This window comes from Pandoraea sp. LA3, assembly GCF_022696215.1.
GTDB lineage: Bacteria > Pseudomonadota > Gammaproteobacteria > Burkholderiales > Burkholderiaceae > Pandoraea > Pandoraea capi.
In genome coordinates, this window is record NZ_PTPY01000031.1 from 1 (window position 1) to 57,386 (window position 57,386).

55 protein-coding genes (1 of these 55 running past the window's edge) are annotated in these 57,386 nt (G+C 61.6%); 18 read left to right on the forward strand and 37 right to left on the reverse strand.

What is annotated here, in order from left to right:
• Positions 1-111: integrase core domain-containing protein (locus tag C5N93_RS12010; protein WP_242558265.1), on the forward strand; the 111-nt coding region annotated here is incomplete at its 5' end.
• Positions 112-212: 101 nt separating this feature from the next.
• Here C5N93_RS12010 and C5N93_RS12015 read toward each other — a convergent pair.
• The 10 genes from C5N93_RS12015 to C5N93_RS12060 form a co-directional block, all read right to left on the reverse strand.
• Positions 213-1,004, reverse strand: coding sequence for an MBL fold metallo-hydrolase (locus C5N93_RS12015; protein ID WP_150721495.1), 792 nt, complete (start codon positions 1,002-1,004; stop codon positions 213-215).
• Between the two features lie 8 nt (positions 1,005-1,012).
• Positions 1,013-2,155: an outer membrane protein assembly factor BamC gene (gene bamC, locus C5N93_RS12020; protein ID WP_242559441.1), complete on the reverse strand. Its 1,143-nt coding sequence runs from the start codon at positions 2,153-2,155 to the stop codon at positions 1,013-1,015.
• A 50-nt stretch (positions 2,156-2,205) separates the two neighbouring features.
• The gene (dapA, locus tag C5N93_RS12025; RefSeq protein WP_150721493.1) at positions 2,206-3,123 is read right to left on the reverse strand and encodes a 4-hydroxy-tetrahydrodipicolinate synthase; all 918 of its coding nucleotides are present in this window, start codon (positions 3,121-3,123) and stop codon (positions 2,206-2,208) included.
• A 42-nt stretch (positions 3,124-3,165) separates the two neighbouring features.
• Positions 3,166-3,765: a class I SAM-dependent methyltransferase gene (locus C5N93_RS12030; protein WP_242559442.1), complete on the reverse strand. Its 600-nt coding sequence runs from the start codon at positions 3,763-3,765 to the stop codon at positions 3,166-3,168.
• Positions 3,762-4,964 carry a tryptophan--tRNA ligase gene (locus C5N93_RS12035; protein WP_069341659.1) on the reverse strand — a complete coding sequence of 401 codons (1,203 nt, stop codon included), beginning with the start codon at positions 4,962-4,964 and terminating at the stop codon, positions 3,762-3,764. The genes C5N93_RS12030 and C5N93_RS12035 overlap by 4 nt, the downstream gene beginning before the upstream one ends.
• Before the next feature lie 25 nt (positions 4,965-4,989).
• The gene (locus C5N93_RS12040) at positions 4,990-5,655 is read right to left on the reverse strand and encodes a site-2 protease family protein (RefSeq protein WP_242559443.1); all 666 of its coding nucleotides are present in this window, start codon (positions 5,653-5,655) and stop codon (positions 4,990-4,992) included.
• Between the two features lie 113 nt (positions 5,656-5,768).
• Complete coding sequence (locus C5N93_RS12045) at positions 5,769-6,395, reverse strand: L-threonylcarbamoyladenylate synthase (protein WP_069341661.1); 627 nt, start codon at positions 6,393-6,395, stop codon at positions 5,769-5,771.
• 12 nt (positions 6,396-6,407) lie between these two features.
• Positions 6,408-7,241, reverse strand: a complete 834-nt coding sequence (locus C5N93_RS12050) for a 3',5'-nucleoside bisphosphate phosphatase (protein WP_242559444.1) — start codon at positions 7,239-7,241, stop codon at positions 6,408-6,410.
• Between the two features lie 219 nt (positions 7,242-7,460).
• Entirely contained in the window at positions 7,461-8,351 is an 891-nt protein-coding gene (locus C5N93_RS12055) for an alpha/beta fold hydrolase (RefSeq protein ID WP_242559445.1), read from the reverse strand.
• A gap of 235 nt (positions 8,352-8,586) precedes the next feature.
• The gene (locus tag C5N93_RS12060) at positions 8,587-9,540 is read right to left on the reverse strand and encodes a ferritin-like domain-containing protein (RefSeq protein WP_242559446.1); all 954 of its coding nucleotides are present in this window, start codon (positions 9,538-9,540) and stop codon (positions 8,587-8,589) included.
• A gap of 49 nt (positions 9,541-9,589) precedes the next feature.
• Here C5N93_RS12060 and C5N93_RS12065 point away from each other — a divergent pair, with 49 nt between their 5' ends.
• The 3 genes from C5N93_RS12065 (at position 9,590) to C5N93_RS12075 (ending at position 11,993) form a co-directional block, all read left to right on the forward strand.
• Positions 9,590-10,114: a gamma carbonic anhydrase family protein gene (locus tag C5N93_RS12065; RefSeq protein ID WP_242559447.1), complete on the forward strand. Its 525-nt coding sequence runs from the start codon at positions 9,590-9,592 to the stop codon at positions 10,112-10,114.
• Positions 10,115-10,397: 283 nt separating this feature from the next.
• Positions 10,398-11,333, forward strand: a complete 936-nt coding sequence (gene hslO / locus C5N93_RS12070) for an Hsp33 family molecular chaperone HslO (protein WP_242559448.1) — start codon at positions 10,398-10,400, stop codon at positions 11,331-11,333.
• A gap of 156 nt (positions 11,334-11,489) precedes the next feature.
• Positions 11,490-11,993: a hypothetical protein gene (locus tag C5N93_RS12075; protein ID WP_242559449.1), complete on the forward strand. Its 504-nt coding sequence runs from the start codon at positions 11,490-11,492 to the stop codon at positions 11,991-11,993.
• A gap of 254 nt (positions 11,994-12,247) precedes the next feature.
• Here the strand turns inward: C5N93_RS12075 and ftsB are convergent, their stop codons facing one another.
• The 10 genes from ftsB to C5N93_RS12125 all read right to left on the reverse strand — a co-directional run bounded on the left by ftsB (position 12,248) and on the right by C5N93_RS12125 (position 24,173).
• The gene (ftsB, locus tag C5N93_RS28315) at positions 12,248-12,673 is read right to left on the reverse strand and encodes a cell division protein FtsB (protein WP_150721485.1); all 426 of its coding nucleotides are present in this window, start codon (positions 12,671-12,673) and stop codon (positions 12,248-12,250) included.
• A gap of 76 nt (positions 12,674-12,749) precedes the next feature.
• Positions 12,750-14,033: a phosphopyruvate hydratase gene (gene eno / locus C5N93_RS12085; protein WP_150721484.1), complete on the reverse strand. Its 1,284-nt coding sequence runs from the start codon at positions 14,031-14,033 to the stop codon at positions 12,750-12,752.
• A 66-nt stretch (positions 14,034-14,099) separates the two neighbouring features.
• Entirely contained in the window at positions 14,100-14,294 is a 195-nt protein-coding gene (locus tag C5N93_RS12090) for a hypothetical protein (RefSeq protein ID WP_069341670.1), read from the reverse strand.
• 153 nt (positions 14,295-14,447) lie between these two features.
• Positions 14,448-15,302, reverse strand: a complete 855-nt coding sequence (gene kdsA / locus C5N93_RS12095) for a 3-deoxy-8-phosphooctulonate synthase (protein ID WP_069341671.1) — start codon at positions 15,300-15,302, stop codon at positions 14,448-14,450.
• Between the two features lie 32 nt (positions 15,303-15,334).
• Positions 15,335-16,993 (reverse strand): CTP synthase, encoded by a 1,659-nt coding sequence (locus tag C5N93_RS12100; protein WP_069341672.1) that lies wholly within the window; start codon positions 16,991-16,993, stop codon positions 15,335-15,337.
• Positions 16,994-17,170: 177 nt separating this feature from the next.
• Complete coding sequence (locus C5N93_RS12105; RefSeq protein WP_242559450.1) at positions 17,171-18,001, reverse strand: alpha/beta hydrolase; 831 nt, start codon at positions 17,999-18,001, stop codon at positions 17,171-17,173.
• 179 nt (positions 18,002-18,180) lie between these two features.
• On the reverse strand, positions 18,181-20,271 hold the full coding sequence (locus tag C5N93_RS12110) for a ComEC/Rec2 family competence protein (protein ID WP_242559451.1): 2,091 nt from the start codon (positions 20,269-20,271) through the stop codon (positions 18,181-18,183).
• A gap of 878 nt (positions 20,272-21,149) precedes the next feature.
• Positions 21,150-22,007 carry a TatD family hydrolase gene (locus C5N93_RS12115; RefSeq protein WP_242559452.1) on the reverse strand — a complete coding sequence of 286 codons (858 nt, stop codon included), beginning with the start codon at positions 22,005-22,007 and terminating at the stop codon, positions 21,150-21,152.
• Positions 22,008-22,201: 194 nt separating this feature from the next.
• Entirely contained in the window at positions 22,202-22,927 is a 726-nt protein-coding gene (gene lolD, locus C5N93_RS12120) for a lipoprotein-releasing ABC transporter ATP-binding protein LolD (protein WP_242559453.1), read from the reverse strand.
• On the reverse strand, positions 22,920-24,173 hold the full coding sequence (locus C5N93_RS12125) for a lipoprotein-releasing ABC transporter permease subunit (RefSeq protein WP_069341677.1): 1,254 nt from the start codon (positions 24,171-24,173) through the stop codon (positions 22,920-22,922). The genes lolD and C5N93_RS12125 overlap by 8 nt, the downstream gene beginning before the upstream one ends.
• A 182-nt stretch (positions 24,174-24,355) precedes the next feature.
• On the opposite strand from C5N93_RS12125, the gene C5N93_RS12130 reads away from it, so the two are divergent.
• Both C5N93_RS12130 and recJ read left to right on the forward strand, forming a co-directional pair.
• Positions 24,356-25,435, forward strand: coding sequence for a hypothetical protein (locus C5N93_RS12130; protein ID WP_069341678.1), 1,080 nt, complete (start codon positions 24,356-24,358; stop codon positions 25,433-25,435).
• Positions 25,432-27,129 carry a single-stranded-DNA-specific exonuclease RecJ gene (gene recJ, locus C5N93_RS12135; protein WP_242559454.1) on the forward strand — a complete coding sequence of 566 codons (1,698 nt, stop codon included), beginning with the start codon at positions 25,432-25,434 and terminating at the stop codon, positions 27,127-27,129. Before C5N93_RS12130 ends, recJ begins: the two co-directional genes overlap by 4 nt.
• Positions 27,130-27,295: 166 nt before the next feature.
• Here recJ and C5N93_RS12140 read toward each other — a convergent pair whose 3' ends face one another.
• On the reverse strand, positions 27,296-28,192 hold the full coding sequence (locus C5N93_RS12140; RefSeq protein WP_069341680.1) for a LysR family transcriptional regulator: 897 nt from the start codon (positions 28,190-28,192) through the stop codon (positions 27,296-27,298).
• 273 nt (positions 28,193-28,465) lie between these two features.
• Here C5N93_RS12140 and C5N93_RS12145 point away from each other — a divergent pair, with 273 nt between their 5' ends.
• From C5N93_RS12145 to lysS, 4 genes are all read left to right on the forward strand, one after another.
• Complete coding sequence (locus C5N93_RS12145; RefSeq protein WP_242559455.1) at positions 28,466-28,687, forward strand: hypothetical protein; 222 nt, start codon at positions 28,466-28,468, stop codon at positions 28,685-28,687.
• A gap of 102 nt (positions 28,688-28,789) precedes the next feature.
• A protein-coding gene (prfB, locus tag C5N93_RS12150; RefSeq protein WP_174981037.1) for a peptide chain release factor 2 occupies positions 28,790-29,894 on the forward strand; the annotation gives its coding sequence in 2 pieces (ribosomal slippage) (positions 28,790-28,861 and positions 28,863-29,894; 1,104 coding nt in all).
• Between the two features lie 3 nt (positions 29,895-29,897).
• A complete protein-coding gene (locus C5N93_RS12155) occupies positions 29,898-30,377 on the forward strand; it encodes an Ivy family c-type lysozyme inhibitor (protein WP_069341682.1) in 480 nt (159 codons plus the stop codon).
• A 16-nt stretch (positions 30,378-30,393) separates the two neighbouring features.
• On the forward strand, positions 30,394-31,938 hold the full coding sequence (gene lysS, locus C5N93_RS12160; protein ID WP_150721473.1) for a lysine--tRNA ligase: 1,545 nt from the start codon (positions 30,394-30,396) through the stop codon (positions 31,936-31,938).
• Between the two features lie 62 nt (positions 31,939-32,000).
• Here lysS and C5N93_RS12165 read toward each other — a convergent pair whose 3' ends face one another.
• From C5N93_RS12165 to C5N93_RS12175, 3 genes are all read right to left on the reverse strand, one after another.
• Positions 32,001-33,026: a hypothetical protein gene (locus C5N93_RS12165; RefSeq protein ID WP_242559456.1), complete on the reverse strand. Its 1,026-nt coding sequence runs from the start codon at positions 33,024-33,026 to the stop codon at positions 32,001-32,003.
• Between the two features lie 227 nt (positions 33,027-33,253).
• Positions 33,254-33,856, reverse strand: coding sequence for a hypothetical protein (locus tag C5N93_RS12170; protein ID WP_242559457.1), 603 nt, complete (start codon positions 33,854-33,856; stop codon positions 33,254-33,256).
• 30 nt (positions 33,857-33,886) lie between these two features.
• Complete coding sequence (locus tag C5N93_RS12175; protein WP_242559458.1) at positions 33,887-35,194, reverse strand: glycosyltransferase family 87 protein; 1,308 nt, start codon at positions 35,192-35,194, stop codon at positions 33,887-33,889.
• Positions 35,195-35,473: 279 nt separating this feature from the next.
• On the opposite strand from C5N93_RS12175, the gene C5N93_RS12180 reads away from it, so the two are divergent.
• Complete coding sequence (locus tag C5N93_RS12180) at positions 35,474-36,166, forward strand: glycine zipper 2TM domain-containing protein (RefSeq protein WP_242559459.1); 693 nt, start codon at positions 35,474-35,476, stop codon at positions 36,164-36,166.
• Between the two features lie 133 nt (positions 36,167-36,299).
• Here the strand turns inward: C5N93_RS12180 and iscX are convergent, their stop codons facing one another.
• The 11 genes from iscX to C5N93_RS12235 form a co-directional block, all read right to left on the reverse strand.
• On the reverse strand, positions 36,300-36,494 hold the full coding sequence (gene iscX, locus C5N93_RS12185) for a Fe-S cluster assembly protein IscX (protein ID WP_039399317.1): 195 nt from the start codon (positions 36,492-36,494) through the stop codon (positions 36,300-36,302).
• Between the two features lie 52 nt (positions 36,495-36,546).
• Positions 36,547-36,888, reverse strand: coding sequence for an ISC system 2Fe-2S type ferredoxin (gene fdx / locus C5N93_RS12190; RefSeq protein ID WP_047907601.1), 342 nt, complete (start codon positions 36,886-36,888; stop codon positions 36,547-36,549).
• A 22-nt stretch (positions 36,889-36,910) separates the two neighbouring features.
• Positions 36,911-38,788 (reverse strand): Fe-S protein assembly chaperone HscA, encoded by a 1,878-nt coding sequence (hscA, locus tag C5N93_RS12195; RefSeq protein WP_242559460.1) that lies wholly within the window; start codon positions 38,786-38,788, stop codon positions 36,911-36,913.
• A gap of 86 nt (positions 38,789-38,874) precedes the next feature.
• Complete coding sequence (hscB, locus tag C5N93_RS12200) at positions 38,875-39,405, reverse strand: Fe-S protein assembly co-chaperone HscB (protein WP_242559461.1); 531 nt, start codon at positions 39,403-39,405, stop codon at positions 38,875-38,877.
• Positions 39,406-39,545: 140 nt separating this feature from the next.
• Positions 39,546-39,767: a DUF3565 domain-containing protein gene (locus C5N93_RS12205; protein WP_150721465.1), complete on the reverse strand. Its 222-nt coding sequence runs from the start codon at positions 39,765-39,767 to the stop codon at positions 39,546-39,548.
• Between the two features lie 13 nt (positions 39,768-39,780).
• On the reverse strand, positions 39,781-40,104 hold the full coding sequence (gene iscA, locus C5N93_RS12210) for an iron-sulfur cluster assembly protein IscA (RefSeq protein WP_069341690.1): 324 nt from the start codon (positions 40,102-40,104) through the stop codon (positions 39,781-39,783).
• Positions 40,105-40,133: 29 nt separating this feature from the next.
• Positions 40,134-40,541: a Fe-S cluster assembly scaffold IscU gene (gene iscU, locus C5N93_RS12215; protein WP_047907598.1), complete on the reverse strand. Its 408-nt coding sequence runs from the start codon at positions 40,539-40,541 to the stop codon at positions 40,134-40,136.
• Positions 40,542-40,559: 18 nt separating this feature from the next.
• Positions 40,560-41,783 (reverse strand): IscS subfamily cysteine desulfurase, encoded by a 1,224-nt coding sequence (locus C5N93_RS12220; protein ID WP_069341691.1) that lies wholly within the window; start codon positions 41,781-41,783, stop codon positions 40,560-40,562.
• Between the two features lie 31 nt (positions 41,784-41,814).
• Positions 41,815-42,342, reverse strand: a complete 528-nt coding sequence (iscR, locus tag C5N93_RS12225; protein WP_069341692.1) for a Fe-S cluster assembly transcriptional regulator IscR — start codon at positions 42,340-42,342, stop codon at positions 41,815-41,817.
• 125 nt (positions 42,343-42,467) lie between these two features.
• Positions 42,468-44,576, reverse strand: coding sequence for a site-specific recombinase (locus C5N93_RS12230; RefSeq protein ID WP_242559462.1), 2,109 nt, complete (start codon positions 44,574-44,576; stop codon positions 42,468-42,470).
• Positions 44,577-44,763: 187 nt separating this feature from the next.
• Complete coding sequence (locus tag C5N93_RS12235; RefSeq protein WP_242559463.1) at positions 44,764-45,240, reverse strand: low molecular weight protein-tyrosine-phosphatase; 477 nt, start codon at positions 45,238-45,240, stop codon at positions 44,764-44,766.
• A gap of 441 nt (positions 45,241-45,681) precedes the next feature.
• Here C5N93_RS12235 and C5N93_RS12240 point away from each other — a divergent pair, with 441 nt between their 5' ends.
• The 5 genes from C5N93_RS12240 (at position 45,682) to C5N93_RS12260 (ending at position 51,549) form a co-directional block, all read left to right on the forward strand.
• Positions 45,682-47,748: an acyltransferase family protein gene (locus tag C5N93_RS12240; protein WP_242559464.1), complete on the forward strand. Its 2,067-nt coding sequence runs from the start codon at positions 45,682-45,684 to the stop codon at positions 47,746-47,748.
• Between the two features lie 200 nt (positions 47,749-47,948).
• Positions 47,949-48,638, forward strand: coding sequence for a LexA family transcriptional regulator (locus C5N93_RS12245; RefSeq protein ID WP_242559465.1), 690 nt, complete (start codon positions 47,949-47,951; stop codon positions 48,636-48,638).
• Positions 48,639-48,774: 136 nt separating this feature from the next.
• Entirely contained in the window at positions 48,775-50,250 is a 1,476-nt protein-coding gene (locus C5N93_RS12250) for a hypothetical protein (protein WP_242559466.1), read from the forward strand.
• 8 nt (positions 50,251-50,258) lie between these two features.
• Positions 50,259-51,182, forward strand: coding sequence for a glycosyltransferase family 2 protein (locus tag C5N93_RS12255; protein WP_242559467.1), 924 nt, complete (start codon positions 50,259-50,261; stop codon positions 51,180-51,182).
• The gene (locus C5N93_RS12260) at positions 51,136-51,549 is read left to right on the forward strand and encodes a GtrA family protein (protein WP_150721458.1); all 414 of its coding nucleotides are present in this window, start codon (positions 51,136-51,138) and stop codon (positions 51,547-51,549) included. Before C5N93_RS12255 ends, C5N93_RS12260 begins: the two co-directional genes overlap by 47 nt.
• Positions 51,550-51,776: 227 nt before the next feature.
• Here C5N93_RS12260 and uvrB read toward each other — a convergent pair whose 3' ends face one another.
• The gene (gene uvrB / locus C5N93_RS12265; protein ID WP_242559468.1) at positions 51,777-53,885 is read right to left on the reverse strand and encodes an excinuclease ABC subunit UvrB; all 2,109 of its coding nucleotides are present in this window, start codon (positions 53,883-53,885) and stop codon (positions 51,777-51,779) included.
• A gap of 276 nt (positions 53,886-54,161) precedes the next feature.
• On the opposite strand from uvrB, the gene C5N93_RS12270 reads away from it, so the two are divergent.
• Both C5N93_RS12270 and phaZ read left to right on the forward strand, forming a co-directional pair.
• Complete coding sequence (locus C5N93_RS12270; RefSeq protein ID WP_150721456.1) at positions 54,162-55,361, forward strand: amino acid aminotransferase; 1,200 nt, start codon at positions 54,162-54,164, stop codon at positions 55,359-55,361.
• A gap of 218 nt (positions 55,362-55,579) precedes the next feature.
• On the forward strand, positions 55,580-56,821 hold the full coding sequence (gene phaZ, locus C5N93_RS12275) for a polyhydroxyalkanoate depolymerase (protein ID WP_150721455.1): 1,242 nt from the start codon (positions 55,580-55,582) through the stop codon (positions 56,819-56,821).
• 125 nt (positions 56,822-56,946) lie between these two features.
• On the opposite strand, the gene C5N93_RS12280 is transcribed toward phaZ, so the two are convergent.
• On the reverse strand, positions 56,947-57,386 hold the 3' portion of the coding sequence (locus tag C5N93_RS12280; protein WP_069341702.1) for a TetR/AcrR family transcriptional regulator. Its footprint extends 199 nt past the window's final position; 440 of the gene's 639 nt are visible here — the last part of the coding sequence; its start codon lies beyond the right edge, outside the window — the gene reads right to left on this strand; the stop codon is at positions 56,947-56,949.

Below are 57,386 nucleotides of genomic sequence, written 5' to 3' on the forward strand. Positions count from 1 at the left end.
CTCAAGCAAGCCGTCAAAATGGTGAGACAGTCCGTGCACATCTACAATCACGAACGACCTCATGCGGCCCTGAAATACAAAACGCCCGATGCGGTGCATCGGGCGTTTTGAATGACTTTTTCTGTCAACCTATTTCAGGACTTGACATGTACGTTTTGCAGACACCGCACAGCACTGGCGGCAAACTCCCTCGTCAGAGCGGTCGCACAGCATTAGCACGTCAACCAGTCAAATCCCCCCGCCTGCGTAGCGACCAGGATCTCCGTCGCCTCCGCGCCGATCACCGCCGACATCGCTGCCATCGCCAGATCAGGCGTGTTGTTCTGTTCGCTCAGATGCGCACAGATGACACGCTGAAGCTTCGCGCGGTCGATGGCCCCGAGAATTTGCGCAGCCGCATCGTTCGCCAGATGGCCATACGTGCCACCGATACGCGCCTTGAGTGACGGCGGGTACTTGCTGTTCGCCAGCATCTCGCGATCGTGATTGCATTCGAGCACCAACGCATCACAACCGCCGAGCGTGGCAATCAGATGCGCCGTCGGACACCCGGCATCCGTGAGCACGCCAAGACGCCGCGCGCCATCGGAAAACACGAACTGCAAAGGCTCGCGAGCGTCGTGGGGCACGGTATAGGGATGCAGCTCGAGGTTGCCGACAGCCAGCCGCTCATCGGAGCGACACCAGCGCACGAGCGCGTCGTCGCCCTCGCCCTTGAGCGTAGCGCCGACCTTGACGGCCTGCCCCGTTCCCCAGCTCATGATGAGCGGGATTCGATACTTGCGAGTGAGGGAGAGTGCACTACCGATGTGATCGGCGTGTTCATGCGTGATGACGATGGCATCGAGCGACGCCACGTCGACCGAGCGCGCCGCCAGGCGACGCTCGACCTCTCGCATCGAGAAACCGCAATCGAGAAGAATGCGTGTCGTGGAGGCGCCTTCCGACGCCTCCACCAGCAGGGCATTACCTTCGCTGCCGCTGCCTAGACTGGCGAACCGCACGCCCCGCCTTAACGGAGCTGGTTGCCGATCACGCTGATGATCGTTTGCGCGATCTGCGAGTTATCGACGTTACCCTTGTCGTCGAGCACCTGCACACGCGTCTGGCTGTCGCCACGACCTTGTACGTTGACGCTGTACTTCTTAGCCTTCTTCTGATCCTGCACTTCCTTCGCATGGAACAGGCTGTAGAAGAACCCGTTGTCTTTCGCCAGCGATGCCGGATCGACATAGCTCACGAAGTACAGGCCCTTCGCGCGATCGCGGTCGTCCACCGTGAAGTTGCCACGGTCGAGCGCCACGCCCACACGGCGCCATGCACGATCGAACGGCTCGTTGATGTCGAGGTAGGCGGCGTCTGCCGTCTTCACGACCTGCGCCGACGGACCACTGGCCTTCGCGTTCTCAACCTGGGCCTTGGCCTGATCGGCCTGCGCACCGAAGCGCTGCATCAGCTTGGTCAGCATGATCGCTTCGAGGCCCGGATCGTTCGGTGCCGGCTCCCACTTGGTCGTGTCCTTCTGCGAATTCGTGAACACTTCCACCATGCGACGATGCGTAATGTAGATGTCCGTGCCGCCGTTCGGGTCACGCTCGACACGCGTACGGAAACGATCGCGTTCGCCGGTCGAGTACAGACCATCGAGCACCTTGCCGAGCAAGTCGCGGATGATGTCCTGATTCAGCTTGGCGCGGTTCTCGGCCCAATCGGTTTCCATCACGCCGGTATCCGACGAATCGATGGTCAGCACGAAACCGTTTTCCTGCCAGAATTCGCGCAGCGTCGGCCACAGATCGCCGGCCGGCTTCTGAATCACGAGCCAACGCTCGTTGCCATCGCGCACGACCTTCATGCCCGGCACATCCGGCAGCACCGTGTCGGTCGGATTGGCAGCGACGACCTTCTGCTGACTCTCGTAGTTCGACAGCGTGGCGGTGCCGCCCGGGCTCACATACTTGCGGTCGGTAGCCTGTACGTTCGTCAGATCCGGCGGAACGTCGAGCGAGGGGCCGGTCTTCGAGCTCTTGTAGTCGACCTTGTCGGACGACAGAGCGCTCGACAGGGAGCTACAACCGGCAACGAGGGCCAACGAGGCAATAGCGGCCCATGCCAGCACGGGACGAGCTACGGAATTACTGACGATTCGTTTCATGAGTCGCAAAAAAAGGGTGGGCAATCGAACCCGGGTGCCTGAACGACAGCTTAAGCAACAGCAATGTTGGCCGACTTGAGGGCTTTGAGCACCGTGTCCTGATACGGTTGCGCCAGCGGCGTGAGCGGCAGGCGGATGCCCGACGCGATCATGCCCATCTTTTGCAGCGCCCATTTCACGGGGATCGGATTGGCTTCGACGAACATGGCGCGATGCAGTTCGAACAACTTGAACTGCAATTCACGTGCCTTGGCCACATCACCAGCCAGCGCCGCCGCGCACAACTCGTGCATCGCACGCGGTGCCACGTTGGCGGTGACCGAGATATTACCCTGACCGCCCATGAGCATGAGCGCAACAGCCGTCAGGTCGTCGCCGCTATACACGGCGAAGCTCTTCGGAGCGCGCCGGATCAGGTCGATGCCACGATCCAGGTTGCCCGTGGCGTCTTTCACGCCGATGATGCCGGGCACTTCGGCCAGACGCAGCAGCGTTTCGTTGCTGGCATCCGCCACGGTACGGCCGGGCACATTATAGAGGATGACCGGAAGCTCACCGGCTTCGGCAATGGCGCGGAAGTGTTGGTACTGGCCTTCCTGCGTCGGCTTGTTGTAGTAAGGCACGACTTGCAACGAAGCGTCGGCGCCGACCTTCTTTGCATGCTTGGTCAGCTCGATGGCCTCTGCCGTCGAATTCCCGCCGGTGCCGGCAATCACGTGCACCTTGCGGCCGCGCGACTGGCCGGCTTCCGCCGTTTGCTTGACCGCGATCTCGATGAGTTCGCAGTGCTCTTCGACGTTGACCGTCGGCGATTCGCCCGACGTGCCGACGATGACGATACCGTCCGTGCCTTCGTCGACGTGCCAGTTGATCAGGTTACGCAGTGCTTCACGGTCAAGGCTGCCGTCCTCTGCCATCGGCGTGACAATCGCGACGATACTGCCTTGAATCGGAGTTTGGGTAGTCATGTTTGATCGAACAATTCAGCGATAAGGGTGGATTGTAGCGGATTACGCTGTCGCCTCGTACAGCGCGGCAGTCCCGGGGTTTTCCCCGGGGGTGGACGCACGCGTCGCACACAGCCGCTGCACACACGCCGCGCGCGGCGCCGGCAACGTGACATCTTCGAAACCCGCAACCCGCAGCCCCGCCTCACGTGCCACGTCGAGCAACTCGCCCGGCGCCAGCAGGAACAGCGGATTGGACGGTTTCCCGTACCTTTCGTTTCCTTGGGCAAAGGTTTCGTAAATCAGGACACCTCCCGGCGCCACGCTTGCCGCAATACGCGCGAGCAGCGGTCGGTGGAGATAATTTGTGACGATGACGGCGTCGAACGTCGCGTCCGCAGGTAACGGCCACGGAGCCCCTTCCAGGTCCGTAGACACCGTCGTGACGCCCGCCAGCGTTGACATCGTGGCAAGCGCCGCCTCGTCACGATCGATTGCGGTGACGTTCACGCCGCGCGATGCGAGCCAGCGTGAGTGACGCCCATGCCCGCACGCCACATCGAGCGCACGGGCACCCGGAGCAATCAGATGCGCCCAACGCACCAGCCACGGCGACGGAGCGCCGATGCCGTGCATCACATCAGGGACGACAACGCCCGTCATGAGTACTGAAGCCCCATGGCCTCACGCACATCGCGCATGATTTCCTGCGCCGATTTACGGGCCTTCTCGCAGCCGTCGGCCACAATGGCGCGCAGCAGCGACGGATCGTCCATGTACTTCTGCGCGCGTTCGAGCATCGGTTGTTGCTCGCGCAAAATGCCTTCGATGACCGGCTGCTTGCATTCGATGCAACCGATACCAGCGCTGCGGCACCCGGCCTGGACCCACTCACGCGTATCGTCATCGCTGTAGACCTGGTGCAGTTGCCACACCGGGCACTTGTCGGGGTCGCCCGCATCGGTACGACGCACGCGCGCCGGATCCGTCGGCATGGTGCGCACCTTTTTGGTGATCGATTCGGCGTCTTCGCGCAGACCAATGGTGTTGTTATAGGACTTCGACATCTTCTGGCCGTCGAGGCCGGGCATGCGCGAGGCTGGCGTGAGCAGCGCCTGCGGCTCGACCAGAATCAGCTTGCGCGCGCCTTCGAGGTAACCGAAGAGACGCTCACGATCCCCCATCGACAGCGATTGCGACTCGGAGAGCATAGCGCGCGCCTGTTCGAGCGCTTCGTCATCGCCCTTCTCCTGATACGCGTTACGCAATTCCAGATAGAGCTTGGAGCGCTTGCCGCCGAGCTTGCGCGCGGCCGCCAGCGCCTTCTCTTCGAAACCCGCTTCGCGGCCGTAGAGATAGTTGAAGCGGCGTGCGATCTCGCGCGTCATTTCAACGTGCGGCACCTGATCCTCGCCCACCGGCACATGCAACGCGCGATACAGCAGAATGTCGGCGGCCATGAGCACCGGATAACCCAGGAAGCCGTACGTCGACAGATCCTTTTCCTTGAGCTTCTCGATCTGTTCCTTGTACGTCGGCACACGTTCGAGCCAGCCCAGCGGCGTGCTCATGCCGATGAGCAACGCCAGTTCGGCATGCTCAGGCACCTTGCTCTGGATGAAGAGCGTGGCCTGATTCGGATCGATCCCTGCGGCCAGCCAGTCGATCAGTACGTCCCATACGTTCTGCTCGATGACTTCCGGCGTTTCGTAATGCGTGGTGAGGGCATGCCAGTCGACCACGCAGAAGTAGCACGGATACTCCGACTGGAGCTGAATCCAGTTCTTGAGCACGCCGTGATAATGGCCCAGATGCAAACGACCGGTCGGTCGCATGCCGGAGAAAACGCGTTCGGGGTACATGGTCTAGTTATAGTGTGCAAAAACTTCAGGAAACCAGCGACAGCAACGGCGTGAGCATCCAGACGATCACGTCACGCCCCCACTGGATCAGCGGCCAGAGCCACATACGGCCAAGCACACCGCTGACGACCAGCGCCATCACGATGAAAAAGCCGTAGGGTTCTACGCGCGAAAGCGTATAGGCTGCGCGCGCCGGCAGCAGCGACACCAGCACGCGTCCGCCATCGAGCGGCGGCACCGGGAACAGGTTGAACATGCACATCACGAGGTTCACCACGAGACCGGCCTGCGCCATCATCATGAAGAACGGCTCGCGAACGCCCGCGATTTGCAGCCCGACCCCAACCACGGCCCAGAGAATCGCTTGCACGAAGTTGCAGAGCGGCCCGGCCAGCGCGACCCAGATCGTGTCGACGCGCGGATTACGCAAGCTGCCGAACGCCACGGGCACCGGTTTGGCGTAGCCGAACAGGAATGCGCCGCTGGTCATGAAATAGAGCGCCAACGGCACGAGAATCGTGCCGATCGGGTCGATGTGCTTGAGGGGATTGAGCGTCACGCGTCCCATCAGGAACGCAGTGGGATCGCCGAAGTGCTTCGCGACATAGCCGTGGGCGGCCTCGTGCAACGTAATCGCAAAGAGGACGGGGAGCGCGTAGACCGCAATGGTCTGGATCAGGTCAGCATTCATAGCCGGCTATTGTAACAAGCAGACCTGCACGCCAGTATTACCCTCCCTTACAAAGATTCGGGCGCCCGCGAAGGCGGGCATGCGCCGCGTACCATTCCCCGCGCCCAATGGGTTCAGGACAGTCCGAACGGCGCCAGCGATCCGCGACCGCGACGCAGCACTTCCGGCGGCGTCACTGTCAGATCGACCACCGTCGACGGCTCCTTGGGACACGCACCGCCGTCGATCACGAGATCCAGCTGCTTTTCGAGCCGCTCGCGAATCTCCTCCGGGTCGTTCAGCGGCTCGGTTTCATCCGGCAGAATCAACGTCGTGGCCAATAACGGCTGCCCGAGTTCTTCAAGCAACGCCAGCGTGATCGCGTGCTCCGGCACGCGCAGACCGATCGTCTTTCGCGACGGATGCGAGAGGCGTCGCGGCACTTCTTTCGTCGCTTCGAGAATGAAGACGTACGGCCCCGGCGTCGTGGCCTTGATCAGCCGGTACTGCCGGTTGTCGACGATGGCGAACTCAGCCAGCTCGGACAGATCGCGCACGAGCAACGAGAGCATCTGCTTCTCGTCGAGCCCGCGAATGCGACGCAAGCGCTCTACGGCATGCTTGTCGTCGATGTGACAAGCGATCGCATAGCTCGAATCGGTCGGCAGCGCCACGATGCCGCCCTTGTCGATAATCTGTACGGCTTGCTTGATGAGACGTGACTGAGGATTTTCCGGGTGAATCTGGAAGAATTGCGACATGTTGTCGGAGAGTTACTGCCAGCGGCCCCAGACCGGTGTGAGATCGTCGGGCAACGCAGGCAACTTGCCGAGCAGCGCGCGGCTCTCGGTCGGTCCATGGAAATCCGAGCCGCGCGAGGCCAGAAAACCGTATTGACGCGCGACATCGGCATACTCTCGGTACTGATCCGGCGTATGACTGCCGGTGACCACTTCGATGGCTTCGCCACCCAGATCACGGAACTGATCGAACAACGCCCCGAATTCGAGCGGCGTGAACTTATACCGGCCCGGGTGCGCCACGACCGCAATGCCGCCCGCGCCCCGAATCCACTTGACGGATTCTTCGAGCGTAGCCCATCGATGCGGCACATAACCGGGACGGCCTTCCGAAAGGTACTTCGCAAACACGTCGGAGACCGACGCGCATTTGCCGATGTCCACCAGAAACCGTGCGAAGTGCGTACGAGAAATCAAGTCGGGATTGCCGACAAAGCGCAACGCCCCTTCATAGGCCCCGGGGATACCGGCCGCGGCCAACTGCTCGCTCATCAGTTGCGCCCGCGCTGCCCGGCCGCCGCGCGTTGCCGCGAGGCCATCGATCAGCGTGGGATTATCGGGATCGATATTCAATCCGACGATGTGCACCGTGCGGTTCGCCCACGTAATCGAAATCTCGACGCCGCCGACATAGCGCATGCCCAGCGCTTCGGCCGCCGCACGTGCTTCGCGTTGCCCGCCGATCTCGTCGTGATCCGTCAGCGCCCATAGGTCGACGCCGGCCTCGAAAGCGACCTGCGCCACTTCGGACGGCGACAGCGTGCCGTCCGACACCTTGGAATGACAATGAAGATCCGCGTTGAGCATGATGAGCCGCCGGGTGAGGGTGCCGTGGCATCGCAAAGACTTCTGGCCCGTCCGACACCGGCGTATGACGTGGTAATGACGCCTTCATTCTACCGCTCAAGTGCACGCGACGCGAGTTGCCTGCGTTGACGGCCCCGCCTCACACCAAGGCTCGCCTCGCAATCAACTGACGGGCGCGGCACTCCCCCACGCTTCGCAGCCCTTCACAGCACTTGCCGATCAATCGCGGCAAAACTCATCGATGAGGCGTGCGACGGCTTCCGGCTGATCGTGATGCAGCATATGACCGGCATCGGCAACGAACGCTTGCGTCAAATTCGGAAAGACCTCGAAACGCTCGCGGAAGACCTCCTTACCCTGCGCCCCGGCGAAATGCTGGAGCACATCCGAATCCGTGGCTTCGACGTTCAGGACGGGGGCGCTTACGTTACCCCAGACCGCCATCGCTTCGTCCAGCCGATAGGGATAGGGATTCGCGATCTTGTGCGCGGCATCGGCAAGCAAATGCCATTGCCCGTCGCGCTCCTGACGGGCCCAGCGCTGCGCCAGCCATTCCGCCCGCTCGGGCGCGAGGCGCGGGTTCGTCTTGCGCAGGCGCGCCGCCACGTCGGCGAGCGATGCATACGGGCGCAGCGTCGGCACCGTCTGAATGTCGTCAAGCCAGCGGCTGAGTTGACGGATCGCCGCTGTCGGCGACGAAGGTGGCAGGCCGAAGCCCTCCAGATTCACGAGACGTCGCACACGCGCCGGCCGCACGCCTGCGTACAGGCACGCGGCGTTGCCGCCCATGCTGTGGCCGATCAGGTTGATGGCTTCACCGGGCTCCGTGTAGACGTCAAGCAAGGCGTCGAGATCGGCGAGATAGTCCGGGAACCAGTAGCTGCCTGCGCGCCCGTCCGCGACTGGCCAGTCGGTGAGGCCGAAGCCCCGCCAGTCCGGCGCGAGCACATGCCAGCGTTGGGCGAGCGTCTGCGCAACGAAGTGGAACGAGGCCGACACATCCATCCAGCCATGGAGGGCAAACAGTTTCGGTGCGCCGGGCGTGCCCCACTGGCGGACATGGTGGCGCAGGCCGCGCACCGTCAGGAACTCGGATCGGGAATCGATCATGATGCGGGCAGACGATGAAGATCTGAACGATTGAGGAACGTCGAGTATATCGGTCGCTGTCGACACCCCGGTAGCCGCGTCAAAAACGGATGCGCCCCTGCGAGGACGGCGGCGACTCGTCGCTCGCGTTGTGCCTGATGCATCCCTACGTCCGTACGTCGACAACATCACGTCGACGGAAGGGCCCCAGACGCATGGACGCCCAGCCAACGGTGTCAGCCCGATTGGGCCACCGTCATTCCCCCGCCTGAAGCGCGGCCAGTTCGGCGTCGTCGAAACCCGCCGCCCGGCGCGCCTCGAGATTGAACGGCCCCCTAAGACGTGGCGCACCGTACTGGGTCGCCAGCCGGGCATAGGTCTCGACGGGCTCGCACCCGGCGCGCTCGCAGCCCCAGCGGTACCAGCGATTGCCGATGGCCACATGGCCGATTTCGTCACGCAGGATGATATCGAGAATGGCCGCTCCCGCCTTGTCGCCTGCACTGGAGAGCTTCGCCTTGATGGGCGGGCTGGCGTCGAGCCCGCGTGCCTCCAGCGTGCGCGGTACGAGGGCGAGACGGGCCAGCCAGTCGCCGGACGTGCGACGCGCCATGTCCCAGAGACCATCGTGCGCGGGAAAACACCCGTAGACGTACGTGTCGCCCAGCGTCTTCAGATGCGCGGCCAGTAACGAGAAGTGGTAGGCCTCTTCCGCCGCGACCTGAAGCCAGTCGTCGTAGTACTCGGCGGGCAGCGCATCGAAACGCCACAAGGCGTCGAGCGCCAGATTGATCGCATTGAATTCGATGTGCGCGAGCGCGTGCAGCAAGGCGGCGCGCCCTTCTACGGTCGTCACGGCGCGCTGCTTCAACTCGCGCGCAGATACCAGCGCCGGCGCCGCAGGACGCCCCGGAATCCCCTCGTCCGCCCCGCCGTCGGCTGCCAGCGCAAACCGGCGTGCCGGATACCAGAATGCACCGCCGCCACGCACCGCGTCTCGAAGCGCCGTGACGCCTGCAGCTTTCTCGTACGGATCGCAAACGCGCAGCAACTCGAGCGCGCGCGCCCGTGCACAGGACGGGAAGACGGTTGACGTGCCGGATGCGTCGCAGGCATCAGATACGTCGGCGGGGGAAGCGTGGGAAGGCTCGCCGACGGCGATGCTGCGAAGGCCAGGTTCGGCGCCGGGCGTAGGAGTGAAATCGACCATGACGTTACAATAGCGGTTTCGTCGATTTTAACCGCGAACCAAAGCCGCTATGCCGATCTATAAACTTGGAGACAAGACCCCGCAGATCCACGAGAGTGCTTTCGTGGCCGACACTGCCACCATCATTGGCGACGTGGTTCTCGCCGAGAACAGCAGCGTGTGGCCGGGGGTGGCGATTCGCGGCGACAACGAGCCGATCAAGGTCGGCACCGGCACCAATGTGCAGGAAGGCGCGGTGCTGCATGCCGACCCGGGTTATCCGCTGACGCTGGCCAACGGCGTGAGCATCGGCCATCAGGCCATGCTGCACGGCTGCACGGTCGGCGAGAATTCGCTGATCGGCATTCAGGCGGTGCTGCTCAACGGCGCGGTCATCGGCCGCGACAGCCTCGTGGGCGCCGGCGCGCTGGTGACCGAACGCAAGACGTTTCCGGACCGCTCGCTGATCCTCGGCGTGCCGGCCAAGGTCGTGCGCGAACTGACGGACGAAGAAGTCGCCACCCTCAAGCGCAACGCCGACACGTATGCAACGCGCCGGCAGGTATTCAAGGAACAGCTGGTGCGCATCGGCTGAACGCACGACCGGCAAGCGTTGCACGCCAGTCGTCCGGCGTGCGGAACGTCGCTGCCGGTGTGTTGAAAATGCGGCGCGCGCCCCCAGATATTGCAGCATTGACGCGCCAAACTTCGGCTTGTGTGCCATGCCGGGCTCGCAGGAATGCGTGCAAGACGAGCGAATTGTCTGATTTTCGTGCGTAAAACGTGCAAATCGGACTCACCGCACATCTTGCGCCCCCCGCCTTGCCGGATCGCCTGCCACACCGACCGCCGTTGCCGCATTTTTCAGGAATTCGACCGTGTCCGACCAACTTCAGAAATTCATGTTCGACGCCGCCCCCGTGCGCGGCGAGTATGTCAGCCTCGACGCCACCTGGCGCGCCGTGCTGGATCGTCACGACTACCCGGTGGCCGTACGCCATTTGCTTGGCGAAATGATGGCCGCCGCCGCACTGCTCACCGCCAACGTCAAGTTCGATGGCGCGTTGATCCTGCAATTGAAGGGTGACGGCCCCGTCAGCATGGTCGTCGTCGAATGCAACGCCGACCTCACCATGCGCGCCACGGCCAAGTACAGCGGCGAGATCCCCGAAGACGGCACGCTCAAGTCGCTCCTCAACGTCAACGGCCGTGCACACTTCGCCATCACGCTCGATCCCCGCGTCAAGCAGCCGGGTCAGCAGCCGTATCAAGGGGTGGTACCGCTCTCGGACGAGCATGGTCCGCTGCCCGACATGGCGTCGGTCCTTGAACACTACATGCACCATTCGGAGCAGTTGGACACGCGCCTGTGGCTGGCCTCGGACGACAACCACGCCGTGGGTATCCTGCTGCAAAAGCTCCCGGGCCACGGCGGCACGGCGGGTAGCGGCGCCGAACACGCGCCCGAAGAAGATGAGGACACGTGGAATCGCGTTTGCCAACTGGCCAACACGCTCAAGCGCGACGAAATGCTGAGCACCGACCGTGAAACGATGCTGCATCGCCTGTTCTGGGAAGAAACGGTGCGCGTCTTCGACCCGCTGCCGACGGCGTTTCGCTGCACCTGCTCGCGTGAACGCGTCGCCAATATGCTGCGCACGCTGGGCGAAGCGGAAGTCATGAGCGTATTCGACGAGCGTCCGAACGTGGAAGTGGCGTGCGAGTTCTGCCGCCAGACATATCACTTCGACAAGGTCGATGCGGCGCAACTCTTCACCGAACAATCGCACGCTGCACCGGCAGGCCAGCATTGATATCGGATCGTTGGGAAATCATCGGCGCACGGAACCGTCCGGCGCGCCGATGACTCTCAGTTGGCATCCGGTGAGATGCCGCGCGTCGGCGCTGCGTCTGCCACCACTGCCTGACGCTACTGCTGCCCTGCTACGGGCTTTACGGGTTATCGCACCATGCCCCGAATTGCTGCCAATCCTGCCGCCGCCCCCACGACTCACGCCGTCCAGGCGATTGCACTTCCGAGCCACGATAACGCCTCACCGGCGGTGCGTCGCGGCGCCGCGTGGGGCCGTCCAATGCGATCGCTGGCAGGCGTGTTCAGCCTCTTCGCGCTAACGCTCGCTGCCGGATGCGCCCAGTTGCAGTTGCCTCCGCCAGACGCACCGGTCGCACGCCTGCCACCGTCACAGGACGGGCAAAACACGGCACCGGGCGCCATGACCGACACCCAGAAGCAGGATCTCACGCGCCTGAACAAGCGCATCTACGACGAACAGGAAACCGCCATCGAGCGCGAGCGTGCTCAACGCGCGTACGAGGACGCCCTTCGCAGCTACAACAGCAATGCCTACTTCTATGGCGGCTGGGGAAGCCCCGGCTGGTACGGGCCGGGCTGGTACGGCCCTGGCTGGTACGGCGGCCCTCGCTCGTCTGTCGGGGTGAGCGTCGGCTTCTGAGGGATCGCATGACGTGACGGCGCCGTGTCGCAAGCGAAGAACGGCAAGACCTGACCTGTGACGCCGACACGCTCGGATCTGCGCCGCTAGCACCCCATAAAAAATGCCGCGTCGATTTACATCGAAGCGGCATTTTCGTTCTGGCTGAATGGCGGGCGATTGCCCTCTGGGAAGGCACGCCATTCTTGTCCTGCATGACATCGGCAACGGATCACCCGCGATTGCGGACCGTCTCGAACAACAGTCAACGACGATCAGTGGTGCTGCGCCTTGTGAGCTGACTGCGCCTTGCTCTTCGTTTGCGACGGCGGCGGTGGCGGCGCAGACGCGACGGTCTTGTGCGCCGGTTCGGTCGAGGACACTAGCGGCGCATCGGCACCGGAAGCGCCCTGCGGCGCACTCGCCCCCTCTGCACCGACGAATTGCACGAACAATTCGCCATCCTTGACCATCCCCAGTTCGAAACGAGCGCGCTCTTCGATCGCTGCCGTGCCGTCCTGCAAGTCCTGCACTTCGCCGGCCAGACGATCGTTACGTTCTTTCAACTGCTCGTTCTTCTGCTGTTCGGCGCTCAATTCGTCGCGCAGTTCGTGCACGTACAACCAGCCACCGTGGCCGAACCAGAGCGGATACTGGATGACTACCAAGAGCAGCACCAGTACCAAGGTCACCATTCGCATGCTTTCGCCTGGCAAGAATTCCGGGAAGCGGGCCGCAACAACCTGAGTCGCAAATCAACTTCCCGGGGAAACGGAATTAGCGCAGATTGTAGAACGTTTCCTTGCCCGGATACGAAGCGATATCGCCGAGATCTTCTTCGATACGAAGCAACTGGTTGTACTTGGCGATACGGTCGCTACGCGAGAGCGAACCGGTCTTGATCTGACCGGCGTTGGTGCCCACGGCGATATCGGCGATCGTCGAGTCTTCGGTTTCGCCCGAACGGTGCGAGACCACGGCCGTGTAGCCGGCGCGCTTGGCCATTTCGATGGCGGCGAACGTCTCGGTCAGGGTACCGATCTGGTTGATCTTGATGAGGATCGAGTTGGCCACGCCTTGCTCGATACCTTGCTTCAGGATCTTCGTGTTGGTGACGAACAGGTCGTCGCCGACCAGTTGCACCTTCTTGCCCAGCTTGTCCGTCAGGATTTTCCAGCCGGCCCAGTCGTCTTCCGACATACCGTCTTCGATCGAGACGATCGGGAACTTGTCGCACAGGTTGGCGAGGTAGTCGGCGAACTCTTCCGAGCTCAGCGACAGGCCTTCACCGGCCAGTTCGTACTTGCCGTTCTTGTAAAACTCGGTCGACGCGCAGTCCAGCGCGAGCAGCACGTCGTCGCCCAGGCGGTAGCCGGCCTTTTCGACGGCTTCCTGAATGGTCGCGAGGCACTGTTCGTTCGATTCGAAGTTCGGTGCAAAACCGCCTTCGTCGCCCACGGCCGTGCTCCAGCCCTTCTCGGCGATCAGCGACTTGAGTGCGTGGAAGATTTCGGTGCCGCAGCGCAGTGCTTCACGGAAGCTCGACTGACCGACCGGCATCACCATGAATTCCTGGATGTCCAGGCTGTTGTTGGCGTGTGCGCCGCCGTTGACGATGTTCATCATCGGCACCGGCATTTGCATGGCGCCCGAACCGCCGAAGTAGCGATACAGCGGCAGGCCGGCTTCTTCGGCAGCCGCCTTGGCAACGGCCATCGAGACAGCCAGCATGGCATTGGCGCCGAGGCGCGACTTGTTGTCGGTGCCGTCGAGTTCGATGAGGGTCTTGTCCAGGAAGGCCTGTTCGGCAGCATCCAGGCCCATGATCGCTTCCGAAATTTCGGTATTGATGTGCTCGACAGCCTTTTGCACACCCTTGCCGAGGTAACGCGACTTGTCGCCGTCACGCAGTTCGATCGCTTCACGCGAACCGGTCGACGCGCCCGACGGCACTGCCGCGCGGCCCATCACGCCCGACTCCAGCAGCACGTCGCACTCGACCGTCGGATTGCCGCGCGAGTCCAGCACTTCGCGCCCGATGATATCTACGATTGCACTCATGTATTCCTCGGTATCTATAAGACAAAAACGCTAAAGGGAACCTGCTTCGCGCCGCGATCCTGCCGATCACCTGCCGCTACCACGCCGGGCGCTGAACGTGAATCGGCAGCGCGCCGCATCCTGACGTGGATCGCGATGCTGCGCGTCGTGCGCGCGCACCGGCTGGACAGTACGTAGACGGGGGAACAACGGCGCCTCGAAATGAGGCACGGCGGCCTGTGGGATGACATCGATGTCGACGGTGCGCTCGGCGTGCGGCACGCGGGCATCTCCTCGGGGACTCGCCCTTGCGGCGGTCGCTCGCGACCGCTGCGCGACAAGCTTAACGACTCGACGCCATGCTGCCAAGGCGTCTGACCGCTATACCCGTCCTGTGGGCGTACAAATAGTGGCCCCAGGACGGTGTGTCTCATTTCAGTTGAAATTATTTTCCAGGAACTGCCCCTGCTTCACCGCCGCATCAATGGTCTTGAGCGTGGTGAGCAGCTCGCGCATGCGGCCGAGCGGCACGGCGTTGGGACCGTCCGAGAGTGCGCAGGCCGGATCCGGGTGCGTCTCCATGAACAGGCCCGACACGCCCACGGCCACTGCAGCACGCGAGAGCACCGGCACGAACTCGCGCTGACCGCCCGAGCTGGTGCCCTGCCCGCCGGGCAACTGCACGGAGTGCGTGGCGTCGAACACGACCGGCGCACCGGTCTCGCGCATGATCGCCAGCGAGCGCATGTCCGAGACCAGATTGTTGTAGCCGAACGAAACGCCGCGCTCGCAAGCCATGAACACGTCATCGGGCAGACCGGCTTCGCGCGCAGCGTCGCGGGCCTTGTCGATGACATTGATCATGTCGTGCGGCGCGAGAAACTGCCCCTTCTTGATGTTCACCGGCTTGCCCGACTGGGCGCAGGCACGAATGAAATCGGTCTGACGGCACAGGAAAGCCGGCGTCTGGAGCACGTCGACGATGGGCGCGGCGACCGCCACGTCCTCTTCGGTGTGCACGTCCGTGAGGACCGGCACGCCGAGCTGGCGACGCACTTCCTCGAGGATCTTCAGACCCTGCTCACGGCCAGGGCCGCGATACGACTTGCCCGAACTACGATTCGCCTTGTCGAACGACGACTTGTAGATGAACGGAATGCCGAGCGCGCTCGTGATTTCCTTGAGCTGCCCCGCGACGTCGATCGTCATTTGCTCCGATTCGACGACGCAGGTACCCGCGATCAGGAAAAACGGCTTGTCCAGGCCAACATCGAAACCGCACAGTTTCATGGGAACTCCTTGTCTCTCGCTCGCTGCGCGTCTCAGGCGGCCTTCTTGCGCGCCTGCTGACCTGCCAGCGCCGCTTCAACGTATGCCTTGAAGAGCGGATGGCCGTCGCGCGGCGTCGAGGTGAACTCGGGGTGGAACTGAACGCCCACGAACCACGGGTGCACCTGCTGCGGCAACTCCATCATCTCCGGCAGGTTCTCGGTCGGCGTACGCGCCGAGATCACCAGACCAGCGGCTTCGAGCTGCGGCACGTAGTGATTGTTGACTTCGTAACGATGGCGGTGACGTTCGTTCACCGTATCGCCGTAAATGCGCGAAGCCAGCGTTTCGGTCTTGATCGGCACACGTTGCGAACCAAGGCGCATCGTACCGCCCAGATCCGAATCTTCCGTACGTTGTTCGACCTTGCCGTCACGGTCTTGCCACTCAGTGATGAGGGCGACCACCGGATGCGGCGTCGACGGCTCGAATTCCGTGCTGTTCGCTTCGGCCAGATTGGCAACGTCGCGCGCGAATTCGATCACGGCCAGTTGCATACCGAGGCAGATGCCCAGATACGGCACACGGTTTTCGCGGGCGTAACGAATCGCCTTGATCTTGCCCTCCGTGCCGCGACGGCCGAAACCGCCCGGCACGAGAATGGCATCCAGATGCTTGAGCGCATCAGTGCCGTCCTTCTCGATCTGCTCGGAATCGATGTACTCGATGTTCACGCGCGTTTCCGTGTGGATCGCAGCGTGACGCAGCGCTTCGATGAGCGACTTGTACGACTCGGTCAGATCGACATACTTGCCGACCATACCGATCGTGACATCGTGCTTCGGATTCTCGACGGCGTGCACCAGACGCGTCCACATGGACAGGTCGGCCGGCTTGGCTTCGATCTTCAGTTCTTCGCAGATGATCCGGTCCATGCCCTGGTCGTGCAGCATTTGCGGAATCTTGTAGATCGTGTCGACGTCCCACACCGAGATCACGGCATCCTGCGGAATATTCGCGAACAGCGAAATCTTCGCGCACTCGTCTTCCGGGATCTGACGATCGGCGCGGCACAGCAGCACGTCCGGCGAGATACCGATTTCGCGCAGCTTCTGCACGCTGTGTTGCGTCGGCTTGGTCTTGAGTTCACCGGCCGTCGCGATGTACGGCACGAGCGTCAGATGCACGAAGGCCACGCTGTTGCGGCCCAGGCGCAGATTCATCTGACGAGCAGCTTCAAGGAAAGGCAGCGACTCGATGTCACCGACGGTACCGCCGATTTCGACGATGGCGACGTCGGGATGGCCGTCCCACGTCGAACGCGCACCGCGCTCGACGAAAGCCTGAATTTCATTGGTGATGTGCGGAATGACCTGAACGGTCTTGCCGAGATACTCGCCACGGCGCTCCTTGCGGATCACCGACTCGTAGATCTGGCCCGTCGTGAAGTTGTTCGCACGACGCATCTTCGCGCTGATGAAGCGCTCGTAGTGACCCAGATCCAGGTCGGTTTCCGCACCGTCCTCGGTGACAAACACCTCGCCGTGCTGGAACGGGCTCATTGTGCCCGGATCGACGTTGATGTAGGGATCAAGCTTGAGGAGGGTGACTTTGAGGCCACGCGATTCGAGAATCGCGGCCAGAGATGCGGCAGCAATTCCCTTACCAAGAGAGGAAACCACGCCGCCCGTGACAAAAACGAATTTGGTCATCGCAGTAATTGCTCGCGGGAAAGCCGGATTATACCCGAAAGCAGCCCCGCCCTCGAGGTCCGGCGCGGCAAATTTTGGTCTTGACAGGCATCGTGCGCGGCGTCCCATCACGACCGGCGCGCTCCGGCCCGATATCGCGTGCTGTGGCGTGATGTGGCGCGATCTACCGTACGTCGATCACGCCGCAAGCGAACGCCGGTGTTCGCCTTTCAGTTCCGCGAGCATGTCACGAATGGCCGAGGCGGTCTCCAGCGGGCGCTCCATCGGAAAAAGGTGCGTCCCCGGCACATACCGCAGATGCGTGCCGACGATACGGCGCGTGGCGCCGATCCCGGCCTGACGCAGTTCGCGAGACTCCGTACCTGCCAGAAAACCGACCGGCACCGGAACCCCACGCAGGGCGCGCACCGCGAGCGACGGCGGCAGCGTCAGATAGATGCGGTATTCGATCTCTCGCGCGAACGCCAGACGCCGCGCCTCACCTTCCCCCGTGGGCAAGGTGCCGCAATCGATATAGTCACGCAGCACGTCCGGTTCCCAACTGGCGAACGCCGGCTTGCTCGCGAAATGCTGCCAGGCGCTTTCCCAGTCGGGCCATTGATCGCGACGCTTCTTCGTCACGCCAGCGGGCGACAGGCGCTCATACAGGCCCGTGAGCATGCCCAGACGAAGCATCTGCGTGCGCCAGCCCGGCGTGACGATAGGCGAATCGACCATCACCACGCCACGCACGCACTGCGGTGCCTTGAGCGCCGCCATCAGACTCAGGAAGCCGCCGAGCGAATGTCCGACGAGCCACACGGGCTCCCCCTGATACTGACGTACCAGCGTATCGACCAGTTCGTTACGCAGATACCGCCATCCCGGCGTGACGGGATAGCGCGGATCGTGGCCGATGCGATCGATGGCTCGCACGTCGTACTCGTCGGCCAGCGCACCGAGCATCTTGCGATAGACGCCTGCGGGAAAGCCGTTGCCGTGCGAAAAATGGATGATGTCTCTTGTCATGGAATTCGTTGTCCTGGCGCGCTCGCGTCGCGTCCGGTGATCAGGGCGCATGACACTCACCGGACCATTCTAGCGAACCGCTCGTCGAGTACCGGTAGAGGTTTCCATCGAATCATCGGGGCATCGGCGGTGACCACGCCCGCCATTTCAACAGGACCACCCAAGCCACCATGTCGTTGTCAGGACGTTTCCGGAAGCGTCGCATGCCAGTAGCGCCGATATTGCTCGCGGTAGGCCTGCACCTCGATCCCGTCGGGGGCAGTGGAAAAACGGACCCCACCATGCGCCACGCTTTGCCAGAGTCGCGCGCCGATCGCACGGTAGCGCTCCATCACTGGCGCTTTCGGATGACCGAACTTGTTGCGATAGCCCGTTTGAAACACCACATGCCGCGGCGACACGGCCGCCACAAATGCGGGCGTCGACGACGTCGAACTGCCATGATGTGGCGCCAGCAAGATATCCGAGCGCACTGTCGATGCCGGCGCGGCCCCGCCGCGCAGTAACATCGCCCGCTCTTGCGGCGCCTCCGCATCGGCAGCAAGCAACGCGCTGTGCCGCCGGCTCGAGACACGCAACACGCAACTGACGCTGTTGGGGCCACGCAGCGAACCGCCTTTACCGTGTTTTACGCGCCATCCCTCGCGCAATGCAGACGTGTCCGGGTGCAGAAACCGGAACGTCACGCCATCCCACGTCCAATGCTGCCCAGCCAGGCAGGTCCGATGCGCCTGTGCCGCCCCACGCACCTTGTGCCCCGCAGGCAACGAGGAAAACACCTGCGTCGCCGGAAATGCGCGCAACACGCTCAACGCGCCGCCAAAGTGGTCATCGTGCGCATGACTGACGATCATCCGGTCGAGTCGCTGGACGCCTGTCGCCCGCAAATAGGGCACGATCACGCGCCGACCGCTATCGCTGCGCCGCCCCACCGGCGGCCCTGTGTCGAAGAGCAGCGTGCGTGTTGCCGTTTCCACCACCACGGCGTTGCCCTGACCGATGTCGAGCATCGTGACGCGAAACTCCCCTTCAGCAGGTCGCGTGGGCGAAGCGAACACTGCCGGTCCCATGAGCGCAAACCCGGCGATGCGCGCACCAAACCGCCGAAGCCATCGAAACCGCGTCAGCCGAACCTGGGGCGATAGCGGCATGAGGCAAAGCATCACGCCGACAACCGCGGCGACTTGCGCCCAAACCGGTGACACCGGTGCCCGCCATACCGCCCACGGCACCGCCGCAAGCGTGCCGAGCCACGCCGCGAGCCAGCCGACGACCGTATGAGCGACCGCCAACGTCCAATGCGCGAGACTGACGGGCAGCAGCAAACTCAGCAGTGCGAGCGGCGTCACGACCAGCGTCATGATGGGAATGGCAACGGCATTCGCCAACGGACCGAGCAACGGCACCGCGCCAAACCACGCCAACGTCAGCGGTACAAGGCCGATCGTGACCGCGTACTGGGCGCGCGTGGCCTGCGCCAGACGATTTCCCAGCACGCCGGCCCAATGTCGGACGCCGCTCGACGACGGGCGCAGACTACGTTGCACCTCCGAGGCATCGCCCGCTCCGTCGGCAAGCACCGGGCGCGCTACACCTTCTGTATTTTCGTCGGCTTCGCAACGCGCAACCTCTCCCATCGATGTGTTGCGATGGCGGCTCGCCATCACCAGCGCCGCCACGGCGCCAAACGAGAGCCACAGGCCGGGGGTGACGACCGCCCAGGGATCCAGCGCGACGACTACGGCCAGCGCCCATGCCAGCACATAGGACTGTGCAGCGAACCTCCCGCTGAGCAGCGCGACAACGAGGATGCCCACCATCCCGACGGCACGCCGGACCGGAACACCCCATCCCGCCACAGCCCCGTAGGCCACCGCAACAAGCAAACCGGCGACGGCCGCCGCCTTCGGTGCCGGCCACCACAGCGGCAGACTGAAACGCCGGAAGCACGCGCGGCGCCAGAGCATGCCCACGAGCGCGGCGAAGACCCCGGTGACCAGTGAGACGTGCAAGCCGGAGATCGCCAGCAAATGGCTCACGCCGGTATCGGCAAACACTTGCCAGTCCGCGTCCGCAATATCGCCTCGCTCGCCGAGGGCCAAGGCCATCAGCACGCCGCCGTACCGCCCCGATTCACCGAGCGCAGCCCGAAAATCGTCTCGCAAGCGCTCACGCCAGGCGGCGAAGCCATACCCCGTCATCGGCCCGGCCTGCAATCTGCGAGGGCGTCGCTCCCACGATGCCGCCGCCCCGCCATGAGCTGTGCGCACATATCCCGAGGCGCGAATCCCTTTCACGAATGCAAGCAATTCGGCGTCGAAGCCGTGCCAATTGGCGACGCCTCGTGGCGCTTTGAGGCGGACTGGCAGGCGCCAGCGCTCCCCAGCCCGCGGCATATCCGAACCCGAGGCAATGACCCGCTCGCCCGATCGCGTAGCAACGATAGGGTCGCCGACGTTTCCTTCACCGCGCTCATTCGACTCACTGGACCCCGCCGCGTCAGACCGCCGACGCCCCTGTCGCCCGAACTTTCCCGCGAATGGCGCATTCTGCGGCCATACCAGCTCGATGGACTTTGGCACGTGGACGCTCTTGTCGCTCGCGCCCGGGATGAACGCGGCCTCAACGTGAAATACGAATCGCACGCCGTCGCCGGTGGACGTCGGCAGCCCGGCGACGACACCAGTCACCGTCACGTCCCGGCCTTCCAGCGCCGGGGGCAAACGATCGCTAAGTCGTGCGTCCGCTCGATACGCCGCCCATGCATACCCGCCGACACCGGTACAAACAGCGAGCCCTGCTATCGCTGCATGCCTCCCCCAGCCGCCGTTCAGCAACGCTACGCGATGCACTCGCCGTACGCCGTTGTCCACCGTCCACGCCGCCGTTGGCTCTTCGACTCCACTCCGCATCCGGCCCGCGTCTTCGCCGCAAGTCCTCCGCTCCGACGCCATACAGGCACCCCTCAGCACCCATAGCGCCGCCACGACGAAGACGCCGCTCGCGATACCCACCGCCCATCCATACCCCCGGCCTGCGGGCAATTCCGGCGCCTGCTGCAACCACCAGATGCCGACAACCCAGGCAAGCAGCACAACTCTCATGACGTCACCGCGTCATGTCTGCACATCCGCGCGACGCCGAAGCGTCAGCGCGAATGCCCGGAGGGATCTTCGGAAATCAGGGAAAGTTTGGCGCCAGCGTCATCACCGGGCGTCATCGCCATTGCGCCGGCAAGACGCGGCAACACCCGCCAGGCGTTGGCACAAGTCGCTTGAGACAACGCGTCGGCAGACACGCCACGCACCTGCGCCAACACTTGCGCGATACGTGGCAGCTCGACGGGGCTGTTGCGCTGCTTGTAGCGCCATTCCGGGGCGATATCGGGAGCGTCCGTTTCCAGCACGAGAGACGATAGCGGCATTTCTACGGCCAGCCGGCGAATCTGCAATGCCCGATCAAACGTCATTTGCCCGCCGAACCCGAGACAGAATCCGCGCGCCACGAACATGTCCGCCTGCTGATGACTACCATTGAACGCATGCGCGATACCGCCTCGCGGCGTGAAGATGCGCAACTGCTTCAACAAGGCATCCTGCGACCGGCGTACATGGAGGATGATCGGCAAATCAAAGTCCCGGGCGATCTTCAGTTGCTCGACGTAGAAGAATTGCTGACGGTCCGGATCGAGCGTCTTGACGAAGAAATCCAGACCAATCTCGCCAATCCCGACAAATCGTGGATCGCCCATCGCACGCGCCACTGCGCGACGCAACGTCGCAATGTCCTCATCCCGTGCCCGGGGCGTATAAAGCGGATGGATGCCGAGCGCGTAAGCGCCGCCGGGTATCGCACGGGCCGACGCACGCGCGGCATCGAATGTCGCGCATTCGACGGCAGGCACCACAAGGCCCGTCACGCCAGCGGCAACGGTGTCGGCAATTACGGTCGGGCGGTCGGCGTCAAATTCCGCCGCATCGAGATGGCAATGGGTATCGATCCACATGGTCAGATGTCCTTGAGCGTCAATTCTACGGGTCGATGACAAGGCTCGCACGCCGCGCTCGTCATGACCATCGGACAACACCGCATCCGGGTCTAGGACGTTGCCGAAAAAACCGATCAACCGCGCCTGAAATGAAAAAACGCCGGGGAACTCCCCGGCGTCGCTTCATCGACAGCGATAGCGCATGACGACGATCAGGCCAGCTCCAGCACCCCTTCGCGCAACCGCAAAGCGCGGTCGCAACGACGTGCCAGATCAATATCGTGCGTGACGATCACAAAGCTGGTCCTGAGCGTCTCCGACAGTTCCAGCATGAGTTCAAATACCGTCTCTGCGGTATGCCCGTCGAGGTTGCCGGTCGGTTCGTCGGCCAACACGCACGCCGGCTGCGTTACCAGTGCGCGCGCCATTGCCACGCGTTGACGCTCGCCCCCGGAAAGCTCCGACGGGCGATGTTTCATGCGCGAGCCAAGGCCCACACGTTCGAGCATCGTCTGCGCCGCCACCCGCGCCTGCTCGGTCGGCAGCCGACGAATACGCAACGGCATCGCCACATTATCGAGCGCCGAGAACTCGGCAAGCAGATGATGGAACTGGTAGACGAAACCCAGCGACTGGTTGCGTTGCGCGGTCTTGTCGCGCTCACGCAGCGACGAAAACGGCTTGCCAAGCAACGACACTTCGCCGCGCGACGGATCGTCGAGCCCGCCGAGCACATGCAGCAAGGTGCTCTTGCCCGACCCTGACGCCCCCACGATGGCGACCTTCTCACCCGGCGCCACATCCAGACTCGCACCGTTGAGTACGGTCACATTCAACTGACCTTGACGAAAGGTCTTGTGCAGATCGCGTGCGCGCAGCACAGGGCCGTCGTAGGCCAGATTCGGCACAGGCGCCATCGATTGATTCGCGTTACTCATAGCGCAAGGCCTCCGCCGGTTTGACGCGCGAGGCACGCCAGCTCGGATAAATCGTCGCCAGTGCCGACAGGATGAAGGAGATCACCCCGATGCGAATCACGTCCGACGATTGCAGATCCGAGGGCAATTCGGAAATGAAATAGATGTCTTGCGGCAGGAAGTGAATCCCCAGCAAGCGCTCGATGAACGGCACGATGGTGCCGATGTTCACCGAGATCAGGCAACCCAGCCCCACACCGAGCAACGCGCCAGCAAAGCCGATGGTCACGCCCTGCACGATGAATATCTTCATGATCGAGCCGGGTTGCGCGCCCAACGTACGCAAGATGGCGATGTCCGCATACTTGTCAGTCACCGTCATCACGAGCGACGACACCAGATTGAATGCCGCAACCGCAATGATCAGCGTCAGGATGATGAACATCATGCGCTTTTCGGTCTGCACGGCCACGAACCAGTTCTTGTTCTGCTGCGTCCAGTCACGCACCCACATATTGCCGGACAGCGTCTTGGCCAGCTCACGCGCGACGAGCGGCGCCTGCTCCATATCCTGAATTTTCAGACGCACGCCCGTCGGTCCATCCAGACGGAACAGCGTCTCCGCGTCATGCAGGTCGATCAACGCGAGCGAACTGTCGTACTCATAGTGCCCGGCGGTGAAGATGGCCACCACGGTGAACTGCTTCACGCGCGGCAATACCCCCGCCGGCGTGATGGTCCCCTGCGGCGCCACCAGCGTGATCTTGTCGCCGATGCTCACCCCAAGCGCACGTGCCAGCTCACGCCCAAGCACGATGCCGAAGCTGCCGGGGGTGAGGTTGGAGAGCGTACCATCGGTGATCTGTTTGCCGAGATCGGAAACCTTGGCCTCTTCGCTCGGGACGATGCCGCGCAGCACGACACCGCGCACGTTGTCCTCGCGCGTGAGCATGGCCTGTTCACCGACGTAAGGTGCGGCAGCAATGACGTTCTTGTTCTGCAAGGCCTCGGCGGCCGTACGCTGCCAGTCCGGCAAATTGCCGTCGACCGCGAAGACCTCGATGTGCGCCAGCACGGAAAGCATGCGGTCCCGAACTTCCTTCTGGAAGCCGTTCATCACCGAGAGCACCACGATGAGCGCCGCCACGCCCAGCGCAATGCCGGCCATGGAGATGAAGGAAATGAAGGAAATGAAACCGTTGCCGGATGATCGCTTGCCGGTGCGCGTATAGCGCCAGCCGATCTGCCATTCGTATGGGAATTTCAAACGGATTCCTGATTCTTGATAAGGATCGATCGGAACGCGCCGACGCCGGCTTTCACCGGCGCTGATCGGTTGCTCAAGCCCCGCATCCGGCCCCTGCCCGGTATGCTGGACGGCACGTTCCGTACCTGACGTCAGGGTCACCCAACTGCCAGCGCGAAGTTTGCCATACAATTCGCCTCGACATGGATACACCTGCCCTGCACTTTCTCTTGCCGTTCGCGCTCCCCGCGTCGGCCCATTTGCCCGCACTGCTGGCCGAATTGGAGTTGCCCGCGCTCGAAAAGTTGCTCGCGCGTGGCGTTCAGTCGGCGCAGGACGTGCCGGAAGACCCTTTCGTCCCTACCCTGCCGCATGAGCGCTGGCTCGCCGACGCCTTCGGACTGCCCGGCGGCCCCGCGCGCGCCCCGCTGGCGCCTTTCATGCTGCTGGCGGACTCGGGCTCGCTCGACACCCGGTTCTGGTACTGCGCACAACCCGCGCACATCCACATTGCCACCGATCATCTCGTACTGACCGATCCGGCCGAACTCGAACTGAGTTCAGAGGATTCTGCCGCCCTTTTCGCGACAGCTCACGCCCTGTTCGCCGAAGAAGGCGCCGACTTGATCGCACCACGCCCCGACCGGTGGTATCTGAGCGCGCCGGCGCTCGGCGACCTGCTCACCGCCTCGCCTGCACGTGCCGCCGGCCGTAACGTCGACATCTGGCTGCCGCAAGGCAAGGCCGAACTGACCTGGCGCAAGTGGCAAAACGAAGTCCAGATGGCGTGGTATGACCACCCGGCCAATCAATCTCGCGAAGCGCGCCGCCTGCCGCCGGTCAACGCCCTCTGGCTCTATGGCGGCGGTCAACGCATTGCCGCGCCCCGCATGAATCGCCCGTGCGTGACCGTGCTGGCAGACGCGCCCGCGACTTGCGGGCTGGCAAACCATATGCAGATTGCGTTGCATCCGACATCTGCGGGAATCGACGCTGCCGACGGCCGCACACTGGTGCAGCTCGACACGCTGACCCCGCATTTCCTGATGGAAGACTGGGCGCGCTGGCGAGACGCCCTCGTCGAAATCGACCGTACGTGGCTCGCGCCCGCCTTAGCTCGTGTCACCGGCTCGCAAGCGCGTGAAGTTGCGCTCACGCTGTGCGGCGACAGCCACAGCGTGACGATTCGTGCACGCAGCGGCGATCTGCGCAAGTTCTGGCGACGTCAGGCACTTCCTGCCCGAATGGCAACGCTGGCCCGACTGGGCGAGGAAGTGGCATGACCGACATCGTCACCCGTCATGTCGACGATGCGACGGCCAACGCGCTGTCCAGCAACGGGGTGCATCCCGTGCTTGCCCGCCTGTTCGCGTCTCGCGGCGTGAGCGAGAGCAGCGAAACGGAAACCGCCCTCGCCCGCCTGATCCCGCCTACGCAACTGAAGGGAGCGCAAGACGCGGCCGTCTTTCTTGCGGACGCCATCGACGCCGGCAAGCGCATGCTCGTCGTGGCCGACTACGATTGCGACGGCGCGACAGCCTGCGCCGTGGCCGTACGCGGCCTGCGCATGTTCGGCGCGAAGGTCGAGTATCTGGTGCCCAATCGCTTCGAGTATGGCTACGGACTCACGCCCGAAATCGTCACCCTGGCGGCCCGAGGCAAGCAAGGCCCACCGGACGTTCTGATTACGGTCGACAACGGCATTGCCAGCCTCGACGGCGTGGCCGCTGCGCAAATGCTCGGCATCGAAGTCGTCGTCACCGACCATCACTTGCCCGGCAACGAACTTCCCAACGCGCGCTGCATCGTCAACCCGAACCAGCCGGGCTGCGAGTTTCCGAGCAAGAATCTGGCTGGCGTCGGCGTGATGTTCTACGTTCTGCTGGCGTTGCGCGCCGAGTTGCGTAGCCGTGGCGCGTTCGAGACCCGCGAGCAACCGCGTCTCGACACGCTGCTTGATCTCGTCGCACTGGGGACCGTGGCGGACGTTGTCAAACTCGATGCCAACAACCGCATTCTGGTGGCGCAAGGTCTTTCGCGTATGCGCGCCGGACGTATGCACCCAGGCATCAACGCCCTCTTCCGTGCGGCCGCCCGCAATGCGCGTCAGGCCGCCAGTTTCGATCTGGGTTTCGGTCTCGGCCCACGCCTGAATGCGGCGGGACGTCTCGCCGACATGTCGCTCGGCATCGAATGTCTGCTCACGGATGACGATGCCCGCGCCTGGACACTCGCGCAGGAACTCGACGCGATGAACCGCGAACGGCGCGAAATCGAAGCGGGCATGCAGCAAGAGGCGCTGGCCGATCTGGCGCGCTTCGATCCGCGTGCGGCAACCACGCTGTGCGCGTTCAACGAAACGTGGCATCAGGGCGTGATCGGGATCGTGGCCGCGCGGCTGAAAGAGAAGTTTTATCGCCCAACCATCGTGTTCGCGCCGGGCGATGACGGTCAGATCAAGGGCTCCGGCCGCTCGATCCCCGGCTTTCATTTGCGCGATGCCCTCGATCTGGTGACCAAACGCGAACCCGGCCTGATCGGCAAGTTCGGCGGCCACGCCATGGCCGCTGGCCTGACGATCGCGGCCGACGCGCTGCCGCGCTTTCAGGCCGCGTTCGAAGCCGTCGGGCAGGAATGGCTCGACGAGAAAGCGCTCTCACGCGTGATCGAAACCGATGGCGACATCGGCGACGATTGCTTCGTGCCGCCGTTCGTTGCGCTGCTCGACGCTCAAGTGTGGGGGCAAGGTTTCCCGCCCCCGGTGTTTTCAGGCGAATTCGAAGTGCTTTCGCAAGCCATCCTGAAAGACAAACACCTGAAGCTGCAACTCGGGCGCGGTCGCATGCGCTTCAATGCCATCTGGTTCAATCATGCCGATACGTTGCCCAGCCGCGCGCAATTCGCGTATCGCCTCGCTGCGGACACCTTTAACGGCGTATCTCGCGTGCAGATGATCATCGAACACGCACAAGGCTGACGAAGTACCGCGGACGGACGTGATCTGCGTTCGTCCGCCGAGTCCGCCGATTGAGCCGATTAAGCCCTCGATATCTCAGCCGGGTTACGCCTCGTCTCGGCATGACATTCACGGCGCCGCACATCCCGTCCAGTAAGAAGCGGCCCTTTGGCCCACATCGACATATCTACGCGGGTTGCGCCTCGGCAACATACTCACGCATCACCCGCAGAAACGCTTCTCGCGCGGGGTGCACATCCACCCCGCGGTGCCGAACGAAGAAGTTGGGTACCGCTGCCAGATCCTCCATCGCGTGCCCCACGATGTTCGCCTCCTGCCGGTACCGCAGATAGATGCCGCGAGGCACGAGGGAATAGCCCACGCCTGCACCCACGCAAGCGACGATGGTCGCGTAGCTTCCGTAACTCAAAATGCGCCCCGGCGTGACCGCGTTCGACGCCAGCCACTGCTCCATCGTGCCGCGATACGGACAGCCCGGCGGCCACATGAGCAGCGTAGCGCCGGCCAGATCGGAAGCCTCATGCACGCGTCCCGCTCGTGCCGGGGCAACCAGCACGATCGGTTCGCGGTAGATCTCGTCCGCGACGACCGACATTTGCGCTTGCGCTTCGAGACATGCGGTGCCAGCGATCAGCGCCGCATCGACGCGTCCGTGCTGGATTTCGTCGAGCAGGTTCAACGACGTATCCGTCACCAGATTCAGACGCACTTTCGGATAGGCCGCGTGGAACCTTGCCAGCACCGCAGGCAAGCGCGACGTGGCCGACGATTCGATGGCGCCCAGAGAGAAATCCCCCGACGGTTCGTTCGCAGGATTGAGTGCCGCGCTCGCTTCGCGCGATAGCGCGAGAATCCGGTCCGCGTAACCAAGCAGCGTACGCCCGCTCGGCGTGAGTTGCAGACGTCGCCCCTGCCGGTGGAAAAGCTTCACGCCTACCGTGTGCTCCAGGGACCGGATGCGCGCCGTCACGTTCGATTGCACACAGTGCAGCGCCTCGGCCGCGCCCAGCACGCTGCCCTCATCGACGATGGCTTTAAAAGTCTGAAGTTGCAGAAAGTCCATGACGGGCTCCAGGGCAAATCGCGTGACGACAAGACCGCACGACGACGCCAAGGCGACATCGTGCTTTCGGTCTGCCGCAACACGCGCGGCGGCCAACCGTGAAATGTTACGCGTCGGCCGCCATCACTTCAATAATAGTGAACAAAATCACCTTAACAATTCACTTTTTTAGTGCCCGCGAAAGGCATAAGCTTCGGGTTATCCCTAATGCGATGCACGCCCAAGCATTCCGCCTCCGGCCCTCGCGTCGCACCTTGTGAAGGAAGTCACACCATGTACCGCCCCCTGTCCGCCGCTGCCAACCTCAACGCTTCCGCCCCGGTCGTTGCTGCGCCGGTCACGCCGCTCGGCCTGTTCTTCCGCGCCATCGATCAGTGGCGCATGCACTATGAGCAGACGCTGCAAGCCGAAGCGCTCGCGTCGTTCGACGATACGTCTCTCGCGGATGTCGGCTTCGCGCGCGATGGGTTCGGTCTGCGTCAGACGTCGCGTTAAGCCACTGTCCGAAAGTCGTCAAAAGCCCCCGAAAAGTCAGGGAAACAGGGGCTTCGCTGCGCTATAATTGCGGTTTTCCCGAATTCGCAACTGTCATAGCTCATGGAAGCCGAACGCCTCAACGCCCTCGAATCCCTGCTCGCCGACCTTCGCACTCGCGTGGGCGAGCTCAGGGGGTATCTTTGACTTCGATGTCAAGCAAGCTCGCCTGACGGAAGTCAACAAAGAACTCGAAGATCCCAACATCTGGAACGACTCCAAGCGTGCTCAGGCACTGGGCAAGGAGAAGAAGGCGCTCGACAGCGTGGTCACCAATCTGACCGAACTCGACGCCGGCCTCTCCGACACGCAGGAGCTGTTCGACATGGCTCGCGAGGAAGGTGACGAAGACTCGCTCGTGGCGCTTGAAGGCGACACGAAGGGGCTCGAAGCCCGCGTGGGTGACATGGAGTTCCGCCGGATGTTCAACAACCCGGCCGACCCGAACAACTGCTTCATCGACATTCAGGCCGGCGCCGGCGGCACCGAGGCCAACGACTGGGCCGGCATGTTGCTGCGCCAGTACCTGCGTTATTGCGAGCGCAAAGGCTTCAAGGCCGAAGTCCTCGAAGTGTCGGACGGCGACGTCGCCGGCATCAAGAGCGCCTCGCTCAAGGTCACGGGCGACTACGCCTACGGTTATCTGCGTACCGAAACCGGTGTGCACCGTCTCGTGCGCAAGTCGCCGTTCGATTCGTCGGGTGGCCGTCACACGTCGTTCGCCAGCTTGTTCGTGTACCCGGAAGTCGATGATTCGATCGATATCGAAATCAATCCGGCCGACGTGCGTACCGATACCTATCGCGCCTCGGGTGCGGGCGGTCAGCACATCAACAAGACCGACTCCGCCGTGCGTCTGACGCACATCCCGACGGGCATCGTCGTGGCCTGCCAGAACGACCGCTCCCAGCACCGTAACCGCGCCGAAGCGTGGGACATGCTGCGCTCGCGTCTGTTCGAACACGAGATGCGCAAGCGTCGCGCCGAGCAGGACAAGCTTGAATCTAGCAAGACGGATGTGGGCTGGGGTCACCAGATTCGCTCGTACGTGCTCGACCAGTCGCGCGTCAAGGACCTGCGCACCAGCGTCGAGACCGGCAACACCGGCAAGGTGCTCGATGGCGATCTGGACGACTTCATCTCCGCGAGTCTCAAGCAGGGAGTGTAAGGAATGGCGTTTGTCCGCACGCTAGCCGTGTGGGTGGTGAGTGCGCTGTGCTTGCAGCGCGCCGCCGTTGCTGCCCCGGCCAGTTCGCCGGGTGCACCGGGTGCAAGTCCCGAGACGGGACCGTACCTGCATGAACTGCTCAAGCGCCCGGATTTTTCGGGCGCTTACGCACGCATCGTTGCACCGCGCAATGTGCCCGCATGGGTGCGTCAGGGCGGCACCTCGACGCCATCGCAGCGCGTGAGCGTCGCAGGCAAGCCCTGGCTGCTGGTGCAGAGTTGCAAGCCGCACGATTGCCCGAGCGAGTACGTCCATATCCTGTATGAGCCGCGCTCGCAGGCCATCGCGGCGTTGTTTGTGCGAGACCCCAGTGCAGCGGCCAATGCCAGCCCGCATCAGGACCGCACGGAACTGATCTGGCTGGGTGCGCCCGACGGCTCGCTCAAGAATGCCCTGCTCCACACGCTGCGTTTTACCGAATAACTTCATCGTTCGCATCATGACCGATCAAAACATCCCGGCCGATTCGGCCAATCAGGCCAACGACCTGCCGCAGGACGACAACAAGCTCATCGCCGAGCGTCGCGAGAAGTTGACGGCGATTCGCGCGGGCGGCGTGGCATTCCCGAACGACTTCCGCCCCGAACAGCACGCCGGCGATCTTCAGGCACGCTATCAGGACGTCGACAACGAAACGCTTGAAGCCGAACCCGTCGCCGTGTCGGTGGCCGGTCGCATGATGCTCAAGCGCGTGATGGGCAAGGCCGCTTTCGCCACCGTGCAGGATGGCAGCGGTCAGATTCAGTTCTTCATCGGTCGCGACGACGTGGGTGCCGATTCGATGACGGCGTTCAAGGGTTGGGACATCGGTGACATCATCGCCGCGACCGGCACGCTGTTCCGCACGCGCACCGGCGAACTGTCGGTCAAGGTGAAGGAGCTGCGTCTGCTCGCCAAGGCGCTGCGCCCGCTGCCGGACAAGTTCCACGGTCTGGCCGATCAGGAAACGAAGTATCGTCAGCGCTACGTCGATCTCATCACGTCGCCGGAAACCCGCAACACGTTCCGCGCACGTGCGAAGGCCATCGCCTCGATCCGCCAGTACATGACGAACGCCGACTTCATGGAAGTCGAGACGCCGATGCTGCACCCGATTCCGGGCGGCGCGGCAGCCAAGCCGTTCATCACGCACCACAATGCGCTCGACATGCAGATGTATCTGCGTATCGCCCCCGAGCTCTATCTGAAGCGTCTGATCGTCGGCGGCTTCGAGCGCGTGTTCGAAATCAACCGTAACTTCCGTAATGAAGGCGTGTCGCCGCGCCACAATCCGGAGTTCACGATGATGGAGTTCTACGCAGCCTACACGGACTACCGTTGGCTGATGGACTTCACGGAAGCCCTGATCCGTCGCGCGGCCGTCGACGCACGCGGCACGGCTACCATCGAATATCAGGGTCGCGAACTGGATCTGGCCAAGCCGTTCCATCGCCTGACGATCGTCGAAGCCATCCTGAAGTACGCGCCGGAGTACACCGAAGCGCAACTCGCGGATATCGACTTCGTGCGCGGCGCGCTCGCCAAGTACGGCGTGAAGACCGATGCACCGCAGTTCAAGAACGCCGGCCTCGGCGCGCTGCAACTGGCGCTGTTCGAAGAAACGGCGGAGAGCCAGCTCTGGGAACCGACGTTCATCGTCGACTACCCGGTAGAGGTCTCGCCGCTGGCACGCGCGTCGGATACGCTGCCTGGCATCACCGAGCGTTTCGAGTTGTTCATCACGGGCCGCGAGATCGCCAACGGCTTCTCGGAGCTGAACGATCCGGAAGACCAGGCCGCACGTTTCCGTGCACAAGTCGATCAGAAGGATGCGGGCGATGAAGAAGCCATGTATTACGACGCCGACTACATTCGCGCGCTCGAATACGGCATGCCCCCGACAGGCGGTTGCGGCATCGGCATCGATCGTCTGATCATGCTGCTCACCGACAGCCCCAACATTCGCGACGTGCTGCTCTTCCCGCACCTGCGCCGCGAAGACTGATCGGTCGGCACGCAACCAACGCAAGATGAAGCCGCAGCCCCTGTCGGGGGCTGCGGCTTTTTTCATAGCGACGTCGAACGCTCACGACGCAGCGACGTATCCTCCTCATCGGGCAATTCGCGATCGTCCGGGGACGTCGCCGGTAATGTGGATGTCGGCACCGGCGTCGTGGTTTCCGAACATGCCTCCCGGCGACGCGTCAGCGCGTCCTCCCCTTCCCGTCCAACGATCGAATCTCGCCAGTCGGTTCCTGCGCACTCACGCATGAAATCGGCAATCTCGATGGCGGCGACCGATGTCGGCTGTCCATCGGCCGACAGGCGCGCCACGGATTGGGTGACGTTGGCCAGACAGTCCACCAGGCCACCCGCGTGCATGTGAAACGACACGATTCGCACGCAGATCTCGTCCATGAGCTGCCCCGATTCGTGCGTCGCAAGATGCGGTAGGACCGCGCGTCCAACTGCGCAGAATAAGGCCGTATTCGGATCGGACGACCAGACGCTTTCATCGACCGACGGCATCACCGAACGCCACGATGGGGCGAGCGCACGCCAACCGAGGTCATATTCGAGCGCCGCCATCGTGCCCGGCTCGAATCCCGGCTCGCGAAGGTAGATCGATGGGAGTGATAACGCCTCCACCGTGGCGAACTCACTCGTATCCACGGGAAGGCTGAGGTCACGAATCTCGCCGACATTACTGACATCGCTGACCTCCTGCGGGGCGGACGGCACCTGCGCATCGGCGCGCCGAGACCCACCGGCACCGACACCAAGACACGCCATGCGATCCGCGATATCGGTGGCCACCTCCCCGGGACGTACGGTGGCCGGGCATCCATCCTCGGTACGGGTCGCACCGAGCATCTCCATCCATACGGCGCTGACCCGGTTTTCGTTGAGAAAGCCCACGCGGTCCGGCTCGGAATGCAGATGCATGATCGTTCTCCCCTCGACCTGAACCTCGACGGGAGACGCTTGCGGCAACACCGTACGGCATTGCGCGGGCGCACGTGGCTCGGCGACGGCGCGAAGCACGCGTGCCCCGTCGAACGCCTCGGAGAACGCAGCGCTCCGAATTTGCACAGAGCCAATCGGTGAGAGGAAGACGGACGATGTGTGTCCCGTCGAGGAAGCCGTATGAGCTGCGTAGGAATGAGTCGCGTAAGACGATACCGAGGGCAAAGCTGGCATACGTAGTCTCCGGTGAAGGCAACGGAATGTGCCCTCACCGAGTCTAGGTAGCGTCCGATGTCAAGTTTTGGGGTCGCGAGCGCAGGCTATGTGAAACGAGACAACACTGGAAACCTATTTTAGAAAGCCGGCGTACCTCGATAAGCGGACGGCCAGTCGCCATCGAGTCGCAACCAACTACGTGAGATGGGCAGAATGGCGCCCGTCGATGCGCCCTCGATCAACTGACGCAATGCCAGCGACGACACCGTCTTCGTATCGGTAGGAAAGGCGACGAGGAAGGTGCGGTTCACGGCGATTGCCGCGAACTCCGTCGCTTCGAAATGCTCGGCCATCGACTGGTAGAGATTCCCCAGCACCAGAGCCCCCGCGGGCGCCATCCAATTGCCGCGCGAACCGCCAATCATCGTGCCGTCGTCGAGCCGGGCAATGCCGAATTCGAAATGGCGCGCCGTCCAGGCACGTGAGAGGTTGGATGCCGCTTGCGCGAACGCCGCCTCGAACGTCAGTCCGGCGGCTTGCAAATCGCTACCCTGCAAACGTCGCAGCCCGGTCGGGCTATCGAGGACCAAGGTGACGAAGACGTCGTCCGAAAATGGCTCACTGACGTCGCCCTGCGCATCGTGCGTATCGACCCACGCACGTTGCACGACGTACGGATACACATGCGGATGGCTCGTCGCATCCAGCGGATTTTCGAGAGTCGGTAACGTATCGATCATAAGTGTGTGACCAAGCGCCGGGAGATGCGTTCACAGACGATGCGCAACATTATGCGCGCGTGAGGCTTGCTGTGCCCGTTGTGCGCGTATGGCCCGGACAGCACGCCACCCGATCAGCCACATCAGTGCAGGCAGCAACACGACACCCCACTGCCCCATCGGCGTCCAGAGTACGGCGAGATACGCTTGTAACGGCAGCAGCCAGAGCAACGCCTGCAATCGCCCCGCGAGCCACGTCTGCCCTTCGTTCGTGCCAACAGTGGCGTCCTCTTGTGCGAGGCATAACAGCGGCACGATCAACCACACCAATTCGTAGTAGAGAAGATAGGGCTGAACCAGTAACGTCGCTGTCATGGCCGCAGCGACGCGTAACGGCAAGGGCCCACGCTTCGCCCATAGCCATGCGGCAACGAGTATCGAAGGCACGGCCACAATGGCGTAGAGTGCGTACGCCACGGGCAACGGGATTCCGCTCAGACGTGCCGCAGCGAACACCGTCGGCATCGCATGCCAGATATCGCCTGCGCCTTGCTGGACGACCTCGACATTGAACGCGGACACGGCCGCAAAGAACGCCCGCCACAAGGACCACCCCTCCCACGTCAGCGTAAGCCCACAACAGAGCGCAGCGGTCGCGGCCATCGTCATCAAAGCGCGCCATTGTCTTGCGCATAGCCACCACAGCGGCAGCAGCACCGCGAATTGCGGTTTGATGACGAGCAGGCCGGCGCACACTCCCGCAAGCAACGGGGAAGTGCCCGAATACGTTAGCGCGACCGTCATCAGCAACAGCGTCACGACCGAGTTCTGCCCCGTCAGGATCGCGACCCAGAGTCCGGGGAACGCCATGACGACCAGCCACGGCCAACCCGCCCCAACTCGCCATCGCCTCACGGCAACGACAAACAACGCGACGCTAACGATGACGTACAACGCGTACACCCAGCCGTATGACAGCCGTGACAGCGGTTGAATCAGCCACTGGAATGTCGGCGGATACAGCCAATGCCCTAGCTCGGTGTAATCGGGAAAGAAATGCAGTTGCGCGGCGTCGAGCGTTGCGTTGTCGAAGGCAGCAGATGCACCGAGATGCGTGGTGATCCACGAAACGGTCCAGAAGACGCGCAGATCGTGCCCCAGCGGCGGCATGCCCTCGGTCCCCTCTGCCCCCTCACGTTCGCTCATCAGCCAGCTGAAAGCCCACGCGCCAAGTGCCGCCCATTGCAGCACCATGACGACACCCGCTGCCATCACGACGCCGCGCGGCAACGACACGCCCCCTAAAGGCTTGCCTCGACGCGTCGTCGGCAGTTCGGATGACGCCATCTGTCGATTCATGTCTCGCCTCTCCCACGACTTGTTTCTTTTGTTAAATCCGCCGCAGACGACGCCTGCGCAACGCCTTTTCAATCAAAGAAAATTCTTATATTTTTCAAAAACTTAGGGGATCCAACAACATTACCGGAAGGTCGATCGGACGATGCACATCTTACATCGCGTTACAAAATGAAACGGATGCCGTTTTCGCGGTGACGGAAACTTTTCTCATGCGAAATCGCCCGTGCACGCCAGCACGCAAAAGAGGATTCGCACTTACCGCACGATGGAGAGAACAACATGGATAACGATCTGCAACCGCGTCGCATGCATCCCCTGGTCGCTGCCGCTGCCGGCAGTATCGTCGTTGTCAGCCTGCTCGGTGTCGCCGCCATTACCGGCGTGCTGCCGGTGGCGAAGAGTACCGACGGCCCTGCGCCAACGAGCAATAGCGCACAGTACGCATTGACCGGCCCGCAACAAACGGCGCCGTCGGCACAGACGCAACAAGCCGCGTATGCAGAACAGCCGAAAACGCCGTACGCATCGCAACAAATGTCGCAGCAAACGCAGCAACAAGCACCTCAGCGCGCTCCGGCCCCGCAGCCGCCGTATGCCCAGCAGACGGCCGCGCCGACGCCACAGCAAGCGGCAACGTGCTCGACTTGCGGCACCGTGCAATCGGTGCAACCGATTCGCACGGAGGGTCATGCGACCGGTCTGGGCGCTGTGGGCGGCGCCGTGGCTGGTGGCTTGCTCGGCAATCAGTTCGGCGCAGGTAACGGCCGCACGGCAATGACGGTGGTCGGTGCACTCGGCGGCGGTCTGGCCGGAAACGAAGTCGAAAAGCGAGTCCGTTCGGACACCGTTTATCGCGTGTACGTCCGCATGGATACTGGCAAGACGCGTTACTGGACCTATCAATCGGCCCCCGGCGTTCAGCCAGGCGACCGCGTGCGTCTGGAAAACAACGGGCTGGTGCGCGCGAGTTGAGGCATGAGGCCAGCGCCCGGATGGGCTGCATGGCCGCATCACAAGAAAGCAAAAAGCCGCTCTTTCGAGCGGCTTTTTTTCGGACGTCTCATCCAGCCAACAAGACCCGTTGGCCTGTCAGCATCGATCCGGATCAGTCGGCTTCGTCGATCCATGCCAACTGAATGGCTTCCAGAATCTTCTCACCGGAACGATCCGGCGCATCGTCGAAACCGTCCAGCGCGACGACCCACTTGTGAAGGTCGGTGAAGCGCACGTACTGCGGGTCGACGTCGGGATGCGCCTCAGTGAGCGCAATCGCGATTTCCAGGCTATCGGTCCATTTCATGGGGAAGCTCCTTTGTGCTATCTCGTCACTGCACGACACCCACGGGCATCGCTCAGTGATTTTCCTTGGCGTGGTTGATCGTGTACTTCGGAATTTCTACGACGAGATCCGTATCGTCCGGCATCAGCGTCTGGCACGACAGACGCGACGTCGGCTCCAGGCCCCAGGCCTTGTCCAGCAGATCTTCTTCTTCGTCCTCCGCCGGCTCCAGCGATTCGAAACCTTCACGCACGATCACGTGGCAGGTCGTGCACGCGCACGACAGTTCGCAGGCGTGTTCGATCTCGATATGGTTGTCCAGCAACGCGCGGCACACGGACGTGCCCGGCGCAACCTCCAGCACAGCACCCTCCGGGCACAGCTCGACGTGAGGCAATACAACGATTTGAGGCATGGCTTTGAATTCCGTGTGTGTCTTACAGTTTGTCGATGTCCGCCACGCGACGACCGGCCAGCGCCGCACGGATGCTCTTGTCCATGCGGCGTGCGGCGAACGCGTCGGTCGCATGCGAGAGCGTTTCGGTCGCCGCCTTGATGGCGGTCTGATCGTCGCCCGAGGCCTTCTGACGCAGATCGGCCAACAAGCCATCGATCTGCGCGCGCTCTACCTCGTCCAGCAATTCGGGATCGGCTTGCAGCGCGCTGTCGATCGCGACCAGCAGACGCTCGGCCTCCACCTGCTGCTCGCGCAACGCGCGGGCATGCATGTCCTGCTCGGCGGAGCCGAAGCTGTCCTGCAACATCCGGGAAATGTCTTCGTCGGCCAGACCGTATGACGGTTTCACCTCGATCGAAGCCGCCACGCCCGAGTGCATTTCCTGAGCGAAGACGGACAACAAACCATCGGCGTCGACTTGATACGTCACGCGAATTCGCGCCGCACCAGCCGTCATCGGCGGAATGCCGCGCAGCTCGAAGCGCGCCAGCGAACGGCAGTCCGACACCAGTTCACGCTCGCCTTGCAGCACGTGAATGGCCATTGCCGTCTGGCCGTCCTTGAAGGTCGTGAACTCTTGCGCACGCGCGACCGGAATCGTCGCGTTGCGCGGGATGATTTTCTCGACGAGGCCACCCATCGTCTCGACGCCAAGCGAGAGCGGAATCACGTCGAGCAATAGCCAGTCGTCGCCTTCCGCCTGATTGCCCGCGAGCAGGTTGGCCTGTACGGCCGCACCCAGCGCCACCACCTGGTCCGGGTCGAGATCCACCAGCGGTTCCCGTCCGAAGAAGCTCGCCACGGCGGCGCGCACTTGCGGCATGCGCGTAGCGCCCCCCACCAGCACGACACCCTTGACGTCTTCCGGACCCATGCCAGCATCGCGCAACGCCTTGCGCATCGGACCAATCGTGCGCTGCACCAGCGGTGCGCCCAACGTCGTGAACTGCTCGCGAGTGAGGTCCAGTGAAATCTTGCGCTCGCCCGACAGCGTCAGCGCGATGGTCGCCTGCTCGGTGTCCGTCAGCGATTCCTTGGCGGTGCGTGCATGGTCGAGCAAGCTGCGTACGTCTTCAGGCGTCAGCGACGCCGTGTCGATGCCCGCCGTCTGCACCGCCCAGCGGTAGATCACCTGATCGAAGTCGTCGCCACCGAGGGCAGAATCCCCACCTGCGGCGAGCACCTCGAACACGCCCTTCGTCAATCGAAGAATCGAGATGTCGAACGTTCCGCCACCGAGGTCGTAGACGGCGTAGAGGCCTTCTGCACCATTGTCCAGACCATACGCAATGGCGGCAGCCGTCGGCTCATTGAGCAAACGCAGGACATTCAGCCCGGCCAGACGCGCCGCATCCTTGGTCGCCTGGCGTTGAGCATCGTCGAAGTACGCGGGGACCGTAATCACGGCGCCAACCAGATCGTCGCCGAGCGAATCTTCCGCACGTTGACGCAGCGTCGCGAGAATCTCGGCAGACACTTCCACCGGGCTCTTCACGCCGCCTGCGGTGTTCATCTGCACCATGCCGGGCGCGTCGACGAAGTCGTAAGGGGCGTTATCAGCGTGCGCAACATCGGCGAGACCACGGCCCATGAAGCGCTTGACGGAAACGATGGTGTTACGCGGATCGGTCGCCGCCGACGCCTTGGCGTCGTAACCGATTTGCGTACGGTGCCCGCCTAGATAGCGGACAACGGAGGGCAGCAAGACGCGGCCCTGCTCGTCGGGAAGGACTTCGGCCACACCGCTGCGCACGGAGGCAACGAGCGAGTGCGTCGTGCCAAGGTCGATGCCCACGGCGAGTCGCCGCTGGTGCGGCGCGGGGGACATGCCGGGTTCGGAAATTTGCAGAAGGGCCATGACTTTGCAATACGGGCGACACACGCCAGCGCGCGCCCTGTTCTCAAGCAGTTCTCAATGACATGTGACGGCGCCGCACCGGGCCGTCACGCGTTTTCCAGCATTTCGATGCGCTGCGCGATGTCTTCCTCGGCGCGCGCAATGAACATCAGTTGTCGCACGGCTTCCGCCGCCGGTTGCCAGGCCGCACTGTTCAGCCAGTCGCCCAGCTTGGCGAGTCGCACACGACGGTCGTCGCGCAAGGACTTGGCGAGGGCATCGAGCGCACCGACGTTGCGCGCGGCAACGGCGTCGTCGATCGCCTCGCGCCACTCCATCTGTTGCATCAGGAAATCGGGGGCCATCGCGGTGTTGTTCTCCGCGCCCACATCGATGCCCTGCAACGTCAGCAAATAGGTTGCACGCTGGAGCGGGTCACGCAGCGTACGGTACGCGGCGTTCGCCTGCGCAGCCCATTGCATGGCCACGCGCCGTTCGGCATCGCTCGCGCTCGCAAATCGATCCGGATGCACGCGAGATTGCACGGCACGGTACGCCGCCTCAAGCGCTTCGGTATCGAGCGCGAAGCCCTGCGGCAGATCGAACAGCGTGAAGTAGTTGTCAGTCAATGCACTCATCGCGCCCGCTTAATACGTTTAATACGTTGGACCTACGTCCGGGCCAACATTCGGCCCGTAAAAAAAGCGGCTCGCGCCGCCTTGCTGCCTACGCTACTGCCCTTGCCTGCAAAAACCAGCAACCGGGGTATCCCGTCCAGTCACTCGTCGGACGGCTCACCACGCTCGCATTTCCGGCAAGGTAATTCGCTCCCGAGCATCGCTTCACGACCTGCGGCACTCTGCGTCCATGTCCGGATCTGCCATGGGGGAAGATGCCTGACATGTTGTCCATGCCCACACGCCAGTCGCGCAACCCATTGGCCTTCGTCGTCTTGCCGAAAACCGATGATCTTGCGTGATGGTGGCAATACCGCAGGCATTGCCACCGTCGCGTCAGACGCGGAACGACTCACCGCAGCCGCACTCGTCCTTGACGTTCGGGTTGTTGAATCGGAACCCTTCGTTCAGGCCTTCGCGCGCGAAGTCCAGCTCAGTGCCGTCGATGTACGGCAGACTCTTCGGATCGACGATCACCTTCACGCCGTGGCTTTCGAAGACCGTATCTTCGTTCGCCACGTCGTCGGCGTACTCCAGCTTGTAGGCCAGGCCCGAGCAACCGGTCGTCTTCACGCCCAGTCGCAGGCCCACGCCCTTGCCGCGCCGCGTCAGATAACGCGAAACGTGCTGCGCGGCCTTCTCGGTCAATGTAATGGCCATCTTGCCTGATTCCTTATTCGTCGCGCCGCTTACGCAGCCTTGGCCGTTTCGGCCGTCTGGCCGTGCTTCTGCTTGTAATCGGCGACCGCCGCCTTGATGGCGTCTTCAGCCAGAATCGAGCAGTGAATCTTCACCGGCGGCAGCGCCAGTTCCTGCGCGATTTCGGTGTTCTTGATCTCGAGCGCCTGATCCAGCGTCTTGCCCTTGACCCACTCGGTCACGAGCGACGACGAAGCGATTGCCGAACCGCAGCCGTAGGTCTTGAACTTGGCGTCTTCGATCACGCCGGCTTCGTTCACACGAATCTGCAACTTCATTACGTCACCGCAGGCCGGCGCGCCGACCATGCCCGTACCGACGGCGTCGTCGCCCTTCTCGAACGAACCGACGTTACGCGGGTTTTCGTAGTGATCCAGAACTTCTTTGCTGTACGACATGGCTAACTCCTTGAATACTCAGTGTGCGGCCCACTGGATCGAATTCAGATCGACCCCGTCCTTGTACATTTCCCACAGCGGCGACAGATCACGCAGCTTGCCGATCTTGCTCTTGAGCAGTTCGACCACGTAGTCGACTTCCTGCTCGGTCGTGAAACGACCCACCGTGAAACGAATCGAGCTGTGCGCGAGTTCGTCGTTGCGACCCAGTGCGCGCAAAACGTACGAAGGCTCGAGCGAGGCCGACGTGCACGCCGAACCCGACGACACCGCCACGTCCTTGATCGCCATGATCAGCGATTCGCCTTCGACAAAGTTGAAACTGATGTTCAGGTTGTGCGGGACACGTTGTTCCATGTCGCCGTTCACATACACCTCTTCCATTTCCGTCAGACCGGTCAGCAAACGATCGCGCAGCATACGCACGCGCTCATTCTCGACGGCCATCTCTTCGCGCGCCAGACGGAAGGCTTCGCCCATCCCGACGATCTGGTGCGTCGCCAGCGTGCCCGAACGCATGCCGCGCTCATGGCCACCGCCGTGAATCTGCGCTTCGATACGCACACGCGGCTTGCGACGCACGTACAGCGCGCCGATACCCTTCGGGCCATACGTCTTGTGCGCCGAGAACGACATCAGGTCGACCTTCAGTGCTGCCAGATCGATCGGCATCTTGCCGGTGGCCTGTGCGGCGTCGACGTGGAAAATGATGCCCTTTTCACGGCAGATTTCGCCGAGCGTGCCGATGTCCTGAATCACGCCGATTTCGTTGTTCACGGCCATGATGGACACGAGAATCGTGTCGGGGCGCAGCGCCGCCTTGAAGACGTCCAGATCCAGCAGACCGTCATCCTTGACGTCGAGATAAGTGACTTCGAAGCCTTCGCGCTCGAGTTCGCGCATCGTGTCGAGCACAGCCTTGTGCTCGGTCTTCACGGTGATGAGGTGCTTGCCCTTGCCTTGATAGAAATGCGCAGCGCCCTTGATGGCGAGGTTGTTCGACTCGGTCGCGCCCGACGTCCAGACGATTTCGCGCGGATCGGCGTTCACCAGCTTGGCCACTTCCTCACGCGCCTCTTCCACCGCCTGCTCGGCAGCCCAGCCGAACGAGTGGCTGCGCGACGCCGGGTTGCCGAACTGCTCACGCAAGTAGGGCAACATCTTGTCCACGACGCGCGGGTCAATCGGCGTCGTGGCGCTGTAATCCATGTAGATGGGGAGGTTGAGGGTGTCGTTTTTCATGGGGTGCTCCAGGATCGTGCCGTGGCGCCTGTTATGAACGGGCCATATCAAAGACCGAATTGGGGATGCGCGTCGTAATCGTCTGGTTGCTGTTACCGGACTCGCGCGTGTCGCGCAGCACAGCCTGCTGTGCCTGCTTGCTGCGCTGCTGCTCGACCAGGTCGCGCAGCGAAACGGAATCGAGATACTCGACCATCTTCTGGTTGAGTGTCGCCCACAGCTCGTGCGTCATGCAGTGACCGCGATGGCCGTCCTGGCCCTTCTCGCAATTGCCCTTGCTGCCGCACTGTGTGGCGTCGAGCGGTTCATCGACCGCAATGATGATGTCGGCGACGGTCACCTCTTCTGCGCGGCGCGCAAGGCTGTAACCACCACCCGGCCCGCGTACGCTCTCCACGATTTCGTGGCGGCGCAGCTTACCGAACAGCTGTTCCAGGTAAGAGAGGGAAATTCGCTGACGCTGACTAATGCCCGCAAGCGTCACGGGACCCGCGTCCTGGCGCATGGCCAGGTCGATCATCGCCGTGACGGCGAAACGGCCTTTCGTGGTAAGTCTCATGATGATGCAGGGGATTAATCTCGACTATTTTCGTCAAGTATAAATTCCCTACGAATTTAGTCAAGTACTTCTGGCCCATTTTTTGCGGAAGTTCCCCTATCCGTCCGGGCAACTTCCTAAACTTCTTATTTTTCGGGACGAGGGTCCATCCGCGGGGAGCGCAGAGGGAACAGCAGTACCAGAGGATTGCGCAGTACGGCGCGCCAAATGGCACGGTGAATTTGCCGACGGTCACCCAATCGCAGTGGACGCGATCTGAGCGCCATGTGGAATGCTAACGCAAAACTGACACCCACGTTGAGCAGGGCCATCGACCCGACACCCGCGACAGCCAGCCAAAGCGCCGAGTCATGCAGCACCGGCAGGCCCAACACCCCGATCGACGTCGCGATCGAACCCGTCGACAGCGTCACGTGCCGGACTTCGAAGGGCAGCGCGAAAGCCGTCAGAATCGCCGGCACCAGGCCTAGCATGAAGCCAAGCGTCAGATTGCCCAGCACCGGCGCAATGTGACGTCGACACCAGTCTGCCAGCCTTGCCGCTCCGTTTCGCCCGAAGACGAAGCGCAAGCGACGGTTGTAGGCGAGGACATCGCCGATGCCATGCAACGCGAACCAGTTATCCGCCCAGCCCGAAATCAGACTGGAGCACCACAGCAATACGCCGGTCAGTGCCGCAAAGAACGGCGTCACCCCCAGGATCGAGAACGAATGCAGCGTTGCCTGCGCTTTTTCCGGCGTGATGGTGTTGACCCCCAGCGCTGCCGACACGGCCCACTGCACCAGAAAACAGAACGGGAAGACCATCGCCAGATTGCCGAAGATGGCCGCGGCCTGCGTCCGCACGAGTGCCAGGACTTCGCCAACGAAGGCGTCCATCCCGGCCGGCGTATCGACGTCGTCGAGCTTGCTCGCAATCGCCGGCGCCGTCATCGCAGGCTGCTTGGTCGCCAGCGTGAAATGGCAGAAGTGCATGAACAGGAAGCAGATCGCGTAGTTCGCGCCGGCAAGGAAGCCCTCGACGACCGTCGGCAGATGCGCCCCCGCGATCATGAACTTGATGTAGACCGTCACGACGGTCACCAGACCACCGCCGCAGGCCATTTTCAGCATCGAAAAGTATTCGCTGCGGTTCCTCGCGATGTAGTGCTCACCGGTCTCGGCGCTACGCTCGACCACCTTGCGCGCCAGCAATCCAAACGAGGTCCGCGCCAACTCACCGACACTCTGGCTTGCCTTGTTGGCCCGCACCAGATCGGCGAGAAGACGAACGCGAGCAACGGCCCTATCGCCGCGATCACCGTCCGTCAGCCAAGCCTCCAGCAAACGCTCGAGCCGTCGAATTCTCGCTTTGGCACGCTCGACCTGAAACACGATGTCAACGCTGACACCGTTCTCGTCGAGATGCGCGTACACCTGCCGCACGGCGAGGCCGCAATTGTCCAGTAGTGCGCGAAAGACGTTGATCTGTTGCACGAAAATCTGCGATGGCGGCGCCCCATGCGCGAATGCCTGACCGGCATCTTCGAGCGCCTGCATGGCGCGTCCGAGCCGGTAGAACGGCGAATCGTTGACGCGCGAATATGTCAGACGCGAACGCACCGCCTGCGACAGTCCGGTCGATGCAATCTGATCAACCAGATGATGCATTGCGGCAAGCAGATCCTCGGCGAACGGGTTCCAGTCGGCCTCGGCGTCCTCGTCCTCGCCGTAATGCAGCAGCGCGATGAGATCCCCCAGCAGTTCCGGCGGCAACGCGCCAATCCAGTCGGCCGCGTCGCCGTCGGGAAACATCAGCGAGCACAGCGCCGAAAGGTCGCGCCGCGTTGGCGGCGGCGGGATCAGCGCCTTTTCTATGCGCTCGACCAGCGCGCCCCAGAATCCCGGACGCACCGGCATACCGGTATCACAGAGGAGCGAAATCGCGTCGCTTTCATTAATGACGCTACGCAGCGTGCGCGCCACTGGCAATCGCCACTGTGGATTGCGATCCAGCATTTGCAGCAGGTAGCGCAGGCGCGTATGCGGACGATATCTCGCCGCCTCCCCCTCCTCCCGCGCGTCGTTCACCAGGGCGCCACGCTTCTGCACCCAGTGCGCCAATTCGATCAGCCATTGGTTGCGAACCGCCAGCGGCGCCGAAGGATCGGCGTGTGCGAGCAGTTCGTCGAGTTGATGGCCAGCGTGACGTGATGCACGCCATTTACGCCAGTACGAATTGAGCGAATTGAACATCGGTGAAAGAACGCGCGAAGAAAAAACGGGAAATGATCGGGATGACGAAAAGACGAAATTCCACGCGGCGCGAGCGACCTCTTGCATGCGGGGCCAGCATCATAGCCTTGAAAGCGGATTTCCCGAAACCGTCATGCCGACATTGATCAGTCCGCACCCTGCTCATCGTGCGCTGCGTCTCAGGCGCTCAACGCGCCTTTCCCAAATGCACGAGCAAGCCATCGAGACCATCTTCAATATAGTCGAGCACGGTCTCGAAACCTTGTGCGCCACCGTAATACGGATCCGGCACTTCCGTGGCGTCGTGATGCGTCGCAAAGTCCATCAATCGCACAATCTTGTGACGATACTGAGCCGGACATCGCGCCACCAGGTCGGCAACGTTGGCGTCGTCCATCGCGACGATCCAGTCGAAGCGCTCGAAATCGTCAGCCTCGACGCGACGCGCCCGCAACGCACTCAGGTCGTAGCCGCGACGCTGCGCGGCCTCCTGTGTCCTGGCATCGGGCGCGTGACCGATGTGATAGCTGTGCGTGCCTGCCGAATCGACGTCGACGATCTCAGCCAGACCGGCTTCCGCCAAACGGTGACGAAAAATGCCGTCAGCACTGGGTGAACGGCAAATGTTGCCCATGCAGACAAATAAGATTGATGTCTTTTTCATTGAGATCAAATATACAAAACCCACGCGCTCAGCAACAGCTGCAAGAACGTTCTGTTGCGACTTAATGAGGTCAACTCACTTATCCGTTTTGCACACGATGGGCCTGCGCCCCGCGAACGCGACATACTGAAATAGCACACGATGTGAGAATAACTGCAGGCATCGTCGGCCACCGGGAAAATCCGGCACTCTGACAGTCAATGGGGTGGTACGGCGGCTATCTTACCGAAACGGTATCTGACACCTAGCGAAATGCCTGCGACGACTGGCACGGTGAGCATCTGCACGCAACATCTGATATTGATAGCCTCGATGAACTTTTTGCATCAATGCGTGGCAATTGAGCCCGCAGGCGCGCACCGTGAAGCAAGAAGGTAGAATCCCGCCTACTTAAATTCAGACTCCCGAACCGGTTCGCGGAGAATAAGTGAATCTCCGGCGATGGCAAATACATACTACAAGCACATCGACGGGCTGCGCGCGATTGCCGTTCTGTCCGTCTTTCTGTACCACTTGGGGTTTCCGGCGATGACCGGCGGATTCGTCGGCGTCGACATATTCTTCGTCATCAGCGGGTATCTGATCACTGGCATCATCCTGCGCGAGTTGCAGGAGACGGGACGCTTCAGTTTCGTCGCCTTCTATATCAGACGCGCCAAGCGCATATTCCCCGCGCTCGCCTGCACGCTGCTGGTGTCATTCTGCATCGGCGTCTGGCTACTAGTCCCCGCAAAGTTCACCCCGTTCGGTGGCACGTTGGCGGCCGCGGCAGCTTCCGTGTCAAACATCTTCCTGCTCAAGCAGGCCGGGTACTTCGACATCTTCTCGAAGTCCAATCCGCTGCTCCACACCTGGTCGCTCGGCGTCGAGGAGCAGTTCTATATTTTCTGGCCGGTGCTGCTACTCTGCGCGCACCGACTGGTGAAAAGACGATGGGCTGCACCGGCTGTCATTGCGGTCGTCGCGGCCGCAAGCTTCTACCTCAGCCTGCACCACCTCTCGACTCATCGAACTGGCATTTATTACCTCGTCCAGTATCGTGCGTTCGAGTTTTGCATCGGTGCGGCCGTGTTATGGCTCCCGAGGCTTGAAGTCACCCGCAAGCGGTGGACGCTCGAAATACTGTGCGCGCTCGGATTCGTTCTAACGGTCATTGCGCTCGTCACCTACAACGAGTCCACCGTCTTCCCGAGCTACAACGCCATTCTTCCCGCCGTGGGCGCTGCCCTTCTGATCTATGCCGGCGAGGCGAAGTGGAGCGGCGCACTGCTGCGTTGTCGCCCCGCCGTGTACGTCGGCCTCGTCAGCTATTCACTCTACCTCGTGCACTGGCCGTTGATCGTATTCGTGAAGACGTTCAACGAGAATATGGACGGCACATATGCGCTCCATGAGTGGCAGCCCACAGGCATCTTCGTTGCTGCGATCCTGATTGCATCACTAATGCACAAATACATCGAGCAGCCGGCACGTCATATGCGCACCTCGATGAAGCGGTCTCAGGCGATGTTTGCCGGTGGATGGATCGCAGCGCTCGGCTGCATCGGCGCATTGGGGGTAAGTGTCTATCTCAGCACGGGCTGGCTATGGCGTGTGGACCTGCCCATTGCACTGCGCAATACCGCTTCGATCAACGAGTTTTCGACGAAGTATTGGGGCGGCGCGGGCTTCGAAGGTGGCCTGATTCACCAAGGCAAAGATGCCGCGCCAAACATCGTCATCATGGGCGATAGCCATGCTGGCATGCTATTCACCGGCATGGTCAACGAACTCGCCAAACCTTTCGATCTGACCGTCTTTAGCGCTACAGGCGGCGGTGGAGGGAAATTCGATTCCGCCCTGCTACTACCCGGCACGACGCGTCTCGCCGAAAACCAACCGTCCTTCGACGCATCGACCCGGAATGCGAATGCAGAAGTGTTGCAGCAATTGGCGCGCTCTTCGAGTTCCGTGTTCATCTACTCGGCAGCCTATACCGGGCAGCTCCCGGAGGCCGCCGATCTCGTCACCCACAAAGCTTGGGATATTCGCCCGGACCGCGATTTGGAGTCGTCAAAATATGCTCCGTTCGTCGCCGCACTTGAACGCATGCGCATTGCCCTTGACGGAAGAAAATTCATCATCGTCGGAGATGTGCCGGGCTCGTCGAAATATCGGGTGCTCTCCTGCATCGCGCATTTGAAATGGTTCCCGCGCCCTCTCTGTTTGCCCGAACAATCACGGCTGGAACATCAGGCAGCTCTCAATGTCAACAAGGTGCTCAGAGCTTACGCCGAGACTCACCGCGGTGTCTTTTTTATCGATCCATATGATGCATTCTGCAACGAGACTACCTGCCGCAATGTCGACTCAGATGGGATGCCACTCTATTCGGACATCCATCATTTGACACAGGCCGGTTCAGAGCTGCTTTTTGCCAGAATTAGTGACCACATCATGCGCATTATCGGGAAACAATCGGTCTCCGCGAACACGGAAACGCCCCGGTCGACGCCTATGGCAAATTGAATTGGCATCGGTATGCTGCAGCAATGCTTGTGGGTTAACCACACAGACAAACCGTGCGAGGGCTTTTTCGTAAGGATCAAATGCCCAAAGTGCCCCCGCCCACCTAACACGATCAACGACTTACCACGTCTTTTGCCACCAATCTACGCATTGGTTTCAACATCAACCGGATAGACAATCCCCCTGAAAGGAAAGAAAATGTGGCCCAACGCACGTTAGATTTTCTTTCCATTTCCGGCATGGATATCGCGCACTGGATCAGGGCAAGCCGGGAGGCCGCCCAACTCAAGCAGGGCGACCTCGCGGAAAAACGCAAGAAAACGCGGGGTAACATCTCCGCATGGGAAAACGGACGGCATGAACCCAGCTTCAGCCAAATACTTGAAATCTCGCGTATCACGAAGCATGCAGTGCCAATCCCCGGACTGGGGAGCTCACAATTTGAAAACGATCCAGCCCCAACGCCCGGACATCGGCGAGTGCCCCTGATTGACCGTACATGGGTGGCACAAATGGGCCAGACGACTGAAGCATTTGTGCCGTTCCCGCCGAATGTTGCATTGGCTCATCTGCTCACAGACGTTGAACTGTCGGACCATGCGTTCGCCCTCAAAGTCGAGGGCCGCTCAATGGATCCTCAGTTCCACGAAGGAGACCCTCTGATAGTCGACCCGGCGATGGCACCGCTGCCCGGTGATTTCGTTATCGCCACGAGCGATCACGAGGTGGCGACACTCAAGAAGTACAGGCCGCGAGGCATCAACGCGAGTGGACATGATGTGTTTGAACTAGTACCGCTCAACCAGGATTACGCGACCATCAATAGTGAGTACGAGAAAGTGGTAATCATCGGCGTTGTCATCGAGCACCGACAGGTATTGCGCCGGTAGTAGAAAACGCCTCGGCGTCCCGATCGATTGCGGCACGACGTGACAAGCCTCAATTGATGACACGCCTACGCTCATTCCAACCCGTCCATCTCTCAACACTGCGCGCTCGTACAAACGCGCAATCCAAGTACCCAGAATGCGATCAACTCTTACAAAACATAAAATTTTCGCGGCACTTCTCGTCGTTCTACTTATTGGGTTGTTCGCCTACAACTTCAATCATGGAGAGCGAATTCAGTTTCAGGATGGACTTGGATGGGATGGTTCACTGTATGCCGGCTGGGCCCAAACAAACTCGAAAGAGCTCATCCTGAGCAAGACGGTGCCGGCCTATTACGTCGGGCGGCTCCTTCCTTCCGTGATCATTCACAACGTCAGTGGTCTGCTGCACTACGACATTAGTTACCCTGTACGCGTCATCCACGCGTTTTATATCTATAACTTTGGCCTTCTCCTGATTGCAGGATTCTTTACCTATCTGATCGGGCGTCATTTCGAGTGGCGCTTACCCACCTATTTTCTCGCCGGCACTGCGCTTTTCATCAACTACCCTGTTCTGAAAAATGCTTCGTACAACCCGACCCTGGTCGACATTTCGGCATACGTGATCAGCCTGGTAATTTTCTACTTCTATCTTCGCGATCGCGTAGTGCCCCTCGCGCTTTCCATCATCATCGGCGCATTCATCTGGCCGACGCTGCTCTACGGCACGATACCGCTTCTCGCATTTGGCAAGGCCCCCTTCAAGAGTGATCGCGTCAAGATACCGGCCAACGTTCTTGCCCTCCTCATCCCGGTTCTCTGGATGGCGCTCGCTGGATACCTCTATTTTTTCGAAGGGCTGCGTCAGCAGAACGGCACGACACCGATTCGCATGGCGCTCTTTCCGGCCAGTGTAATTCTGCTGATGGCGTACATGTATTTCGTGGTGCGTCCGTTTACCGATGTCGGCGCCTGGTTTTCGGCGCTGCGAGTCGTGCGCTGGTATCGCGTGGCCCTGGCTGCAATCATTTTTGCGATCATTAAATGGGTCATCGGCACCGTTGCGGCTCAGGGCGGCGACCCGCTGACGATTACGTCCTACATCGGCCTGCTTACCCAAGCCTCCGTCGCGAATCCGCTTGTAAACGTGATCGCACACGCTCAGCATTACGGGCCCTTCTTTGTCCTCGCCATCATTTTGTGGCCGCAAGTCAGTTCGATCGTGAAAGAGCAAGGCGCCGGCCTCGTCTTCTATGTGGCGCTTTTCGCACTGCTTTCGGCGGGCGCCGAGTCGCGCCAGTTCATCAATGCGTGGCCGATCGTCGCGATCATTGTTTGCGAGGCGTTGCGCCGTCGAATGGGAACCGCTGGAGACTGGGCCTTCAACTACAGTATCCTCGCCATCGCGCTTGTGGTCTCTCGTTTCTGGCTTGATATCAATGTCGGCCCATGGACAGGCAAATTGCTCGAATTCCCGGATCAGATGCTTTTCATGTACACCGGCCCATGGATGTCAAATCGCATGTATGAAGTATTCGTTGCCGTGACTGTTTTGATGACGGTTGCGCTGATCGCACTGTTGCGCAATCTTCAGCCGAGCGCTGCCGGCAATCGATCGCCCCAACACTGAGATACGCCGTGAAAAAACTCTCGATCATTGTTCCAGTTTATTTCAATGAAGGATCGTTGCCGGATCTCTTCACAAAAATGGGCGGCGTCCGTAAAGAGCTTGCCGCCCGCGACATGGAGCTGGAACTGATCTTCGTCGATGACGGGTCTGGCGACGGTTCGCTCGCCTTGCTCAGGCAGTACAAATCCACGCAACCTGACGTCCGCGTTATCAAGCTGAGCCGCAATTTCGGAGCTATCAGTGCCGTAAAAACGGGGGTGACTTACGTTACCGGGGATTGTTTCCTTTTTCTCGCGGCGGACTTGCAAGACCCTCCTTCGCTGATTCCGGAAATGGTCGATCACTGGCTGTCCGGGAAGAAGTATGTGATCTGCGCACGAACCGATCGCGAAGACCCGCTTTCATCAAAGCTTTTCGCCAAGATTTACTATCGAATGCTGAGATCCTTCGTGATCGCGTCCTACCCGGAAAAAGGATTCGATCTTGCACTGATGGACGCAATGTTTTTGCCGTACTTGAGAGACAGCGGAAAGCACGTCAATTTCCCGCTGTTCCCATACTGGCTCGGCATCGAGCCTTATGTGATCCATTACAAACGCATTGCGCGCGAACACGGCAAATCGAGATGGACTTTCGGCAAGAAGCTGAAACTCATGATTGACTCGATATTTTCGTTCTCTTTCGCACCTGTCAGAATCATTTCTTTCACCGGTGCGACGGTCTCTTTTTTCAGTTTCGCCTACGGAATACTCGTTCTTATCAGTGCGTTGCTGGGCAAAGTGGCCGTACCAGGCTTCGCGACGATTGTCTGCCTGATTTCATTTCTGCTGGGCCTGATCATCGTCATGCTCGGCATTATTAGCGAGTACGTGTGGAGAATTTTTGATGAAGTCAACAAGCACCCGTACTCCGTGGTGGAAGAAGTTTTTTAGCCGGGAGTTCGCCCGCTTCCTCTTGGTTGGGGCGACTAACACCGGCTTCGGGTACGTGATTTATGCGGTATGTTTGACGTTCGTAGGATATAGGTTGGCTTACACAGTATCCTTCGTTCTGAGCGTGATCTTTTCATATTGGTTGAACTCGCACTTCGTCTTCAAGGTAAAGATGTCGGTGGCGGGACTGTTGAAATTTCCGCTTGTGTACGTGGTTCAGTATCTGGTCGGCATCGGACTGATGTATGTGCTCGTCGGCAAGCTGCAGCTCTCACCTTACCTGGCGCCAATTGCCGTTGTCGTGCTCACGATTCCGATCACTTTCCTGATGTCCCGAATCCTCATCAGGGGAAGTCTTTCGGGTTGAGTGATCCGGCTGGAGACGGCGCCCGATGCCGTCTCCAAAGCTCTGGCCCCCGCGCGGGCTCCGTTCCCCCTATATGCCCCAAACTCACGCAGAATCGAGCCGACCAAACGCGCGATAGAATTTCCATACGCTATCGGCAGTTATTCTCGCACCCAATGGATCGTTAATCGGTCAAACGGGTGTCGCATCCGTTATTACTCTGCCCTTTGCGCTAAACAGCGGAACACTTACTTTGCGCCCGGCACACCGCCTCCCTTCGGCCCCAGTTCCGCCTCGCTGGCACCGTCGGTGCCGAACACGAGCGCCTTGACGTGCAGCAACTGGTCGCGCACCTTCGCGGCCTTCTCGAACTCCAGGTTGCGTGCATGCTCCTGCATCTGCTTCTCGAGCTTCTTGATCTCGCGCGCCAGCTGCTTTTCCGACATGTCCTGGTAATGAGCCTGCTCCTTGGCTTCCGCCAATTCCGCTTTGGCGTCCTGCGGATCGTAGACACCATCGATGATGTCCTTGATGCGCTTTTTCACGCCCTGCGGCACGATGCCGTTCGCTTCGTTATGCGCCATCTGCTTCGCGCGGCGACGCTCCGTCTCGCCGATGGCGCGCTTCATCGAATCGGTCATCTTGTCTGCATACAGGATGGCCGTTCCGTTCACGTTACGTGCAGCCCGCCCGATCGTCTGAATCAATGACCGCTCGGCGCGCAGGAAACCCTCCTTGTCTGCATCGAGAATCGCAACCAGCGACACTTCCGGAATATCCAACCCCTCACGCAACAAGTTGATCCCAACAAGTACGTCGAACGCGCCCAGACGCAAGTCGCGAATAATCTCTACGCGCTCAACGGTGTCGATGTCACTGTGCAGATAGCGGACTTTCACGCCGTTGTCCGACAGATACTCGGTCAGTTGCTCCGCCATCCGTTTCGTGAGCGTGGTCACCAGCACACGCTCCTCAACCGCTACGCGCTTGTTGATCTCCGACAGCACGTCGTCCACCTGGGTACGCGCCGGGCGGACATCGATGATCGGGTCGATCAGCCCGGTCGGACGCACCACCTGCTCGACCACCTGCCCCGTACGCTTCGCTTCGTAATCTGCGGGGGTCGCCGAGACGAAGATGGCCTGACGCATCTTGCGTTCATACTCGGCAAACTTGAGCGGACGGTTATCGAGCGCCGATGGCAAACGGAATCCGTAATTGACGAGGTTCTCCTTGCGTGCCCGGTCACCGTTGTACATGCCGTTGAACTGACCGATGAGCACATGTGACTCGTCGAGGAACATCAGGGCGTCCGGCGGGAGGTAGTCGACGAGCGTCGGTGGCGGCTCGCCCGGTGCGGCGCCGGACAGATGCCGCGAGTAGTTTTCGATGCCCTTGCAGAAACCCAGCTCCTGCAACATTTCCAGATCGAAGCGGGTACGTTGTTCAAGACGCTGCGCCTCGACCAGCTTGCCGTCCTTATAGAAGAAGTCGAGCCGCTCGCGCAATTCGTCCTTGATCGTCTCGATCGCCCGCAACACCGTATCTCGCGGCGTCACGTAGTGTGAGGACGGATACACCGTGAATCGCGGCACCTTCTGACGCACACGCCCCGTGAGCGGATCAAACAACTGCAACGAGTCGACTTCGTCGTCGAACAACTCTACACGCAAGGCCAACTCGGCATGTTCAGCCGGAAACACGTCGATGGTGTCGCCGCGAACGCGGAACGTCCCTCGGCCAAAATCCGTTTCGTTACGCGTGTACTGCATCGCAATCAGGCGGGCGATGATTTCGCGCTGCCCCAGTTTGTCGCCCTGGCGCACGGTCAGGATCATCTGGTGGTACTCGCTCGGATTACCGATACCGTAGATGGCGGACACCGTAGCCACGATCACCACGTCTCGCCGCTCAAGCAGACTCTTCGTCGCCGACAGACGCATCTGCTCGATGTGCTCGTTGACCGACGAATCCTTTTCGATGAACAGGTCGCGTTGCGGAACGTACGCTTCCGGTTGGTAGTAGTCGTAGTACGAGACGAAATACTCCACCGCATTCCGCGGGAAGAACTCGCGAAACTCCGAGTACAACTGCGCCGCGAGCGTCTTGTTCGGCGCGAACACGATAGCGGGACGGCCCAGACGGGCAATGACGTTGGCCATCGTGAACGTCTTGCCTGAGCCCGTCACGCCAAGCAGGGTCTGAAATGCCAGCCCGTCCTCAATGCCCTCCGCCAGTTGCGCGATGGCCGTGGGCTGATCGCCTGCCGCAGGAAACGGGCAGTAAAGCTGATAAGGCGAATCCGGGAACGTGAGGAACTTGCTTTCGTCGAGATCGGTGTCAGCCGCAGGGGTCATGGCGGGGGCGCGAACATGAGGGACGTAATCTGGCATTCTAGCGCGTCGGACGATTCCCTGACGCCAATGGGTTACGTCGAGGCGTCCCCCGGGGCTTTCGTCAATTTCTGGCAATACGTGGCACTTTTCGTGCCGAAAAGGCACGATTTCGTGCATTACGGGCCGGTGTTTACCACAAGGGCGGGTAATCTTCGCTAAAATAGCCCGCTGGGCCGATCCTGCGTAAGTTGCGGCCGTCCCGCTGCATTTTCCTACTACCTGCCTCGAGCCGTCGAAATGACCCTCTTTTCCGCTGTCGAACTCGCCCCGCGCGACCCCATTCTTGGTCTGAACGAAGCCTACAACGCCGATCACCGCACCGATAAGGTGAACCTGGGCGTCGGCGTGTATTTCAATGCGGAAGGCAAACTGCCGCTGCTCAAGGCTGTGAAGGCAGCGGAAGAACAACGTGTGGCCGCCGGCCTGCCGCGCGGCTATCTGCCGATGGAAGGCATTGCCGCCTACGACAAGGCCGTGCAGGAAATGCTGTTCGGCAAAGAATCGCCGGTGCTGGCCGAAGGCCGTGTTGTGACTGCCCAGGCGCTGGGTGGCACGGGCGCACTGAAGATCGGCGCTGACTTCCTGAAGCAACTGAACCCGAACGCCACGGTCGCGATCAGCGATCCTAGCTGGGAAAACCACCGCGCCCTGTTCACCACGGCCGGCTTCAACGTCGTTTCGTACCCGTACTACGACGCCGCATCGCATGGTGTAAACATCACCGGCATGCTCGACATGCTCGGCAAGGAACCGGAAGGCACGATCGTCGTGCTGCACGCTTGCTGCCACAACCCGACCGGCGTCGACCTGACGATGGACCAGTGGGCGCAAGTCGTGGAAGTCGTGAAGGCCCGCAAGCTGGTGCCGTTCCTCGACATCGCCTACCAGGGCTTTGGTGACGGCATCGATGCCGACGCCGCCGTGGTGCGTCTGTTCGCCGCGACCGGCCTGAACTTCTTCGTCTCCAGCTCGTTCTCCAAGTCGTTCTCGCTGTACGGTGAGCGCGTTGGCGCCCTGTCGATCGTGACGGGCAACAAGGACGAATCGGCCCGTGTGCTCTCGCAACTCAAGCGCGTGATCCGCACCAACTACTCGAACCCGCCGACGCATGGTGGCTCGGTGGTCGCCGCCGTTCTGGGCAACGCCGAACTGCGCGCCCTGTGGGAAGAAGAACTTGCCGAGATGCGCGAGCGCATCCGCGCCATGCGTCTGGCACTGGTCGAGAAGCTCCGCGCCCAAGGCGTGGACCGCGATTTCTCGTTCGTGATCAAGCAGCGCGGCATGTTCTCGTACTCGGGCCTGACCGCCGACCAGGTCGAACGTCTGCGTGAAGAGTTCGGCATTTACGCCGTGAGCACCGGCCGCATCTGCGTGGCTGCGCTCAACGACAAGAACATCGACCACGTGGCATCGGCCATCGCGCAAGTGCTTCGCTAAGCCCTTGAGTCGCACCCGATGAGAAAGCCCGCCATTCGGCGGGCTTTTTTTATTCCTCGCATTGTTGCATCGCAGCAACGATAGTTAATAACAATGGCCTGAATAAGCTAAGACTATCGGGATGATGCGGAAATGCCATATATCAGGGTTATGCTGCGTTGCACAGCCGCGATAAACGGTTGCATAATTCCCCCATCATCCGCCTCAGGGCACACAACATGCTGTATCAGATTCATGAGTACAACCGCGCGTGGCTGAATCCCCTCACCACGTGGGCAAAGGCGGCGGCGACAACTTTCGTCAACCCGGGCAGCCTGCTTGCCATGATGCCGGGCGCCCCCCGCATCGCCGCCGGATACGAACTCCTCTACCGGCTCGGCAAGGATTACGAAAAGCCCGAATTCAATATCAAGGCAGTCGAGGTCGACGGTCACAACATCCCGGTCGTGGAAATGACCGCGATGGAGAAGCCGTTCTGCCGCCTGCTGCGTTTCAAACGGTACGCAGACGACGCCAGTGCTGTCGGGCAGCTCAAGGACGACCCGGTCGTGCTGGTCGTGGCCCCGCTGTCTGGCCACCATGCTACGTTGCTGCGCGACACGGTCTCCACGCTGCTCAAGGACCACAAGGTGTACATCACCGACTGGGTCGACGCGCGCATGGTGCCGCTTGAAGCGGGGGCGTTCCATCTGGACGACTACGTTGCGTACATTCAGGAATTCATCCGGCACATCGGCGCCGAGAACCTGCATGTCATTTCGGTCTGCCAGCCGACGGTGCCGGTGCTCGGCGCAATCTCGCTCATGGCGTCGAACGGCGAGAAGACGCCCAGGACCATGACGATGATGGGCGGCCCGATCGATGCTCGCAAGAGCCCGACGGCCGTCAACTCGCTGGCAATGAACAAGTCGTACGAGTGGTTCGAGAATCACGTGATTCACGCGGTGCCGGCGAACTATCCCGGCGCGGGCCGTCTGGTCTACCCGGGCTTCCTGCAACACGCGGGCTTCGTTGCCATGAATCCGGACCGCCACCTGAAGTCGCACTGGGACTTCTATCTGGATCTGATGCGCGGCGATAACGACGATGCCGACTCGCACCGGCGCTTTTACGACGAGTACAACGCCGTGCTCGACATGTCGGCCGAGTACTACCTCGATACCATCAAGACGGTGTTCCAGGATTTCAGTCTGGCACGCGGGACGTGGGACGTGGCCGGCGAGCGAGTGCGCCCGCAGGATATCAAGACCACGGCGCTCTTCACCATCGAGGGCGAGTTGGATGACATCTCGGGTAGCGGTCAGACGCAAGCCGCGCACGAGCTGTGCACCGGGATTCCGGCCAAGCGACGCGCGCATTTCACCGCGCCGAAGTGCGGGCATTACGGGATTTTTTCCGGCAGCCGCTGGCGCAACGTGATCTATCCGCAGATCCGCGACTTCATTGCGAAGCACGCCTGAGCGTCGTGCGCTGATCCCCGTTCGCGAATGCTGACAGTCATACCAAAACCGCCGCGTGAGCTTCGGCCCACGCGGCGGTTTTGTTTCCAGGCCAGACGCCTAAGCCGCAGGGTGCGGCCTGACGATCATCGCGTACGCAACGAATCCAGCAGCATCTGCGTATTGAACGACGAGTACGTCTTTCGCGCCTCGTCGCTCATGACATCGCGTCCCATGACGATGGAAAGCGTATGCCGGTTCGACATCACGTAATAGCCCATAGCGGAAATCGTCACGTAGAGGTCGACAGGGTCGATGCCTTCTCGAATCTCCCCGCTGATCTGGCCCCGTTTGAGGGTCTGGGAGAGCAACTCTACGATCGGCGAGACTTGCTGACGAATCTCCGTCGACTGACGCATCGACTTCGCTTCGTGCAGATTCTCGTTGTTGATGAGCTGGATCAGTTCCGGATGGTCGGCGTAATAGTCCCACACGAAGTGGGCCAGTTCCGCCACGGCATCGAGCGGTGCCAGCAGGTCGAGCTTCAGCCCATGTTCGGCACGGTTGAACTCGCCATAGACCTCTT

Bases quoted from the DNA above. Each gene is read 5' to 3' on its own strand.
- C5N93_RS12170 (WP_242559457.1), bottom strand. From the start codon at position 33,856: ATGATCGATACGTTACCGACTCTCGAAAATCCGCTGGATGCGACGAGC.
- C5N93_RS12270 (WP_150721456.1), top strand. From the start codon at position 54,162: ATGACCCTCTTTTCCGCTGTCGAACTCGCCCCGCGCGACCCCATTCTT.
- uvrB (WP_242559468.1), bottom strand. From the start codon at position 53,885: ATGACCCCTGCGGCTGACACCGATCTCGACGAAAGCAAGTTCCTCACG.
- C5N93_RS12220 (WP_069341691.1), bottom strand. From the start codon at position 41,783: ATGAAAAACGACACCCTCAACCTCCCCATCTACATGGATTACAGCGCC.
- C5N93_RS12065 (WP_242559447.1), top strand. From the start codon at position 9,590: ATGCCGATCTATAAACTTGGAGACAAGACCCCGCAGATCCACGAGAGT.
- fdx (WP_047907601.1), bottom strand. From the start codon at position 36,888: ATGCCTCAAATCGTTGTATTGCCTCACGTCGAGCTGTGCCCGGAGGGT.
- bamC (WP_242559441.1), bottom strand. From the start codon at position 2,155: ATGAAACGAATCGTCAGTAATTCCGTAGCTCGTCCCGTGCTGGCATGG.
- iscA (WP_069341690.1), bottom strand. From the start codon at position 40,104: ATGGCCATTACATTGACCGAGAAGGCCGCGCAGCACGTTTCGCGTTAT.
- C5N93_RS12180 (WP_242559459.1), top strand. From the start codon at position 35,474: ATGGATAACGATCTGCAACCGCGTCGCATGCATCCCCTGGTCGCTGCC.
- C5N93_RS12100 (WP_069341672.1), bottom strand. From the start codon at position 16,993: ATGACCAAATTCGTTTTTGTCACGGGCGGCGTGGTTTCCTCTCTTGGT.
- iscU (WP_047907598.1), bottom strand. From the start codon at position 40,541: ATGTCGTACAGCAAAGAAGTTCTGGATCACTACGAAAACCCGCGTAAC.
- C5N93_RS12240 (WP_242559464.1), top strand. From the start codon at position 45,682: ATGGCAAATACATACTACAAGCACATCGACGGGCTGCGCGCGATTGCC.
- kdsA (WP_069341671.1), bottom strand. From the start codon at position 15,302: ATGAAACTGTGCGGTTTCGATGTTGGCCTGGACAAGCCGTTTTTCCTG.
- C5N93_RS12235 (WP_242559463.1), bottom strand. From the start codon at position 45,240: ATGAAAAAGACATCAATCTTATTTGTCTGCATGGGCAACATTTGCCGT.
- C5N93_RS12040 (WP_242559443.1), bottom strand. From the start codon at position 5,655: ATGAATGCTGACCTGATCCAGACCATTGCGGTCTACGCGCTCCCCGTC.
- C5N93_RS12030 (WP_242559442.1), bottom strand. From the start codon at position 3,765: ATGACGGGCGTTGTCGTCCCTGATGTGATGCACGGCATCGGCGCTCCG.
- C5N93_RS12230 (WP_242559462.1), bottom strand. From the start codon at position 44,576: ATGTTCAATTCGCTCAATTCGTACTGGCGTAAATGGCGTGCATCACGT.
- eno (WP_150721484.1), bottom strand. From the start codon at position 14,033: ATGAGTGCAATCGTAGATATCATCGGGCGCGAAGTGCTGGACTCGCGC.
- iscR (WP_069341692.1), bottom strand. From the start codon at position 42,342: ATGAGACTTACCACGAAAGGCCGTTTCGCCGTCACGGCGATGATCGAC.
- C5N93_RS12075 (WP_242559449.1), top strand. From the start codon at position 11,490: ATGCCCCGAATTGCTGCCAATCCTGCCGCCGCCCCCACGACTCACGCC.
- hscB (WP_242559461.1), bottom strand. From the start codon at position 39,405: ATGAGTGCATTGACTGACAACTACTTCACGCTGTTCGATCTGCCGCAG.
- C5N93_RS12060 (WP_242559446.1), bottom strand. From the start codon at position 9,540: ATGGTCGATTTCACTCCTACGCCCGGCGCCGAACCTGGCCTTCGCAGC.
- C5N93_RS12260 (WP_150721458.1), top strand. From the start codon at position 51,136: ATGAAGTCAACAAGCACCCGTACTCCGTGGTGGAAGAAGTTTTTTAGC.
- C5N93_RS12205 (WP_150721465.1), bottom strand. From the start codon at position 39,767: ATGCCTGCGGTATTGCCACCATCACGCAAGATCATCGGTTTTCGGCAA.
- iscX (WP_039399317.1), bottom strand. From the start codon at position 36,494: ATGAAATGGACCGATAGCCTGGAAATCGCGATTGCGCTCACTGAGGCG.
- C5N93_RS12045 (WP_069341661.1), bottom strand. From the start codon at position 6,395: ATGTCGCAATTCTTCCAGATTCACCCGGAAAATCCTCAGTCACGTCTC.
- C5N93_RS12035 (WP_069341659.1), bottom strand. From the start codon at position 4,964: ATGTACCCCGAACGCGTTTTCTCCGGCATGCGACCGACCGGTCGTTTG.
- recJ (WP_242559454.1), top strand. From the start codon at position 25,432: ATGACCGACATCGTCACCCGTCATGTCGACGATGCGACGGCCAACGCG.
- phaZ (WP_150721455.1), top strand. From the start codon at position 55,580: ATGCTGTATCAGATTCATGAGTACAACCGCGCGTGGCTGAATCCCCTC.
- ftsB (WP_150721485.1), bottom strand. From the start codon at position 12,673: ATGCGAATGGTGACCTTGGTACTGGTGCTGCTCTTGGTAGTCATCCAG.
- dapA (WP_150721493.1), bottom strand. From the start codon at position 3,123: ATGACTACCCAAACTCCGATTCAAGGCAGTATCGTCGCGATTGTCACG.
- C5N93_RS12105 (WP_242559450.1), bottom strand. From the start codon at position 18,001: ATGACAAGAGACATCATCCATTTTTCGCACGGCAACGGCTTTCCCGCA.
- C5N93_RS12175 (WP_242559458.1), bottom strand. From the start codon at position 35,194: ATGAATCGACAGATGGCGTCATCCGAACTGCCGACGACGCGTCGAGGC.
- lolD (WP_242559453.1), bottom strand. From the start codon at position 22,927: ATGAGTAACGCGAATCAATCGATGGCGCCTGTGCCGAATCTGGCCTAC.
- C5N93_RS12115 (WP_242559452.1), bottom strand. From the start codon at position 22,007: ATGTGGATCGATACCCATTGCCATCTCGATGCGGCGGAATTTGACGCC.
- C5N93_RS12130 (WP_069341678.1), top strand. From the start codon at position 24,356: ATGGATACACCTGCCCTGCACTTTCTCTTGCCGTTCGCGCTCCCCGCG.
- hscA (WP_242559460.1), bottom strand. From the start codon at position 38,788: ATGGCCCTTCTGCAAATTTCCGAACCCGGCATGTCCCCCGCGCCGCAC.
- C5N93_RS12050 (WP_242559444.1), bottom strand. From the start codon at position 7,241: ATGCTCAACGCGGATCTTCATTGTCATTCCAAGGTGTCGGACGGCACG.
- lysS (WP_150721473.1), top strand. From the start codon at position 30,394: ATGACCGATCAAAACATCCCGGCCGATTCGGCCAATCAGGCCAACGAC.
- C5N93_RS12250 (WP_242559466.1), top strand. From the start codon at position 48,775: ATGCGATCAACTCTTACAAAACATAAAATTTTCGCGGCACTTCTCGTC.
- C5N93_RS12055 (WP_242559445.1), bottom strand. From the start codon at position 8,351: ATGATCGATTCCCGATCCGAGTTCCTGACGGTGCGCGGCCTGCGCCAC.
- C5N93_RS12140 (WP_069341680.1), bottom strand. From the start codon at position 28,192: ATGGACTTTCTGCAACTTCAGACTTTTAAAGCCATCGTCGATGAGGGC.
- C5N93_RS12155 (WP_069341682.1), top strand. From the start codon at position 29,898: ATGGCGTTTGTCCGCACGCTAGCCGTGTGGGTGGTGAGTGCGCTGTGC.
- C5N93_RS12145 (WP_242559455.1), top strand. From the start codon at position 28,466: ATGTACCGCCCCCTGTCCGCCGCTGCCAACCTCAACGCTTCCGCCCCG.